The following is a 56930-nucleotide window of genomic DNA, read 5'->3' on the forward strand; positions in this document are numbered from 1 at the left end:
CGCTCGACTTGCATGTATTAGGCACGCCGCCAGCGTTCGTCCTGAGCCAGGATCAAACTCTCCGATAAAGTAGTTTGACTGACTACGCACATCGCTGTGCGATTTATTTAAAAATGAATTAACAGGTGCGTTTTGTCTTGTTTAGTTTTCAAAGAACTTTGTGCACTTCTCTCGAAGCGACTACTTAATAGTAACATTTTTAGTTAACTAGGTCAACACTTTTTTAAAAAAGTTTTACTAGTCATGTTTGTGTCTTTTAAAAGACAACAGAGATGATTATACCATAATTTTTATGACTGTAAAGAGGTATGGACATAAAAAAGCGCAGCTGTTTCAGCTGCGCTTTTCCTCACACTTCTTCTTGTGTTTCTTCTTGCTCATCTTCTTCGTTTTTCTCTACTAGTGCTACTGTAGCAACATGCTCTTCTTCTGCCATTCTAATGAGGCGTACACCTTGAGTGACACGTCCGGTAGTTGAGATGTCATCGATGTCCATTCTAATGAGTACACCGCTGGCTGTAATAATCATTAGATCCTCTTCACCTTTAGTAGCTTTCACTGCTACTAATTGGCCGTTGTTCTCAGTGATTTTCGCTGTTTTGAGTCCTTTTCCGCCCCGGCTTTGGGTTCTATACTCTTCAGCAGGAGTTCGTTTTCCGTAACCTTTTTCAGTTACGATAAGGACATGTGATTCTTCCTCTAATATCTCCATGCCGACAACAACATCGTCATCGGTCAGGGTGATGCCTTTTACGCCTGCCGCAGTTCTTCCCATTTCCCGGACATCTGTTTCAGGGAAACGGATCAGCAATCCATTTTTCGTTCCGATGATAATTTGTTTTGTACCGTCAGTCAGACGTACACCCATCAATTCATCATCCTCACGAAGACTCAGAGCGATCAGGCCATTGTTGCGAATATTAGCGAACTGAGACAGCGAAGTTCGTTTTGAAACCCCGTGCTTTGTTGTGAAGAAAAGGTAAAGATCCGCATTGAATTCAGTGACTGGAATAATCGCGTTAATCCATTCACCCTTTTCTACCTCCAGCAGGTTAATAATCGGGATTCCTTTTGCTGTTCTGCCATACTCAGGGATTTCATACCCTTTTGCACGATACACTTTCCCCTTGTTCGAGAAGAAGAGAATCGTGTCATGAGTTGAAGTAGAGATCAAATGTTCAACGAAATCATCTTCGTTTGTTCCCATTCCCTGTACGCCTTTTCCGCCCCGTTTTTGACTGCGGTAAGTTGATGCAGGGAGACGTTTAATATATCCGTTGTGTGTCAGAGTCACTACGATATTTTCTCTCTCAATGAGATCTTCATCTTCAATTGTCTCTAATCCAGAAGTGACGATCTCGGTACGTCTTTCATCGTTAAATCGCTCTTTGATTTCCGTGAGTTCTTCACGGATGATCTCAAGCACTTTATATTCGTTTGCCAAGATGTCTTTTAGCTCTGCAATTAGTTTAACTAGAGATTGGTATTCTTCTTCGATCTTTTCACGTTCCAGTCCTGTTAAACGCTGCAGCCTCATGTCGAGGATCGCTTGTGCTTGCTTCTCTGTCAGTGAGAATTGTTCAATTAAACCTGTTCTCGCGATCTCAGCCGTTTGGGAATTACGGATAAGAGAAATAACTGCATCGAGATGATCCAGAGCTACTCTCAAACCTTCCAAGATGTGAGCTCTCGCTTCCGCTTTACGCAATTCATAAGCAGTACGGCGTCTGATCACGACTTTTTGATGGTCAAGGTAATGCTCCAGACATTGCTTTAGATTTAAAACTTTTGGCTGACCGTCAACAAGTGCAAGCAGGTTGATACCAAAAGATGTTTGTAGAGCAGTTTGTTTGTACAGATTGTTTAGAATAACATTACCATTGGCATCGCGTCTGATTTCAATGACAATTCTCATACCTGTACGATCTGACTCATCACGCAGATCTGTGATGCCCTCTATCTTCTTGTCCCTAACGAGATCAGCAATTTTCTCGATTAATTTCGCCTTATTTACTTGGTAAGGTAACTCTGTAACGATAATTCTTTCTTTACCTGAAGATGTTTGTTCGATCTCAGCTTTTGCCCGGATCGTGATAGAGCCTCGGCCAGATTCGTATGCTTTCCGGATACCGCTGCGTCCCAAGATTTGACCCGCAGTCGGGAAATCAGGACCCGGAATGACTTCCATCAGCTCCTGGATTGTAATGTCCGGGTTCTCACTGACCGCAAGTACGCCGTCAATGATTTCCCCAAGCTGGTGCGGAGGAATGTTTGTTGCCATACCTACCGCAATCCCGGCAGCACCGTTCACGAGCAGATTCGGGAACCTTGAAGGCATAACAACCGGTTCTCTTTCTGACCCGTCATAGTTGTCCTGATAATCGATTGTGTCTTTTGTGATATCTCGAAGAATTTCCATCGAGATTTTAGACATTCTTGCTTCTGTATAACGCATGGCAGCCGCTGAGTCTCCGTCAACAGAACCGAAGTTTCCGTGACCGTCAACGAGCATATAACGATAGTTGAAATCCTGCGCCATTCTGACCATGGATTCATATACCGCTGAATCACCGTGCGGGTGGTATTTCCCGATAACTTCTCCGACGATACGCGCAGATTTTTTATAAGGCTTGTCACTCGTCATGCCCAAATCATTCATTGCATATAAAATCCGTCTGTGAACCGGTTTTAAACCGTCACGAACATCTGGAAGAGCACGGGACACAATAACGCTCATTGCGTAATCCAAGAAGGACGTACGCATTTCCTGACTGATATTTATTTCACGAACTTGTGGTGTGTTTTGTTCACTCATTAAAAAACCTCCCTGAAGTATCACATGAAATATGTGGGAGTAGATTGTCCATTATGATCTTCAATACGATTTCACTATTCTCCATTATATCAATAAACTTATGATTATACACATTAAATTGCTAGAATATATAGGTATTACAAGCTTTACTGAGTCTGGTCTCGTTCAGAAAAAAGCCTTATTTCTTATTGGAAATAAGGCTTTTTATATTAGATGTCAAGATTTTTAACGTATCTCGCATTCGCTTCTATGAAGTTCCGGCGCGGTTCTACTTTGTCGCCCATCAGCATTTCAAATGTCTCATCCGCATCCATTGCATCTTCAAGAGTTACCTGAAGGAGCGTTCTAGAGCTTGGATCCATGGTTGTCTCCCATAGCTGGGTGGCATTCATTTCACCAAGACCTTTATAGCGCTGCAATCCAGGCTTAGGCGTTTGAGGAAGAGTTTTTAACAGTTCTTCAAGCTCCTTGTCATTGTATGCATATTCAACACGTTTTCCCTGTTGAACCTTGTAGAGCGGCGGCTGCGCAATGTACACATAGCCATTTTCAATAATTTGGCGCATATATCTGTAAAAGAACGTTAACAGCAGTGTTCTGATGTGCGCGCCGTCAACGTCGGCATCTGTCATAATGACAACTTTGTGGTAACGGGCTTTCTCCAGGTTGAAATCCTCCCCGATACCCGTGCCGAGTGCTGTGATCATAGAGCGCACTTCGTTGTTAGATAGGATTTTATCCAATCTGGCTTTTTCAACGTTCAGGATTTTACCTCTAAGCGGCAAAATGGCTTGGAAATGTCTGTCGCGGCCTTGTTTAGCAGATCCTCCGGCAGAGTCACCCTCTACGATATATAACTCGGAGATGCTCGGGTCTTTTGAAGAGCAGTCCGCTAACTTACCTGGAAGGTTTGAAATTTCCAAAGCACTCTTGCGGCGTGTTAATTCACGCGCTTTTTTTGCAGCCATTCGTGCTCTCGCTGCCATTAAACCTTTATCGACAATTTTTTTTGCCGCATCTGGATTTTCCAGCATAAATGTTTCCATTGCCGCAGAAAATAACGTATCGGTGATTGTCCGTGCTTCTGAGTTGCCTAGTTTTGTTTTCGTTTGGCCCTCAAACTGCGGATCAGGGTGTTTGATTGAAATAATCGCGGTCAACCCTTCTCTTACGTCATCTCCGCTTAAGTTTGGATCATTTTCCTTAATAAGCCCTTTTTTTCTGGCATAATCGTTGATAACACGAGTCAGACCCGTTTTGAAACCAGCTTCGTGGGTACCGCCTTCATACGTGTTAATGTTGTTTGTAAACGAGTAAATGTTGCTTGTGTAGCTGTCATTGTATTGCAAAGCCACTTCAACCGTAATGCCGTCCTTTTCGCCTTCAATGTAAATCGGCTCTTCATGGACTACTTCTTTAGAACGGTTTAAATACTCTACATAACTTTTAATTCCGCCTTCGTAATGGTACTCATTTTTGCGCTCTTGTCCTTCACGTTTATCTTCAATCGTGATGTTGACGCCTTTTGTCAAAAAGGCTAATTCGCGCACGCGGTTAGCAAGCAGATCATAATCATACACAGTTGTTTCTGTGAAAATCTCAGGATCCGGGATAAAATGTGTCGTCGTTCCTGTATGATCCGTTTCGCCAATGATTTCAAGGTCTGCAACCGGAACTCCGCGTTTATAGGTTTGGCGGTGGATTTTACCGTCACGGTGTACCGTCACATCAAGCTCCGTTGAAAGCGCGTTTACAACTGACGCACCTACACCGTGTAATCCTCCGGACACTTTATAACCGCTTCCGTCAAATTTTCCTCCGGCGTGAAGCACTGTCATAATGACTTCTACCGCAGGACGGCCCATTTTTTCTTGAATACCGACTGGAATACCGCGGCCATTATCTGTCACCGTGATGCTGTTGTCTTTTTCAATTTGAATGTTGATATCCGTACAATAACCGGCGAGGGCTTCGTCAATACTATTGTCGACAATTTCCCATACCAGGTGGTGGAGGCCTTTGCTGTTTGTTGAACCGATATACATCCCCGGTCTTTTACGAACAGCTTCCAATCCCTCTAGAACCTGTATCTGATTTTCATCATAACTGTTTTGCTGCTGTTCCATAGCCACGTCATTCACCTACACTTTTCTTAACGATATATTCTGATAAAAAATTTCTAAGAATCTATTTCAAACATAAATTGCGCACGTTTTTTTAATGTGCTGGAAGATAAGGGAGAGTAATATATATTCTGAACCGTGACTACGATAGATTTGGGCGTGCCGTTTACGGAAGGCACCACCTTGTGTTTCTGTTTTTTCAGAAATTCTTCAACAATAGGCGACATGTTGGCTTTAAAGTCAAAAATGCCGACAATATCTCGTGTTGAAACCACAAAGTCATCACCTAAATGAATATACAATTGCCCACCTCATTTCTTCACTTCACTAACGCACCGTTTTGCACACGGAACATTCCTGCTTGACGTAAGGTTTCGTGATCAATGCCATCAACGCTCGTCGTTGTGACAAACGTTTGTACACGGCCTTGGATCGTATGAAGCAAGTGTGACTGGCGATAATCATCCAGCTCACTCAGTACATCATCCAATAGTAAAATGGGATATTCTCCGATTTCTTCATGGATCAGGTCAATTTCCGCCAGCTTAAGGGACAATGCCGTCGTTCGCTGCTGTCCTTGAGAACCATACGTCTGCACATCGCGTCCGTTCACATAGAAAAGAACATCGTCACGATGAGGCCCTGACAGCGTAACACCGCGCTCGATTTCTTTTTCTCTTAATTTAGAAAACGCTTCTTGATAGCTATCTCCTATTTTCGACAAGTCTTCAGGATCTGATACCTCAAGAGCCGTATGGTACTTTAGGGTCAGCTCTTCTAACCCTCTTGAGATGCCCGCATGAATTGGCTGCGCCCATTTTTCGAGCTGTGCTGTAAACTGCAGGCGTTTTACGACGACTTTTGCCGCAACTTCCACAAGCTGATCGGTCAAAACATCGAGCATCGTTCTGTCAGTTTGTTTTCTTGTTTGCAGCTGCTTCAAAAAATGATTTCGCTGAGAAAGGATTTTCTGGTAAAGAGAAAGGTCATACAGGTAAACAGGAGAAACCTGTCCGATTTCCATGTCAAGAAACCGCCTTCTCACTTGAGGGCTTCCCTTTACAAGATTTAAATCTTCCGGCGCAAACATGATGGTGTTGAGGGCCCCGACATACTGGCTGAGCTTTTGCTGTTCAATATGATTGACCTTGCCCTTTTTACCCTTTTTGGAGATGACGAGCTGCATCGGGATCGCCCCGTTTTGCTTCATCACTCTTCCCTCTATTTTAGCATAGTCTTTGTCCCACCGTATAAGTTCTTTGTCATTTGATGTCCGGTGCGATTTCGCCATGGACAAGACATAGATCGCCTCCATGAGGTTTGTTTTCCCCTGGGCGTTTTCTCCGATGATCACATTTACTTTATTTTCAAATTGCAGTTCGGCATGGTCGTAGTTGCGGTAAGATGTCAGCTCTAAGTTCTGGATATACAATCAGTATCACCCGCTTTAATTGACGACTTGAAATGAACCAAATCCTTCAATCTCTACCACATCTCCAACATACAGCTTTCTGCCGCGGCGGTTGTCCGGCTCGCTGTTCACAAGCACTTCATGCTCGCTTAAAAACCACTTTGCCATACCGCCTGACTGAATCACATCGGCTAATTTCAAGAATTGTCCGAGTGTAATCATCTCTGTATCAATTGAAATCGGATTTGCCATTATATCGACCTCTTTCAAATATCACTAATATCTAATTGTACTAAAAAAAAACGAATTAGGGAAAGGGAAAACTTGTCGGAGCAGATACCGAATAGAAAAGCTGCCGAGCGGGTCGGCAGCAGTGTATCGGATTAATAGGTTCTGACAGGAAGGATAAGCTGTACAATCGTTTCATCATTCGGCGTGCGAATTAAGAAAGGTCTCATTGCCCCTGTAAAGCTTACGCGTATTTCTGCTCCTTCAAGCACCTTTAGTGCATCCAGCATATATTTTGGACTAAATGAGATATTTAATTCCTCACCCTCAATTTGATCTGCAAGAATTGCTTCCACAACTTTACCGATTTCTGGTGAGTTAGACGAAATCTCAATGGATTCAGCAGGTTTTGCAGAAAGCTTCACCACGTTGTTGCGTCCCTCTCTGGCTAAAAGAGATGCACGATCAATCGCCTGAAGGAATTCTTTTGTGTTCACGATGATTTCGGTTTTGCTGTCTTGCGGAATCAGGCTGGTTGTATCTGGATAATTTCCGTCCAGAAGCCGTGAGAAGAACAAGACGTTTTTCGCTTTAAACAGAACTTGGGTTTCTGTGATGACGATATCTACAAGTTCTTGGTTATCATCCAAAATCTTGCTGAGTTCAGTTAAGCTTTTTCCCGGAATCACGACGTTATAAGATCTGTCTTCTGGAATATCAAGTTTCGCTTTTCTTAATGCGAGACGGTGACTATCCGTCGCAGTGCATAATAATTCACTTTGCTCCACTTTCCAGTTTACACCTGTCAAGATGGGGCGTGTTTCCGAGGTGGACACCGCGAAGACTGTTTGTCTGATTAGATTTTTTAACAAATCAGTTGGAATTTGAATCGCATGATGCTCTTCGATCTGCGGCAAGTGCGGATACTCATCAGCATCAAGCCCGTTTAGATTAAATTCAGCTTTGCCAGAACGGATAATCGTCAAATACTGATTTTGCACTTCGATTTCTACAGTTGCCATCGGCAGTTTTTTTACAATTTCACTAAAGAAGCGGGCTTGTAAAACGATGCTTCCGGGCTGTTCTATTGTGACGATTTCCTTATCTCCTTCTTCTTTAGGAATGAAGGATTCAATAGAAATATCTGAATCGCTTCCTGTAAAGGATACGCCATCATCTGATGCAACAATTTTAATACCAGTCAAAATGGGAATCGTAGTTCTGGATGAAACTGCTTTTAATACATCTTGGACACTTTCAACAAGACGATCTTTTTGAATCGTGAATTTCATTTTTATCCTCCTAACGGATAATGTATTAATATATATATTTTTAAAAAATAGTAGAAGTAATAGTAGGGCTTGTGGATTTGTGGATAAGTTGTGAAGAAGACAGGAAACACAGCCTATCCACATGTGGACAGACTGTGCATGACTTCTGAAAAGTTATTCACACTTTCCCCGAATAATCCCCGGACCTGCTATTTAAGCTGTTCTTTAATTTCTTTTACATGCTGCTGAAGCTGTTCATCGTCTGCCAGCAGTTTTGAAATTTTTTCGTGCGCATGAATAACGGTCGTATGGTCACGGCCTCCAAACTCTTCACCGATTTTAGGAAGAGAGGAATCAGTCATTTCCCTTGATAAGTACATGGCGATTTGACGCGGGAAAGCTACTGATTTCGTCCGTTTTTTTGCTTTGAAATCCTCGAGTTTAATATTAAATTGCTGGCCTACTACCCTCTGAATTTCTTTTATGGTAATGACTTTCGGTTTTGAAGAAGGAATAATATCTTTCAACGCCTCAGCGGCCAGATCAGCATTAATATCTTTATTAATTAAAGATGAGTAAGCAACAACTCTGATTAATGCTCCTTCAAGTTCCCGAATATTGCTGTCGATTTGATTTGCGATGTAAAGCATAACCTCGTTCGGAATATCGAGCCCTTCCGCTTTGGCTTTTTTTCTTAAAATTGCAATTCTCGTCTCCAAATCAGGCGGCGTGATATCTGTAATCAGGCCCCATTCAAAACGTGAACGCAATCTGTCTTCAAGTGTCGGAATTTCTTTTGGCGGTCTGTCACTTGAAATGACGATTTGTTTGCTTTCTTCGTGCAATGTGTTAAATGTATGGAAAAATTCTTCCTGGGTCTGTTCTTTCCCCGCTAAAAATTGAATATCATCTATCAAAAGCACATCAACATTTCGATAGCGATTGCGGAAATCGACGGCTTTATTATCTCGGATAGAGTTGATGAATTCGTTTGTAAATTTCTCAGAAGACAGATAAACCACTTTGGCAGAAGGATTATGATCTATTACATAATGGCCGATTGCATGCATTAAGTGTGTTTTCCCTAAGCCGACGCCCCCATAGATAAATAAAGGGTTGTATGCTTTCGCGGGTGCTTCCGCTACCGCAAGAGAAGCTGCGTGTGCAAATCGGTTTCCAGATCCGATGACAAAAGTATCAAAAGTATATTTTGGATTGAGCATATTTTGGGGAAAATCAGATGTTTCTTCTTTAACCGCTTTTTTGACTTGCGGTTTCGGCATGAAGTCTTCAACATCTTGATTTTGAGGAATGACAAACTTAATGCTCAATTCTTCCCCGGTTAACTCATATATAGTATCTGCAATAAGATGCAAGTATCTGGACTCCAGCCAGTCTCTGGCAAATTCATTAGGAGCAGTGATCGTCAATGTATCTCCCTGCAGTGAGTGGGCTTTAGTTGATTTCATCCAAGTCTCGAAACTCGGTTTGCTCAACTTTTTTTCGATTTGAGCAAGGGCTTGATTCCATAGGTCTAATATATTTTCCATCTTCCGGCACGTCCCTCCTTTTCATAGAAAATGGTGTCTTTCTCTGTTATAGAACACAAAAAAAGAGCAAATGGCGCTTGCCATTCGTACACATTAAATGTTGAAAACATATAATATAGTAGATAAATAGCTTTTCGACAAATTTCACAACTTGTGGACAACCTTCTACACAAGCTGTGTGAAAACAATCCACAACTTATCCACACTTTGTGGATAAAGAGGAAAGGTGAGATTAGTAATCAAGAGTTAAAACACAAATATAATACCAGAATAAACGAGAGCTTGCAATGGTTGTCACAATCTTATCCACAAAGCGGACAACCTGTTGAAAAAATCTTGTCCACAGGGGTTGGTAATGTGAAAATGTTGTCGATAACCTCTGTGGATATTGAAAAAAGGCGAAAAAGATATCCACATTCGTGATTTTAGGGGGAAATTGTTTGGATTTGACTTTTTTTCGTTAAATTAAGGAATCTGAAAAATAAGGTTTCGAAAGTTGAAAAGGTATGGTATCCTATTATGGTTGCAAGAAATAAAAGCACTAGTGAAGTTGACAATGAATAGGTAACGCAAATATAATAAGTAAGACTGTCTTTAACAGCTATTCCTCGAGGGAGGTGTCATAAATGAAAAGAACATTCCAACCGAATAACCGTAAACGCAGTAAAGTTCATGGCTTCAGAAGCCGTATGAGTTCAAAAAACGGTCGTCTAGTTTTAGCACGCCGTCGCCGCAAAGGCAGAAAAGTATTATCAGCTTAGGCCACTGAATAATGTCAGTGGTCTTTTTTCACGTTATGGGAAAAGATAGATGTGATGCATAAGGAACCGGGGCATGCTTCCTGGTTCTGATGCATCTCATTGTCATCATACATTTTTAAAAGTTTCTGCCAGCCAGTATCGGAGTGAGTCAATTGAAGAAGCGAAATCGTTTAAAGAAAAATGAAGACTTTCAAAAAGTGTTTAAGCAGGGGACATCCGTTGCGAACCGCCAGTTTGTCTTATATACGCTAGATCAGCCTGAAAACGATGAGCTGCGTGTCGGGCTTTCCGTCAGCAAAAAAATTGGCAATGCTGTGATGCGAAATCGGATCAAACGTTTGATTCGGCAGGCCTTTCTTGAAGAGAAAGAGAGACTGAAGGAAAAGGATTACATCATTATTGCCAGAAAACCGGCGAGCCAGCTGACATATGAGGAAACGAAAAAAAGTCTGCAGCATCTATTCAGGAAGTCTTCTTTATATAAGAAATCCTCGTCAAAGTAGGCATTGCCACTGCTTTCTTACAACTTTTAAAAGCGCTTCCTTTCTGGTTGATCAGAAAAAGACACCATTTAAAACTGAAAGATGCTAAAATACATACAAGTATGCTTTGCAATAAAAGAGTGTAGAGATTAATTATAGGAGGAAATGTTGTTGAAAAGGAGAATAGGGTTGCTATTAAGTATGGTTGGCGTATTCATGCTTTTGGCTGGATGCTCGAGTGTGAAAGAGCCGATCACTGCAGATAGTCCGCATTTTTGGGACAAGTACGTAGTATATCCATTGTCTGAGCTCATTACGTATGTAGCGAAATTGACGGGAGATAACTATGGACTTTCAATTATTCTTGTTACCATTTTAATTCGTTTATTAATTTTACCGCTGATGATTAAGCAGCTGAGAAGTTCGAAAGCGATGCAGGCTTTACAGCCGGAAATGCAAAAGCTTAAAGAAAAGTACAGCTCAAAGGATCAAAAAACACAGCAAAAGCTTCAGCAGGAAACAATGGCTTTATTCCAAAAGCATGGGGTCAATCCGTTGGCGGGATGTTTCCCGATTTTAATCCAGATGCCGATTTTAATTGGATTCTATCATGCGATCATGAGAACGCAGGCGATTTCAGAGCATAGTTTCTTGTGGTTTGACTTAGGAGAAAAAGATCCTTTCTATATTCTTCCTATCGTTGCCGGTGTCGCTACATTTGTTCAGCAAAAGCTGATGATGGCGGGCAATGCGCAGCAAAATCCGCAAATGGCGATGATGCTTTGGATTATGCCGATTATGATTATCGTATTTGCGATCAACTTCCCGGCGGCACTTTCTCTTTATTGGGTAGTCGGTAACTTGTTTATGATTGCGCAAACTTTCCTCATTAAAGGACCTGATATTAAAAAAGATCCTGAACCGCAAAAAGCTGGAGGAAAGAAAAAGTGAGGAATGTGACTGCTGCAGGGCGAAATGTCGATGAAGCAGTACAATCCGGGTTGCGAGAGCTGGAATTAACGAAGGATAAGGTTGAAATTACCGTTATTGAAGAGGGAAACAAAGGGTTTCTCGGTATTTTCGGTAAAAAGCCGGCGGTCGTAAAGCTGGTTGAAAGGATTGATCCGATTCAGCAAGCGAAGTCTTATCTTCAGACGATTGCCGAAGCCATTGCAGGGAAGTCTGATGTGACTGTTCAAGAAAGCAAAAAGACAGTACGTTTCCATATAACAGGTGAAAAAGCGGCATTGTTGATTGGGAAAAGAGGACAAACCTTAAATGCCCTTGAAACTTTGACACAGCTTGTCCTTAACCGTAATCCAGGCCAATATAAAAATGTGACGGTAGATGCAGAAAACTATCGTTTAAAAAGAAAAGATACACTGAGCCAGCTGGCCATCAGGCTTGCAGACCAGGTTTTGAAAACGAAAAAAGCAGTACATCTGGAACCTATGCCGTCCAGTGAAAGAAAAATCATTCATGATACTCTTTCTGGATATGCAAATCACCAGATCAAAACGTATTCAATGGGTGAAGGTGAAAATCGCCATCTCGTTATTTCCCATAAAAGATAGCATAAAACCGAAGTCCGGTAAAAATCGGATTTCGGTTTTTTTGTATGAGAAAAGTCTATTTTTCCTAGTAATATCAAGCTTTTGCCGTTTAAGTTTTTTCTTTTTAGGTGTATCCTGTTGATAAAAAGGAAGTTCAGGAAATAAAATTAATTGTTATTCACATGTGGATAAGTTAAAGTAATAGGAGGCGAATTCCTAATTCTGTGGATAACACATCTTCCACTTCGAACCAAACTATGTTATCTTTTAGTTTTGGCATAATAAAAATTTTTTTATATAGATGAAAGTATAAGTAAAGAGAGGTGAACAGCATGGATACAATTGCAGCAATTTCCACACCGATGGGTGAAGGCGCGATTGCGATTGTACGGTTGAGCGGACCAGAAGCAATTCAAATCGCAGATAAAATTTATAAAGGACCGAAGGGAAAAACACTCAGCTCGGTCGAATCACATACGATTCATTATGGTCATATCGTAGACAGACCTTCGGATCGTGTCGTTGAGGAAGTAATGGTATCAGTGTTAAAAGCACCGAGAACTTTTACACGTGAAGATGTCATCGAAATTAACTGTCACGGGGGAATTGTGACTGTGAACCAAGTGCTTCAGCTCGCATTGAGAGAGGGAGCGAGACTTGCAGAGCCGGGTGAATTTACAAAACGCGCATTTTTAAACGGCCGAATCGATCTTTCACAGGCGGAAGCGGTTATGGACTTAATCAGAGCGAAAACGGACCGGGCAATGAACGTCGCTATGAACCAAATGGAAGGGCGTCTTTCTGCTTTGGTGCGCCGTTTGCGCAGTGAGATTTTAGAAACGCTTGCTCATGTTGAGGTGAATATAGATTATCCGGAGTACGATGATGTAGAGGAAATGACGCATCAGCTTTTGGTTGAAAAGGCAACCGCCGTGAAAAAAGAAATTGAGGCGCTGCTGAGGACTTCTGAGCAAGGGAAAATTTTGCGTGAAGGTCTTTCTACTGTCATTATCGGCCGGCCGAATGTGGGAAAATCATCTCTTCTGAACAGCCTTGTTCATGAGGCGAAAGCCATTGTGACCGATATTCCCGGAACGACTCGGGATGTGATTGAGGAATACGTTAATGTAAGGGGCGTTCCGCTCCGTCTGGTTGATACAGCAGGTATTCGTGAAACAGAGGATATTGTAGAACGAATCGGTGTTGAACGTTCTCGCCAGGTTCTAAAGGAAGCGGACCTGATTTTACTTGTGCTTAATTATAGTGAAGAGCTTTCTGAAGAAGACGTGAAGCTTTTTGAAGCCGTTGAGGGCATGGACGTTATCGTGATTATGAATAAGACTGACCTTGAGGCGAAGATTGACAGTGAACGTGTCCGTGAGCTTGCCAATGGACGTCCTGTTGTTACGACATCTCTACTAAAAGAGGAAGGCATCAATGATTTGGAAGAAGCGATTCAATCGCTGTTCTACACGGGTGCCATTGAAAGCGGGGATCTGACTTATGTCAGCAACACACGTCATATCTCTATTTTACAGCAGGCCAAACGTGCCATTGAAGATGCGCTTAGCGGCATTGAACAGGATGTCCCGATCGACATGGTGCAAATCGACCTTACAAGATGCTGGGAGCTTTTGGGCGAAATTATCGGAGATTCTGTCCACGAAAGCTTAATTGACCAGCTCTTTTCGCAATTCTGTTTAGGAAAATAATAAAAGGAGGAACTAGAATCATGGGGTATGAAGCAGGCCAATACGATGTGATTGTGATTGGCGCCGGGCATGCCGGTGTTGAGGCTGCCCTCGCATCTGCACGCCAAGGCGCCAAAACGCTTGTCTTGACCATCAACTTAGATATGGTTGCATTTATGCCATGTAATCCGTCTGTCGGCGGCCCCGCAAAAGGGATTGTCGTCCGCGAAATTGACGCGCTCGGCGGAGAAATGGGCAGAAACATCGATAAAACGCATATTCAAATGAGAATGCTGAATACTGGAAAAGGTCCTGCGGTCCGTGCATTGCGTGCCCAAGCAGACAAATTCCAATATCAGCACGAAATGAAAAATACGCTTGAAAAAGAACCAAACTTAACATTGCTGCAAGGAATTGTGGAGAGGCTGATCGTTGAAGACGGCGAATGCCGCGGTGTGATTACACAAACCGGCGCGCATTATCGTGCGAAAGCCGTTGTCATGACGACTGGGACATATTTAAGAGGGCGAATCATTCTTGGTGATCTGTCTTACTCAAGCGGTCCGAACAACCAGCAGCCTTCTATTAAGCTTTCTGAGCATTTGGAAGAACTGGGCTTTGACCTTGTTCGTTTTAAAACAGGTACGCCGCCTCGCGTCAAAAGCGACACGATTGATTACAGCAAAACGGAAATCCAGCCTGGTGACGATGTGCCTCGCGCTTTCTCATATGAAACAGTGGAATATATTACAGATCAGCTTCCTTGCTGGCTGACATATACAAGCCCTGAGACGCATGAGATTATTGACAGCAACCTGCACCGTTCACCGATGTATTCCGGTATGATCAAAGGTACGGGCCCAAGATACTGCCCGTCCATTGAAGATAAAGTTGTCCGTTTTAATGATAAACCGCGTCACCAAATCTTCCTTGAGCCGGAAGGCAGAAATACGCAGGAAGTCTATGTCCAAGGTTTATCTACAAGTCTTCCAGAAGATGTACAGCAAAGAATGCTTGCAACGATTCCGGGTCTTGAAAACGTGCAAATGATGAGAGCCGGCTATGCGATCGAGTACGATGCGATTGTACCGACACAGCTATGGCCGACACTTGAAACGAAAAAAATCACAAACCTGTTTACTGCAGGCCAAATTAACGGAACATCCGGTTATGAAGAAGCCGCGGGACAAGGAATTATGGCAGGAATCAATGCAGGTCGAAAAGCGCTTGGAAAAGAAGAAGTGATTCTGAGCCGTTCTGACGCCTATATTGGTGTTCTGATTGATGACCTTGTGACAAAAGGAACCAATGAACCATACCGTCTATTGACATCTCGTGCTGAATACAGACTGCTTCTTCGTCATGACAATGCTGATTTGCGTCTGACAGAAATCGGACACAGCATTGGATTGATTTCTGATGAGCGCTATGCAGCTTTTGAGAAGAAAAAAGCGGCAATTGAAGCGGAGAAAAAACGTCTGCATTCTGTGATTATCAAGCCGTCTCCGGAAAATCAAGAGTATATCCGTTCTCTTGGCGGAAGCGAATTGAAAGATGGCGTTCGCGGCACAGACTTGATGAAACGTCCTGAAATGAACTATGAAACAGTCACTAAACTGGCGCCACCAGAAGTGCCGGTTCCGCAAGACGTGGCAGAACAAGTAGAAATCCAAGTGAAATATGAAGGATATATTGAAAAATCTCTTCAACAAGTGGAAAAACTGAAGAAGATGGAAAATAAAAAAATTCCGGATCGAATTGATTATGACGCAATTAAAGGGATAGCGACTGAGGCGCGTCAAAAGCTGAAAAATGTGCGTCCTTTGTCTGTTGCCCAAGCTTCCCGCATTTCCGGTGTAAACCCGGCGGACATTTCAATTCTATTGGTGTATTTAGAGCAGGGACGCATTGCGAAGATAGCCGAATAGAAAGGATGACGGCATGAATATTGAAGAATTCACTTCTGGTTTGGCGGAAAAAGGGATCTCCCTTTCTCCCCGTCAGCTGGAACAATTTGAGCTGTATTACGACATGCTGGTTGAATGGAATGAAAAAATCAATCTGACTTCAATTACAGAGAAAAAAGAAGTGTATCTTAAGCATTTTTATGATTCCATCACAGCCGCTTTTTATGTCGACTTCAATCAAGTGAACACGATTTGTGATGTCGGAGCGGGAGCGGGTTTTCCGAGTCTTCCGATTAAAATATGCTTTCCGCACCTCCATGTCACAATCGTGGATTCACTAAACAAACGGATTACGTTTTTAGAAAAGTTGTCTGAAGCTTTGCAATTGGAGAATACGACATTCTGCCATGACAGAGCTGAAACATTCGGACAGCGGAAAGACGTACGGGAAAGCTATGATATTGTGACGGCGCGAGCAGTTGCAAGACTATCTGTTTTAAGTGAACTTTGCCTGCCTCTGGTAAAGAAAAACGGTTTATTTGTTGCTTTAAAAGCCGCATCAGCTGAAGAAGAACTGAATGCAGGCAAAAAAGCGATCACGACGCTTGGGGGAGAACTTGAGAATATCCATTCCTTTAAGCTGCCTATTGAAGAAAGCGATCGTAATATTATGGTGATACGCAAGACAAAAAATACACCTAAGAAGTATCCAAGAAAACCGGGAACTCCTAATAAATCGCCAATTGAAGGGTAATTTAGACAGCCTGATATGACAATACCATCATATTTTCATCAAAATTGATGGATGTACAGCAGGAAAAACCATGAGAAAATAGAATTATAAAAATGGCAGTTTTTAAAGGTGGTGTAGGTACATGAAGCATTCATTCTCTCGTTTCTTCGGGCTTGGTGAGAAGGAACAGGAACCGGAGATTGCTGAACATGAAACAAACAAAGAAGAGATTCTGGAAATACCGGTAAATGCTATCGTTCCCAACCGTTTTCAGCCACGCACCATTTTCTCAGATGAAAAAATCAAAGAGTTAGCAATGACCATTCATACACACGGCATTATTCAGCCGATTGTTGTCAGGCATACAGAAGAAGAAGGCCAATACGAACTCATTGCAGGTGAAAGACGCTGGAGAGCGGTGCAATCGCTCGAGTGGGAAAAGATTCCGGCTATTATTAAGGATTTTTCCGACACGGAAACCGCTTCTGTGGCGTTAATTGAAAACTTGCAGCGGGAAGAACTGTCTTCTATTGAGGAAGCGCATGCCTATGCTCGGCTTCTTGAGCTGCATGACTTAACACAGGAAGCACTCGCACAGCGTTTAGGAAAAGGGCAATCCACAATTGCGAATAAGCTGCGGTTATTAAAGCTGCCTCAGCCGGTCCAAGACGCGATTATGGAGAAGAAAATCACTGAGCGTCATGCCAGAGCGCTGATTCCGCTGAAACAGCCTGAGCTCCAAGTCACACTGCTCACAGAGATTATTGAGAAAAGCTTAAATGTAAAGCAGACGGAAGACCGCGTGGTGAAAATGCTGGAGCAAGGCCAGAGAAAACCAAAGCCGAGACGCAAAGCGTTCAGCAGAGATACAAGAATTGCAATGAACACGATTCGCCAGTCACTATCAATGGTTGAAGACAGCGGTGTAAAATTGAATACGGAAGAAGAAGAATTTGAAGAATATATTCAATTAACGATTCGCATACCAAAATAAAAGCTCTCCTGATAAGCAGGGGAGCTTTTTGTGTTTGTGGTAAAAGGAAATTAATTACTTTTACTGAATATTATTATATTAGAATTCTTTTCTTTGAGCTTGTGGATAAATTCTTCAGTATTTTGCGGTGAAATCACAGCATGTCCCCATCCCCCCTGATAATATATCGTGATGGCATGACGAGAGCCGATCAGACGAAAACCTGACCACAGCTTCTTTTTTTGAACCACTTTTTCGATTTTTTCGTAAGGAATTTGATGTTTGATCAGTCCGGCTTTAATGATCAGGTGGTGCTCCTTCAATACATATTTCAGGTCAATAAAGCTCCAAATGATGAGCACATTTAAAAGAGTCAGCAGAGCAAAAATGATCCAGCCTGAAACCCTTACATTTCCCAGTACAAAAGGAACAATGGCATCCGCTTGTATCAGTAATATGAGAAACACAATCATCAGCGTAACGGGTATATCTCTTTTTGTTTTATAAACCATATTCTCACCGTCCTGTACGTTCTGCACTGTAACTTCTTCTTTTTTTCTTTAAGAAATTCCTTTTTTAAGTCAAAAAAACATAGAAATTGCAGAATTTATAAGAGAAAGCATATAGCGTGCTTGAATTTTCAATTATTTCCTTTCTGAATTGGAACAAAATGATGAAAAAAATGAAACGCTTTAATCTTTTTTTGATAGAATAGAAGCAAGATAGTACATGTTCATGTGAAAGTAGGTGACATCGTGGGAAAAATCATAGCAATTACGAACCAAAAAGGCGGAGTCGGCAAAACAACGACGTCTGTCAACCTTGGGGCATGTTTGGCTTACATAGGGAAAAGGGTTCTGCTGGTAGATATTGATCCGCAGGGAAATGCGACAAGCGGATTAGGGATTGAAAAAGCCGATGTAGAGCAGTGTGTGTACGATATTTTAGTAGATGATGCAGATGTAATAGATATTATTAAAGCAACAACAGTAGAAAACTTGGACGTGATTCCTGCGACGATTCAGCTTGCTGGAGCTGAGATCGAGCTGGTTCCGACGATTTCAAGAGAAGTGAGACTGAAGAGGGCGCTTGAAGCAGTAAAGCAGAATTATGATTATATTATCATTGATTGTCCGCCGTCATTGGGGCTGCTGACAATTAACGCGCTTACTGCCTCAGATTCCGTTGTGATTCCGGTACAGTGCGAATATTACGCCTTAGAGGGGCTCAGCCAGTTATTAAATACAGTACGCCTTGTACAAAAGCATTTGAATACTGATTTAATGATTGAAGGAGTATTGTTGACAATGCTTGATGCACGGACAAATCTCGGCATTCAAGTGATTGAAGAGGTTAAAAAATATTTTAGAGATAAAGTATATAAGACGGTTATTCCACGTAATGTCCGTCTGAGCGAGGCACCGAGTCACGGAAAACCCATCATTTTATACGATCCGCGGTCAAGAGGTGCGGAAGTATATTTAGATTTAGCAAAGGAAGTGGCTGCGAATGGCTAAAGGCCTTGGAAAAGGGATTAATGCGTTGTTTAATCAGGTCGATTTGTCTGAAGAGACTGTTGAAGAAATTAAAGTTGCCGATTTACGCCCTAATCCTTATCAGCCAAGAAAACACTTTGATGACGAGGCATTAGCTGAACTAAAAGAATCCGTGCTGCAGCATGGCATTCTCCAGCCGCTTATCGTCAGAAAATCTTTAAAAGGCTATGATATTGTTGCGGGTGAACGGCGTTTTCGTGCGGCAAAGCTGGCGGGTTTAGACACGGTTCCGGCGATTGTCCGTGAATTATCAGAGGCATTAATGAGAGAAATTGCTTTACTGGAAAACCTTCAGCGTGAAGATTTATCGCCGCTTGAAGAGGCTCAGGCCTATGACTCTTTGCTGAAGCACTTAGATCTCACACAAGAACAGCTTGCCAAACGTCTTGGCAAAAGCAGACCGCATATTGCGAATCATTTAAGATTGCTGACATTGCCAGAAAACATTCAGCAGCTTATTGCCGAAGGTACGCTTTCTATGGGGCATGGCCGCACGCTTCTTGGCCTGAAAAACAAAAATAAGCTTGAACCGCTTGTACAAAAGGTCATTGCAGAGCAGCTCAATGTTCGTCAGCTTGAGCAGCTGATTCAGCAGTTAAATCAGAATGTTCCACGTGAAACAAAGAAAAAAGAACCCGTGAAAGACGCAGTTATAAAAGAACGGGAATCCTATCTCCAAAATTATTTTGGAACAACAGTTAATATTAAAAGACAAAAGAAAAAAGGCAAAATCGAAATTGAATTTTTCTCTAATGAAGATCTTGATCGGATTTTAGAGCTATTGTCTGAACGTGAATCGTAAAAAAAGAAACCATCTTTCCAGCGAAGATGGTTTTTGTTTTATATTCGCCCAGTGAGCCGTTGCAGCGGGCTAAGGCGTTCCTGTCTCCACTCTGTTCGATCTGTTAAACTCAATCCTTCAGCAAGAACATTTGCCATATTCATGACCAAGTGCAGCCTTGTATTTTGTAAAACAAAGTATTCCATAAAACCACTCACATTCACAATTCCGTTAATATGAAGATCTCCTACTTCAGGCAGGTCTTTTTGCACTCCGGCTCCGGGCTTTAATGGCCCGTCTCCGATTTGAAACGATCCTACACTTTTGACGCGTCCTAAGCATGCATCGACTGCTATAATAAATGGATTTTTATGTAATTTTTGAATATCATTGATTTTATCTTTCATATTCACAGCATGGACTGGGTCAGATAAGGTGCCATAGACATGAAATCTGGTGAGCTGCATCTGTTTGAGTTTCATTCCTACGAGCGGGCCTAATGAATCACCGGTTGAACGGTCTGTTCCGATACAAACCACGACAATTGGTTTGCCGGCAGCTTTACGTAAGGATGATGAAAGGATGGTTTGGATTTGTTTTGCAGCAGCTGCATCTGTATGTGAAACATATTGCTTTACTCGTTCCTGAGAGGAAAAAAGCCCGCCTTTTCGATTCATAGGTTTCACTTCCTTGTTATAGTAGGTAACAGAATAGCTATGGTGTATGTAGATATGTAAGGTTGTTTACAGTATATCCAGCAGTGCGGTCTTTTATGCTTTGTGTATGACGCTGGATATTTTTTGAGATAGAGGGTATGAATGGTTGGCTGCCGGACATTGATTTCGGCGGCATCGGGTATCTGGATGAAGATGCATACAAAGGAATGTTAGAACAAGTGAAGGATGAGGTTCATTCCTTATTTCCGCGGACAAATTAATATCGGTTTTCGACTGCCTGCATTGGCAGTCTTTTTTTATGTGTATTTCGTATGATAATTTCACCTTGTGGTCAATGTCTATGAAAATATGGCATTTTTGCTTTGTGTTATTTATATAGTAACAATAACAGGAACAGCTGAACTCTGTGCTATGAGGTGATGATGTTGTGGAGAGCCGGAATGAAGTGGATGCTGCTCATATTAGGGAGCCTGATCGGGGCCGGATATGCGAGCGGTCAGGAGATATGGCAGTTTTTTGGGGCGGAAAGCGGACTTGCTATTGTGCTGTTTACAATCATGTTCATTTTTTCGTCTTATATTGTGATGAAAATCAGTTTTAAGGTTCAATCCACTCATTTTCTGCCGGTTCTGGAACATTTGATGGGACCATGGCTGGCGAAAATTTATGATGTCCTCATCGTTTTTTATTTGTTTTCGACGACTATGGTGATGATTGCCGGAGGCGGTGTGACCCTGCAAATGTACAAGCTTCCTTTTTGGTGGGGAATCGCGCTGATTTGCATCGTGACAGTGTGCTTGTTTTTCTGGGATGTGAAAGGAATATTATCAGTAAATGGCTTTTTGATACCTGTTTTAGTAGCGGGGCTGCTGTATGCGCTGATCTCCTTTCAGAGCACCCATCACCATACATGGACGATAGATTTGACTCGGCAGTATAACTGGCCTGCGAGCATTACGTTTACCTCTTTAAATATCCTTTCAGTTGTCGCGATTTTATCCTCCGTTGGGAAAGAAATGAAAGGACTCGGGGAAGCGAAAATCGCAAGTGTGGCAAGCGGACTTATTTTTGGCGTGATCTCTTTTGTTTATAATGAAACGTTAGTGGAGCTGGCGGGCTCCCTTTCTCAGTTTGAAATACCGTTGTTTGCCGTTTTGGAGGGGGCGCCTTATTTCCTTTTTTTATGTATGACGGCGGTGCTGTGCCTGGCGATTTACACGACGACGGTGGCTGGTTTGTTGGGGCTGTCCAGCCGGCTGATGGCGTTTGTTCATATGCCGAGATGGATGATTGTGTTGATCCTGTTAGCGTTGATGGTGCCTTTTACTTCTTTCGGATTTTCTGATTTAATCGCGTTCTTGTACCCGATATACGGGATGCTAAATTTATATTTGTTAGTTTGTCTGCTGTTATATCCTATTTTAAGTAAATGGAAATAAGAGGATAGCTTTCTTTTCGGATATCTTGATTGCTCTTATGATCAGTTTTTTTGTACAATAGATACAGCAGTTTATGAAAAGAGGTGAAGGGTCTTGGCGGATAAAGACTTTGGCCTGAATGATATCGTAGAAATGAAAAAACCGCATCCATGCGGAGCGAACAGCTGGAAAATTATACGCATGGGAATGGATATTCGAATTAAGTGTGAGGGATGCTCTCACAGTGTAATGATTCCGAGAAAAGAATTTGAAAGAAAACTAAAAAAAGTACTAGTCAAGCATGAGGAGCCTACTTCGTAAAAAGGCCTGCACTCATGCTTTTTCATATAGTAGGTAAGGAGAAGACGGCGATGAGCAAAGTGCATCAGTCAGCATGTCCGCTGAATTGCTGGGACAGCTGCGGTTTTTTGGTGACTGTTGAAGACGGAAAGGTAACAAAAGTGGACGGAGATCCAAACCATCCGATTACGGAAGGCAAAATCTGCGGCCGCGGCAGAATGCTTGAGACAAAAACAAATTCGCCTGAGCGGCTTCGCTATCCGATGAAAAAGCAAAATGGCGAGTTTGTGCGGATTTCCTGGGAGCAGGCGCTTGATGAAATTGCCGATAAGCTTCGGGAGATCAAGGAAACGTCAGAAACGACTGCTGTTTTGCACAGCCATGATTATGCGAATAACGGTTTGTTAAAAGCGCTAGATCAGCGTTTTTTTAATGGATATGGCGGCGTGACTGAAATCGTCGGAAGCATATGCTGGGGCTCCGGTATCGAGGCGCAAAGCTGGGATTTCGGCCGTTCGTACGGGCACGGCCCCCTTGATATTTACAACAGCAATCATGTTGTTGTGTGGGGAAGAAATGTATCCAGAACGAATATGCACTTATACCATCATTTGCAGCAGGTGAAGAAAAAGGGTGCCACGCTTACAGTGATTGATCCGATCTTCAACCCGACTGCCAAGCTTGCAGACCGCTATATCTCTGTAAAGCCGGGAATGGACGGCTGGCTTGCGGCAGCTGTTTTGAAGGTTCTGATTGAGACAGGAAGAACGGATGAGACGTTTATTTCTGAGCACTCTGTGGGTTTCGATGATGTAAAAGAGCTTTTGAATACCGTTTCCTTAGAAGAGTTTATTGTGAAAACAGAAGCTTCTATGGAGGAGCTGGAGTATCTGGCCGGTTTGTATGCTGACGGCCCGGTGTCTACTTTTATGGGGCTTGGCATGCAACGATATAAAAACGGCGGCGAAACGATTCGCTGGATTGATGCACTTGTTGCGGCAAGCGGAAATGTTGGAATTAAAGGCGGCGGCGCGAATTTCGGTAACGTTCAGATCGGTGAGAGCTTTGCAAAAGCGAAGCTTACGCTGCCGGAATTAAAAACAGCATCACGCTCATTTTCAATGATGACACAGGCTGAAGAGGTGTTGACTGCTGCTGATCCAGCGATTGAGATGATTATCGTGACGTGCGGAAATCCGCTGACTCAGGTGCCGAATACCAATAAAGTAAGACAAGCGTTTGAAAAAGTGCCGATGAAGGTAGCGATTGATTCTATCATGACAGATACGGCAAAACTGTGTGATTATGTGCTGCCGACTGCCACTGTTTTTGAAGAAGAGGATATCTATTATTCTAGTATGTATCATCATTATGTTCAGTACGGGAAGAAGCTTGTGGAGCCGCAGGGTGAAGCGAAGTCGGACAGCTGGATCTGGTCAGAGCTTGCAAAACGCCTTGGATTTGGCGAGCTGTTTGAATACAGTACTGAAGAATTTTTGGAGATGGGGCTTTCTTCATTGGAAGCAGAGGATGTGACACTAGAGCGATTGAAAGAAAAAGGCCACCTCCCTCTTCCAGTTAAGCAGGTGCCATGGGATGATTATAAGTTTTTGACGCCGAGCGGAAAATTTGAATTTACTTCGTCGTTAGCTGAGGAAAAAGGATTGAGCGGCTTGCTTCAATTAAACGTGCCCGAAGAATCTGTTTTCCATAATGAGGAGTTAGCTGAAAAGTATCCTTACACGCTTTTGTCCATTCATCCCCAGCGTTCTAATCATTCTCAGCATGTGCCGTTTATTGAAAAGCTTCAGCACATTCAAGTGGATATTTCTCCGGATATAGCGGCTGAGCAGAATCTTCAGGACGGAGACGAGGTTGCTATCTTTAATGACCGCGGGCGCTTGACGGGCAAAGTGAAAGTGATGAAGCAGGCTCACCCGAAGACGATTAATATAGATGAAGGCATGTGGGCGGCTTTTGGAGGTTCAGTCAATGCACTGACAAATGATACAAATTCCGATAATGGAATGGGAAGTACGCTTTTTGACTGTTTAGTAGGCTTAAAAAAAGCATAATCAAAGGGCTTGGCAGGCTGAAAATGCAGTTTTGTCAGCTTGTCTTTTCCAGTGAACCTCCTTATAATTGCTCTAGGTTCAAAATACGTTTATACAATGACGGTTTTATATAGAGGAGATGAAAGAATGGCTTTAACTGCTGGAATTGTTGGTTTGCCAAACGTCGGGAAATCAACACTATTTAACGCAATTACACAGGCCGGTGCTGAATCAGCCAACTACCCGTTCTGTACGATTGATCCGAACGTGGGGATTGTAGAAGTACCGGACGAACGTCTGCAAAAGCTGACTGAGCTGGTCAAACCGAAGAAGACTGTGCCGACTGCTTTTGAATTTACAGATATTGCAGGGATTGTAAAAGGCGCATCTAAAGGAGAAGGTCTCGGCAATAAATTCCTTTCTCACATTCGCCAGGTTGACGCGATTTGCCACGTTGTCCGCGCTTTTTCTGATGATAATATTACACACGTTTCCGGAAAAGTTGATCCGATTGATGATATTGAAACAATCAACCTTGAGCTGATCCTCGCTGATATGGAAACGGTTGAAAAGCGGATTACACGCGTCAGCAAACTTGCGAAGCAAAAAGATAAAGACGCTGTATTTGAGTTTGAGATTCTGTCTAAACTGAAAGAAGCGTTTGAGAATGAAAAGCCTGCTCGTTCTGTTGAGTTTACTGAAGAGCAGCAAAAGCTTGTAAAGCAGCTTCATTTACTGACTTCGAAGCCTATTTTGTACGTGGCGAACGTAAGTGAAGATGAAGTGGCTGATCCGTCTGGCAATGAAAATGTAGCGAAGATTCGCGAGTACGCTGCCGGCGAAAACGCGGAAGTTATCGTTGTGTGTGCGAAAATCGAATCTGAAATCGCTGAGCTTGAAGGTGAAGAAAAGCAAATGTTCCTGGAAGAGCTGGGCATTGAAGAATCAGGTCTTGATCAGCTGATCAAAGCGTCTTACTCCCTTCTTGGCCTTGCAACATATTTCACAGCCGGAGAACAGGAAGTCAGAGCTTGGACATTCAAAAAAGGCATGAAAGCCCCAGAATGTGCAGGAATTATTCATAGTGACTTTGAGCGCGGCTTCATTCGTGCTGAAACTGTTGCTTATGAGGATCTTCTTGCGGGCGGCGGCATGGCAGGAGCCAAAGAAGCAGGAAAAGTCCGTCTTGAAGGAAAAGAGTATGTGGTTAAAGACGGAGATGTTATTCATTTCCGATTTAATGTATAGGATGCAGTTGTAAAGGGACAAGAGCTTTGGTATAATATAAAATTGTGAGTAATAGAATTATTGCTCCTTGCCCATTATGGGCCGCTTAGTCCAAAAGGAGGTGCAAACAGATGAGAAAGTACGAAGTTATGTACATTATCCGCCCAAACATTGACGATGAGTCTAAAAAAGCAGTTATCGAGCGTTTCAACAACGTTCTGACTTCTAACGGTGCGGAGATCACTGGAACAAAGGATTGGGGTAAACGTCGTCTTGCTTACGAAATCAACGATTTCCGCGACGGTTTCTACCAAATCGTAAACGTTCAATCTGACGCTGCGGCAGTTCAAGAATTTGACCGTCTAGCTAAGATCAGTGACGATATCATTCGCCACATTGTTGTTAAAGAAGAAGAATAAGCAATTTTGAAATATATAATGGTAAAAGGTGGTCTTTCTTATGCTTAACCGAGTTGTATTAGTCGGAAGACTGACAAAAGACCCAGAGCTTCGTTATACGCCAAACGGTGCGGCTGTTGCTACGTTTACTCTTGCTGTGAATCGTACATTTACGAACCAGTCCGGAGAACGTGAGGCCGATTTCATTAATTGTGTCACTTGGAGAAGACAAGCCGAAAACGTTGCAAACTTCCTGAAAAAAGGAAGCCTTGCAGGCGTAGATGGCCGTTTACAAACAAGAAACTATGAAAACCAGCAAGGACAGCGTGTCTTCGTGACCGAGGTCCAAGCTGAAAGTGTTCAATTTCTTGAGCCGAAAAACGGCGGCGGTTCTGGTTCAGGTGGATACAACGAAGGAAACAGCGGCGGAGGCCAGTACTTTGGCGGAGGCCAAAATGATAATCCATTCGGGGGAAATCAAAACAACCAGAGACGCAATCAGGGGAACAGCTTTAATGATGACCCATTTGCCAACGACGGCAAACCGATTGATATCTCGGATGACGATCTTCCATTCTAATGTGATTATCGCCTAAAATGAAAAAGAAAGGAGGGAAATGACAATGGCAGGAGGACGCAGAGGCGGTCGTGCGAAACGCCGTAAAGTGTGTTATTTCACTTCTAACGGTATCACGCACATCGACTACAAAGATGTAGATCTTCTTAAAAAGTTTGTTTCTGAGCGCGGTAAAATTTTACCACGTCGTGTAACTGGAACAAACGCTAAATACCAACGTAAATTGACTGCAGCGATCAAACGCGCTCGTCAAATGGCTTTACTTCCGTACGTAAGCGGTGAGTAAGCTTATACGTAAAGAGCAAGGACCTTCGGGTTCTTGCTCTTTTTTATAGGGGGATAAAACATGAAGCTGATTTCTTGGAATGTAAACGGCCTGCGGGCTGTCATGAGAAAGATGGATTTCCTCTCTTATCTGAAGGAAGAGGATGCAGATATCATATGTCTTCAGGAAACAAAGATACAGGACGGCCAGGTTGATCTCCAGCCTGAAGGCTATCATGTGTATTGGAATTATGCAGTGAAAAAAGGATATTCCGGCACGGCTGTTTTTTCAAAACAAGAGCCGCAGCGTGTCATGTACGGTATCGGGATAGAAGAGCATGACCAAGAAGGCAGAGTGATTACGCTGGAATTTGAAAACATGTTTGTGATGACCGTTTACACGCCCAATGCGAAAAGAGGTTTGGAGCGGATCGATTACCGCATGCAATGGGAAGAGGCTTTATTATCTTATATTCTTGAATTGGATCAGAAAAAACCGGTCATTTTATGCGGCGATTTGAATGTAGCTCATCAGGAGATTGATTTGAAAAATCCAAAGACAAACCGGAATAACGCTGGATTTTCTGATCAAGAAAGAGAAGCATTCACTCGTTTCTTAGAAGCTGGCTTTATTGACTCATTCCGTCACGTCTATCCTGATCTTGAAGGTGCTTATTCGTGGTGGTCGTACCGTGCCGGTGCCCGGGACAGAAATATCGGATGGCGCATCGATTATTTTGTTGTGTCCGAAAGGCTTAAGGATCAGATTGAGGATGCCAGCATATCAGCGGATGTCATGGGTTCCGACCATTGTCCTGTTGAACTTATGATCAATATATGATGAGATAGCAGTAAGCAATTTACACTTACTGCTTTTTTATATGAAAAAGGAGAAAGAGATGGCAAACATAAAAGAGATTGCAAGACTGGCAAATGTATCTGTTTCGACTGTTTCGCGTGTATTGAATCATCATCCGTATGTGTCTGAAGAAAAGAGAAAACTTGTTCATCAAGTCATGAAGGAATTAGATTACATACCAAATCGAACCGCAATCGATCTCATTCGCGGGAAAACCCATACGGTCGGTGTGATTCTGCCTTATAGCGATCATCCCTGCTTCGATAAAATCGTAAACGGAATCACTAAGGCGGCTTTTCATCAAGAGTACGCAACGACCCTCCTCCCCACCAATTATAACCCCGCTATTGAAATCAAATATTTAGAGCTGTTAAGAACAAAGAAAATAGACGGTCTCATCATTACATCCCGCGCCAATGACTGGGACAGCATTATAGCTTATCAGGAGTATGGGCCGATCATCGCTTGTGAGGATACCGGAGACATTGGTGTCCCATGTGCGTACAACGACAGAAGAGCTGCTTATGCAGAAAGCTTTCGCTATCTAAAGAGCCGCGGACATGAGAATATCGCTTTTACGTGTGTCAGAGAAGCCGACAGGAGTCCGAGCACGGCTGACAAAGCTGCGGCCTATAAAGCCGTCTGCGGGATCCTGAAAGACTGTCATATGCTGTCCGGTTGCAACGATATGAATGACGGTGAGCGGGCAGCTGAGCACTTTTATACGAGCGGACGAGTTCCAACGGCTATCTATGCAAATAGTGATGAAGTGGCAGCTGGAATTCATGTATTTGCCCAAAAGAATAAATGGGATGTTGAAATCATTGGCGAGGGGAATTCTTCTATCAGCCGTGTTCTTGGTTTTTCGTCGCTTGATTTGAATCTTGAGCAGCTCGGCATCGCAGCATTCTCTCTTTTTTTGCAGGATGAACCCATTGATATAAAAATTCAGCATCAATTCGAGAAAAAAGCTTGAACTGAAATGCATTTCATACTTTATAACTTCATTGAAGGTGAAGGAGGAGGAAGAAATGCGGATTGAACATACAGCGATCTGGGTCAAAGATTTAGAGCGAATGAAGGCTTTTTATGAAACGTATTTTAATGGCAAAGCGAACGATTTGTATCATAATGAGAAAAAAGATTTTAAGTCTTATTTTATTACGTTTGATTCCGGAGCAAGGCTGGAAATTATGAAAAAAGGAAATGTGACTGATCCGCCTTCACAAACGATGACAGGCTGGGCGCACATTGCCTTTTCTGTTGGAAGTCGAGAGAAGGTTGATGAACTGACTGATCGATTGAAGAAGGATGGTTTTGCAGTAGTCAACGGCCCGAGGACAACAGGAGACGGCTACTATGAAAGTGTGATTGAAGATGAGGAAGGAAATTTGATTGAGATTACAATTTGACATCGCGGAAACCCTGCGAGGATGTTGAAGGAATTGTAGTAAGATCAGTGCGGCAGAACCGCACTGACTTTTTTAAATTTGTTTCGCATTCGTGTTAGGGCCGAAGCAGATTAACAGCACGGAGCATGCGAGCCAGCAGCCGCCGATAAATAAGAAGACGCTGATATAGCCGAGCTGAACGGCGATAAACCCGACGAGCAATGAGCCGAAGATGTTTGAAAAGCGGCCGAGGCCATAGGCTAAACCGCTGCCAGACGAGCGGTATTCAGTCGGATAAGGTTCTGACGTATAAGCATATAAGTTCGAGGTGAAAACCCGTTCCGTGATATTGACGATAAAACCAAACACAATGATCATGATCGGAATAAAAGTCATGCCATATAAGAGACCGGCGATGGCCGTTAAAAACGCGCTGGCGGCTAAAATCCATTTTCTTTGAAATTTTTCAGAAATCATCGAACCAAACAATGCGCCAAGCGGAGCGCCGACGGAGTGCAGTACGTTATACCACAATGTATTTTCCATTGTGACGCCATTGCTTTTTAGCAGGCTGGGAACCCATGAGGCAAATCCGTAAAATCCAAACGTTTCAAAAATCCATACAGCAGATAAAACGATGGTGATTTTGAGGTTTCTTCCTTTCAATAACCCTGCGTAACCCGCGTGCTGCTGAACGGTATCGCTTGTTTTAGGCTGAGCTGGTGCCGGAAGCGGGCCTTTCTCCTGTTCAACCTGCGCCTCAATTCGATTGAGGATCGCATCGGCTTTCGCATATTCACCGCGAGTTTCGTGCCAGCGGGGTGACTCTTCCAGACGGCGGATGAAGAAAAAATAAATAAGGCCGACGGCACCCCAAACAAATACAAGCCTCCATCCCCATGAACCGAGCGGAATGACAAAGGCAGACACAATATTGGTGATCGGAACGCCGATCAATCCAATCATGGCACAGAAAGAAATATATTTTCCGCGGACACTTGAAGGGAAAAATTCCGCCAAATAGCTATTGGTAATGACCATGGCAGCTGCGACACCAAACCCGGTGAGAAAACGGAAAGTCATTAAAGACGGGATGTCCCATGCTGCTGCATTGCATAGCGATGCGATTGAGAAAACGAACACAAAAAGATTTAAGGCTTTTTTTCGGCCAATTCGATCAGACAGTCTTCCTCCCAGTGATGCGCCTAAAAACATGCCTAAAAACGAAGCCGCCGTTACATTGGCGATGGTTGAAAGCGGGATGCCCCAATGCTCGATCAGTGCCGGCGCTACATTGCTGAGGGTAAATAAATCTGCAAGATCGAAGAAATAAACAATGCCGAGAGCGGTTAATACTTGGAAGTGAACGCGAGAAATCGGAAGGCGGTCTAAACGATTCGCTGTGTTTGAGAAAGGATGTGTGTTCTTCTGTTTGAAGATCGTATTCATAAAAAACCCCCTTTTGAGTAGTAAGAAAAGACTGAAAATTCCCCTCTTGGGAATATTATAAGTATCTTGATTCATTGGCGACAGAGTTCAAATCACTAGATGGAAGAACTAAATTCGCACTTTTTATGTTCATTTTGCTAAAAAGATTTCCAAAACAGTAGATTCATAGACCAATTTATGCAAATATATAGTAATATTCTCATTGAAAGGAAGAGACAAAGAAGGAATGAATTCATTTATCCGTCCTATAGAAGGAAACAATACGTTGTGGAGATATTTTTTCGCCTTTTTGGTGATGGTAGGGTTATATGTATTCGGGAATATTGCTTACCTTTTCGCGATACTGTTTACGATTATTGTGAATCCCGATATCACGTTTGATTTGGATGAAGCTGTGCTGAGTGATCCTCTGGTTGATCTTTATTTGTCTCATGTTATTTATTTGTTTGCGATTCCAGGAGTATGGCTGGCTGTTCGCTTTATTCTGAAACGGCCTTTCCGAACTGTGATTACACCGAATTCAAAGGTCAATTGGCGGAGAATTTTCTTTGGCTTTATTGCTTATTTCTTGCTGATGATCGCCGTGCAATTGATTGATTTTGCGATTCATCCTGGCAGCTATTCAATGCAGGAGTTTGATGCATCACGGTTTATCTGGCTGCTAGCGGCGGCCCTCATTTTGGTTCCGTTTCAAACCTCAGCTGAGGAACTGTTTTTCAGAGGATTTTTGCTTCAAGCTTTCGGGAGAGTGACGAAAAACCCTCTTATTTTGACATTGGTTGTCGGTGGCTTGTTTGGCGTATTGCATTTTGCTAATCCAGAAATGAACAATGGCGCTGTTTGGGCAGGAATTGAGTATTTAACGTTTGGTTTTGTGTGGACCTATTACACGATTAAAACAGGCAGTATTGAAATATCACTTGGCGCCCATGCCGCGAATAATATGTTTTTGTGTATGTTTATCACAGAAAAAAACAGTGTGTATGGAGGAATTCCCTCTTTATTTACGGTTACGCGGGGGAACCCGATGTGGGAGGCTTTATTTACGATAGCGGTCAACCTTGTTTTTGCGGGAATCGCGTTGTGGTACCATAAGAAATCACAAAGTAAGCAGCAAGGGTCTTAATCCCTGCTGCTTATTAGTGTTTGGATGGCTTCTTCGATATTTGTTGTCGGCTGCTGGCAGGCGAAGTTTTCGCAAATATACACGGTTGTTTTGCCGTCTATGATGCGGTAGTCTGCCGCGAATGGCGCAATGTCTTTGCATTCATCAGGATGCTCTGCCACCAGAATAGAGTCGTTGGGCTTAAAGGCCTTTTGAAGTGCAGTTATGATTTGTTTTCTGGCTGGATCGTCTGCGCTGCCAAAAATAACGATTTCTTTTTTAGGCATCAGATGCTTTAACACGCTTTGCATAAAGAAAGCATGGCCGCTTGGATACGCGTCGATGTCCGGCTTGAATACGGAGAACATCGTTTCCGCTTTTTCAATCAGTGATAAGTCGCCTGTAACCTGTCCAAGGCGGAGAAGCTGCACGGCTGCCACGCTGTTTCCGGAAGGCACGGCGCCGTCGTATACTTCTTTTTCCCGGACGATTAAGGCTTCTGCATCGTGTCCGGTGAAATAGAATCCGCCATGCTCCTCATCCCAAAATAAGCCGATCATATCGTCTGTCAGTTTCTTCGCTTTTCGTAAATAAGAAAGATCAAACGAAGCTTCATAGAGATCCAGATAAGCCCATAAGAGAAAAGCGTAATCGTCGATGAAGCCTTTGTTTTTCACTTCGCCGTCTCGATACCTGACCATTACACGGCCGTCGATGATTAACTTGTTTTCAATAAATGTGATGGCGTCTTTCGCTAAGCTGAGATATTTCGGTTCCTGGTATACCTTTGCCGCTTTGGCGAGCCCTGCGATCATCAGCGCGTTCCATGAGGTCAGCACCTTATCATCGACATGCGGATAGGTTCTTTCTTCTCGTATCTTCAAGAGCTGTTGTCTTGCGTCCTCGAGCTTGAGGCTGAGCTCTTCCTCAGTTAAACCGGCATCAGCTTTGAGTTGTTCCCGCTTTGTGTGAATCAGATTCGGAATATTCTTGCCTTCAAAATTCCCTTTTTCACTGATGTCATACACTTGGCAATACAGCGTTCCGAGATCGTCTCCGAGCGTTTTCTGGATCTCTTCCTTTGACCACACGTAGTATTTTCCTTCTTCTCCTTCAGTGTCCGCGTCTAAAGCGGAGAAAAAGCTACCATCCTCATGGGTCATTTCCCGCTGAATGAACGTGATGATCTGCTCGCAAATCTCTTTATACCGGCTGTTTTGCGTGACCTGATAGGCTTCTGTATAAGCGGTCAGCAACAGCGCATTGTCGTACAGCATTTTTTCAAAGTGGGGAACGAGCCACTCGTCATCGGTCGAGTAACGGGCGAATCCATAGCCAATATGATCGTAAATGCCGCCATTCGCCATGCTGTCCAGCGTTTTCGTCACGTTGTATAAAGCATTCTCCTGCCCCGTATTGTGATGATAACGAAGCAAATACATCAGCATATGGGGCATCGGAAATTTTGGAGCCTGTCCGAAGCCGCCGTAGATCGTATCAAACCCGTTGGCAAGCTGCTGGAATGTCCGGTGAATTGCTGACTCGCTAAGGCCTTCGCCTGATTTTGCAGCTGTTTTGGTCTGCAAATGTTTAGCGGCGTTCTCCGCAATATCCTCGACATGTTCGCGATCGTTCGCAAACGTCTCAGACAGATGCTCAAGCACATCAACAAAACCGGGACGATTAAATTTACTTGTCTTTGGAAAATATGTACCCGCATAAAACGGCTTCTGATCAGGCGTAATAAACACATTCAGCGGCCAGCCGCCCTGCCCGGTCATCAGCTGGCAGATTCTCATATAAACAGAATCCACATCAGGCCGCTCTTCCCGGTCGACCTTAATCGCCACAAACCGTTCATTGAGAAGGCGTGCGATTTCTGCGTCCTCGAAGCTTTCGTGGGCCATGACGTGGCACCAATGGCATGTTGAATAGCCGATGCTGACGAGAACCGGCTTGTTTTCGCGTTTTGCTTTTTCAAAGGCTTCTTCTCCCCAGGGATACCAGTCTACGGGGTTGTGGGCGTGTTGGAGTAAGTATGGTGATTTCTCATTGATTAATCTATTGGGTTTACTTTTATTTGGCATGGGATCACCTTCTTTCTAAATGTTTTTTTAAGTATTCTCTTTCCTCTATTTAATATACCAGATAGCTGAGGCCCGTCATAATTTGTCTGTGAGGTATTCCATAATGAAAATCAAGGGCTATAAACCCTTGATAGATTCATTATTTCACCTTTGAACTATAAAGATGGGTCTTCAATCGTAATGCTTTAACAAGATTGCTGAATTATGTCCTCCAAAACCAAAAGAATTTGATAGCCCATATTTCAATGGAAGGTGTCTCGCTTCTGATACAACATCTAAGTTGCAATCTGGATCTCGCTTCTCTACATTAATAGTTGGCGGAATAATTCCTCGTCTCAAACTTTCCACTAAAGCAATTGCTTCTACTCCGCCAGCAGCACCAAGCATGTGCCCAGTCATTGACTTGTTTGCAGTTGTTGGAATTTCACGTGAATGTTCACCAAATAATTTCTTAATAGCTAGAACTTCTGAACGATCACCTACTTGTGTACTTGTTGCATGAGCACTAATAACATCAATTTCACCTGTTGATATATTTGCACTTCTCAATGCTTTTTTCATTGCTAAGTAGGCACCCTTACCTTCTGGGTGTGATGCTACCATATGATGAGCATCTGAACTAGCTCCGTACCCCACTACTTCACATAATATCGGCGCATCTCTAAGAATAGCGTTTTCTAATGATTCTAATACTAAGATACCTGCGCCTTCACTCATAACAAAGCCATCTCTATCTGTATCGAATGGACGGCTGGCTCGACTTGGCTCTTGGTTTCTTGTAGATAGTGCATGGGCGTTTCCAAAACTAGCCAAAGATAACTGTGTGATTGCAGCTTCTGCTCCACCGGCAAATATAATATCTGCTTCATCATTTCGGATAGCATTGAAAGCTTCACCAATAGAGGTGTTCCCGATTGAACAGGCTGTGACTGGTGATAATGATGGTCCTTGTGCTCCTAATTTTATGCTTATTTGGGCCGCAGCTGCATTTGAAATCATCATTGGTACAAGGCTAGGGCTTACTCTCGCGGGACCTCGTTTATTTAATACATTCACATTATCAACAAGCGATTGTATGCCTCCGATTCCTGAACCAACATATACCCCTAAACGTTCAAGATCAACATTATCTAACTGTAATTGTGAATTTTCTAATGCTTGTTCGGCTGCTGCTAAGGCAAACTGACTAAAACGATCTAATCGTTTTGCTTCTTTTCTCCCCAATATTTCATCTGCATCGAAATCACGAACTATTCCAGCTATCTTTGTTTTATAATCAGCAGTATCAAAAGAATCAATTAGAGATATTCCCGAGTGTCCTTTAACTAGTTGATTCCAAAAGCTATTTACATCATTTCCTAGTGGAGAAATAACTCCCATTCCAGTAATGACAACTCTTTTCATGATAATTCCCTCCTTGTTTTTATTAACTTTAGCTATTGTGTTATCCTATTACAAGTTGTTGTTTATCCTAGTATAATTAATACTATTTTAAAGGGAGATCTTAATGAAACCTGAAACAAGACTTCAAGCTTTATCAGAATTTCTAAAGAACCAACGTTCGAAAATTACTCCCCAAATGGTTGGTTTACCTGTAGGAACCCGCAGAAGAACACCAGGACTAAGAAGAGAAGAAGTGGCTCAACTAGCCGGTGTAAGTCTTACATGGTATACATGGTTAGAACAAGGCAGAGATATAAAAGTATCTACTTCGGTATTAGATGCTATTTCTCGAGCATTACAATTAAATAACGATGAAAGGAGATATTTGTATGCTCTAGCGTTAGAGGAAGGAGTGAAACAACCCTTTATAAATGAGAAGGAGAAGGAAATCAGTCCGGCTTTAGTAAAAATTTTGCAGGAACTTCGTTATTGCCCAACGATTATTTCAGATAGAAGAAGTCAGATTGTTGGGTGGAATCAAGCAGCAGCTAATGTATTTTTGGATTTTGAACAAATCATCCCGGCGGAAAGGAATATAATACGCTTACTATTCGCAAGAAAGGAATTTAAAAGTTTAGCAGTGAATTGGGAGCATTTTGTTAGAGGATATATCGCAATATTTAGAACGTATTATGGACAGTATGTGGCTGATGACTGGTATGAGCAATTTATACAAGAAATGGAACAGGCATATCCTGAGTTTCGTAAAATTTGGAATGAAAATGAGATAAGCTCTGCTCCTGAAGTATTAATTGAGTTTCGTCATGCTAAGGTAGGTAAAATGTTGTTTAATCTTACTTCATTACAAGTGCATGGGGATACTGATTTAAGATGCAGCGTCTATACTCCAGTTGAGGATACTGAAACTGAGCTTAAGTTAAAACGTTTAATTGAAGGCTAGCTATGATAAATTAGTTTCCTAATTTGCATAAATGACAATGTTCTTTAGAATAGGCCAAGGCTAGCTATCGTTTGGAGAGTAGAAGTTATTCAAGTAATACTTCCTTTACTTTGTTTAGACTGTAAATAAAAAAACAACTAGTATATAGTTCCCATTCGTTTTTTTGTATTTGGATGAAGTTGTTGTGTGCATCTAATATAAAAAAGATCCTATGCCACCAATGACATGTCGAATAGCCGAATTTAGTTACGTTCGACATGTTGTCATAACGTTGCTTTACAAAAAAATTCAGGTTTTCTTGAAATGTTTTACTTGAGAAAATCAGTACTCATAATATATGATGAGCGGTTAACAGTACTTTCTTCTTCAACTAACACCCAGATAGTTTTAAGTAGCGTTGGTGGCATAGAGAGAAGAACAATGTCCTAAAATGAAAGTGCCCACTAATCTAGCTTGATTTGGTTAAATTAAAGCTCTGCTCGATTAAGTAATAAATTTCTCCTTCTGGATCTGTACGTTCCAAAATAAGTGAAATCCAATGTTCCTTATCCATATGATATCCAGGAAGGATATTTTCCCCATTTCTTAAACTATCACTTATTTCAGGAGGACATTTTAGATTCAGAATATCTATTTCATCACTTCTATCAAATCCCAATTTTTCCGGGAGAACATTCATTATAAGACCGTACCATTTTTTGTTTGACTCATGTCTCAAAGTAGCATAGTGTGGGTATTTCTTCCACGGGTAATCAGGCGATGTACCGTATTTTTCTTTGACGTGTTTAAAGATATCTTCTCTTGTTAACATGCTTCAATCATCCCTCCAACTACTTACGGTTAATTTCTTCTCTCTCATTCCATCTTTGAAAAAATCACAGGGATTTGTACTCAATGATCCTTGGTTGTCTATTTACTTTAATAGACATGGCACCAACTGCATGTTGAATAACCGATCTACACCTTCTACAATCGCTGACGTAATCCCCAAACCCGTCTGTTGTTATCTAAGGATAGCGAATGTAATTAAAAAAAGTGAATAGTACTCAGTATATAGTATATAGCTACTCATTTGGAATGAATATGTTTATATCAGATGGAATATATTGGGATTAAAGGGGGATTTACAGCAGCTTTCATTACTGATGCAGTAAATAATGATCCGCAAAAGGCGCTTGCTTTAATATTCGGTGAGGGTTTATTAACCTGTGTATCACAGGACTTAAAAGAATGGTCTGCTACTAAATGAACTGGAGTTGGACGTGACAATACCGACACTGCAGGATGGGTGTATGAATAGCAATATTAGTATTATCTAACTGGCCATCTGGTATAAATGAAATTCCTGCAATTGTTGGTAGTGTAAAACGTGCAGTACGCCATGGTGAAGGAGCAGCCGGAAAAGTTTCATCCTTTCTTGCTGTTAAAAAAGAAGAAAAAGATTAAACATGAAATTTAACTTGGAGGAGGTTTAAACGATTGGGACAATCACGATTACCAAACTCAGTTATTGTAGCTATGGCGTCAAAAAAGCATCGTTTATGGCATTATCTTTGGCATGGATTTCGAAACTCTTGGGAGGGACTTGATTGTAAAGATCGCGAAAAGTTATGTAAGACTCATCCAAATTGGGTGCCGCCACGCCCAGCACTCGATGCCGATGGAAAGCCTAAACGGGATAATGATTCTGGTGAGGACTTCCTATTCATGCATAGAACGATGATTATGATCGTCAATAAAATTTTAGCAGATGAAGGTGATATTAACTATCCATGGGTTCAAGGGTGGAGGTACCTTCCAAAACCTTCTGATAAAAGTTATCCGATTTTACCAGCTTATGATAGTCATCGTATTCCAAGGGAAAGACTTGAGTTAGAAAAATCTGTCGATAGATATTGGAGTTATTTTTCAGGGCTTGAAAAGAAATTTACTGATCCAGACTACTTAAGTAGTGTAACTCTTGGCCAGCTTGGTTCTGATATTGAATTTACAATTCACAACAGTATGCACATACGATGGTCAGAAGAATCGAAAGTTGGATATATGACTGAGCCTAAATTAGGAGATCCTATAGATGATATTTGGAATCAACCTGAGTATAACTGGCTGGGTGATGAATACTCTGCTCATGTGCATCCGATTTTCTGGAAATTGCATGGTTGGGTTGACGATCGAATCAATGATTGGATGAGAATAAATCAAAAAGAGGACTATAAATGGAAGGGAACATGGATTGGTGATACAAGTATCCTGCATCTACATGATGATCATGGTCAAACACCTACCCATGGAGACCATGAACTAATTGCAAATTTAGAGTACTTGGCGGGTTTCTTAGGAAGTACAGGAAGACGGCGAAGCACTTTTGACCTTCCAGAAATATGTTAGTTAAATAATAACAATGGAAAATGTAAATGCTTCCCCCTTTCGGAATATCATAATCACATTCAAAGTGTACGCAATTTACCTTGTTCATGATAGGAATAACTATAATTAGAAGCGATTGGTCTGTCTTCCCTATAGGTTGAGGGCAAGTGTCAGAAATTGAAATGAAGGAATTTCCAATACCAAAAGTCCATTTTCTCAATGCTAAGAAGGGCTTTTTTTGTTTTAAACTGACTCTTGTTGTTCTAAGATTTTATACGAACTTAACACCAATGACATGTTGAATAGCCGATGCTGACAAGAACCAGCTTGATTTCGCGTTTTGCTTTCTCGAAGGCTTCTTCTCCCCAAGGGAACTAATTTAAAGGGATATGATCATGTTGAATAAATAAATGAAACATTTGAATAACCAAAACGTAACGTATATATCTGTATTTCAGGAGGTAGGTACTTAAGAATGATTAAAAATATTATTGGAACGACGCTTATACTCATTAGTTTTGTGGTATTTGGAATCAATTGGTTGTACCTGGAGCCAAGAGGGTTAGAAGAGATTCCATATTGGATTGTATTTGTAGGTGCTTTATGTGGAGGTTTTATTAAATACTACAATCCAAATCAGAAAAACACGAACGAAAATATGAGTAATGGGAATGGAAAGACAAGAAAAATCGGCAAGACCATTGATCATTTTATTGATGCCGTTTCAGGTGACATTGATAGTGGGGATAGAGATCAAAGAATGAATAACAAACCTAAAAAATAGTCGACCTTAAAAGGCTCGGCTATTTTTAAAAGTCAGCTGTTTATTTTGTCATTGGATGAGGTTGTTGAGTGCATTTAATATAAACCGCCAATGCAGCGGCTTGTTCTCGCGTTTCGAGAAAGAAGAGGTTTTTTTAACCTCTTCTTTTCTTTTTTTATAAGACACTGGTATTCACCAATTAATTTACATTTTCGAGGATAAGAAGCGCCGTTCAACAAAAGGCATAAAAAAGTGAAGAATCATTCCTCCTAAACAGACCGTTAAAAGGGTTCCGATGCCGATAGGGCCTTTAAATATAATAGCTAATACTAAGAAAAGAGCATATACCAATGTTCTTGAAAATAAGATCGTTCTTTTGGAGATATCTCGGATAATGAGTGTTAAATGATCGATAGGAGTTGATGCAAATTTTGTCTGAAGATAGATGGCTGTTCCAAGACCGATGAGCACCAAACCGATTCCGAAACAAATCAGTTTGCTTACCCACATGTTTGGAGAAATAGTGGTTTTTACTATAAACAACCATAGGTCAATGCCTATCCCAGTAATAAATGCTGTAATCAAGCCCAACAACATAGGTTTTTTTCTCGTTAAGATAGAGTTACAGATTAAGAGGATCACAGAAATAAGAACCTCCCAGCTTCCCACGGTAAGCCCGACTTCTTCGGAAAGACCAACCAAAACGGCATCAAAGGGAGATGTACCCAGTCCTGATTGTATGGTTAAGGAAATGCCTAAACTTAATATGAGGATACCTAAGCCGTAATAAATATATTTCATTTTATATTCCGCGATATGTCTTTTGTCATCAAGACGTGTGGGATGCCGTCTTCCATAAATTCCTGTGAAGAAGTCTGATAGCCCAGTTTTTTATAAAAGCCTGCTGCCTGTGTTTGCCCATGCAGCTTAAATGTAGTCATTCCTTTTTCTTTCATGATGTTTTCTAACCCGCTTATGATGACTTGGCCCAATCCATACTTACGGTAAGGTTTTAGGATGCAGATTCTTTCCAGCTTACCTGTATGATCAACGATGCGCACACGGCCTGTGCCAACTGGCTGATCCTCATGATATACCAAGATATGCTGGCATTGTTCTTGGAGCGTATCAAATTCATCGAACTCATCGGATTCAGCTACATGTTGCTCCTCAATGAATACCGTTCTTCTAATATCTAAAGCAACATGTAATTCATTTTCAGTTGTTATTCTTTTTATATTCATATTTGATCAATCCTTTTCTGATATTAATCTGGACTGTACAGCATGCATGTGGTCTTATAGTAGTAAGGTTAAAACAATTTTGTTGTAATTGCAACAAAAATACGTGAGGGGTTTTAGGAATGAATGACATTTTGCGTGAGATCGGCATGATTGCAAGAGCGTTGGATTCCATAAGCAATATTGAATTTAAAGATTTGGACTTAACAAGAGGGCAGTATCTCTATCTTGTACGTATATACGAAAATCCGGGAATTATTCAAGAAAAATTGGCGGAAATGATAAAAGTGGACCGAACAACAGCCGCGCGGGCCATTAAGAAATTGGAAATGCAGGGATTTATTCAAAAACAGCCGGATGAGCAAAATAAAAAAATAAAAAAACTGTTCCCGACCGAGAAAGGGAAAAAGGTTTATCCATTGTTAAGAAGAGAAGGAGAACACTCCATGGAAGTGGCCTTGTCCGGTTTTACACCTGAGGAAAAGGAAACCATTTTTAAACTCGTTCACAGAGTCAGGAAAAATATAGAACGTGATTGGGAATATGTGAAGAAGGGGAACAAGAGGGACTATTAATGTACAAAGTAACAGGTCGAGCTGATACTGGCGAGACTCGGCTTCTCCTCAAAAATACCAGTCTGCTGGAGTGCGGGGGCATTTTCAAGATAATCTGCCTTGAAAATGTTCCGTTCACTTAAAAGGAACCCTTCTCTTTTCTGTAAAATCTTTAAAGTCATTTTCATCCATTTTTACTTATATACTCATTTCCCCACATCCTCATGGATGCAATAATAGGAGAAAGTTTTTCACCGAGTTCGGTTAGAGAATACTCCACCTTCTTGGGGACAGTATTCTCTACTTTTCTTTTCACAACGCCATCTGCTTCCAGTTCTCTCAGCTGCAGCGTCAGGATTCTTTGTGTAACACCTGGAATTAATCGTTTCAACTCATTAAACCGGACTGATTTGTGAGACAGGATGTCGATGATGATTCCTTTCCATTTCCCTCCGATAATATGCAGCGTCATTTCCACGGGACAAGCCTTTTTTACTTCTGCACTGCAAGCGCCAAATTCATTTAACCGGTTACCCATACTCGTCACCTCACAATGTAAGTTACAAAAATGTGCGTAATTACATATCTAGCTCAGATGTATTACAGTAATGATATCAAAAATTTCCAAAAGGAGTGGCTTGCATGAACTTGAGACAATTATCAGAACATGTCTTTCAATGTGAATTTGAGCTTGATGTGCCTCTTCGTATCCCGGTTCATACTTGGTTTATGAAAGATGGTGATGATGTTTATATTATTGATACTGGAATAGAACGTTTTGCAGATGCTCAAATTAGGGCAGCATTAGCGATCGGCAATCCAAAAGCCATTTTGCTTACCCATGGCCATAGCGATCATATTCAGGGGGCATCAAAGTGGTTGGAGAGATTTGATATTCCGATTTTTGCGCATCAAAAAGAACTAGTGTATATCAATGGAGAAGCGCCTTATCCGAACAAAAATGAAGTGGAGAACACAGGGGTAGCCCATATTGTCCAGCCGCTGACAGAGCAAACGCTGGCTCACCTGCCTTTGCAATACTATTTAACACCCGGTCATTCCCCGGGGCATGTCGTGTACCATCATGAAATCGATCATACCCTATTAACAGGAGACCTTTTCATCACAAGTAAGGAGGATTTACATCCGCCTATCAGAAAATTCAGTGTTGATATGAATGAGAACATCGACAGCGGCGCGATAATAGATGAAATCAAACCAACGCTCATTTGCTCTTCACATGGTGAAGAAATTTTTTATAACGAAGAGTTGTATAAAAACTATGTGTTAAGGTATAGGGACTAAAAGAAATAAGAAAAAACATACCAAATGAATTGGTATGTTTAGAGGGGAATTTAAATATACTCCGATATCTCAATGAGGTTCTGATCGGGGTCTCTTATATAAACTGATAGAATCGGGCCGAGTGCACCGGTTCTTTTTACTGGCCCTTCTTCGACATTGACGTTCGTTTTCTTGAGGTGCTCCAGTACTTTACTAATAGGCTCATCAGAGATCAAACATAAGTCGGCAGATCCCGGGAGCGGGTGCTTGGCTTTAGGTTCGAATTCATGACCGGCCTCATGCAAGTTTATTTTTTGATTGCCAAAACGCAAAGCTTTTCTGCCTGCGCCAAATGTTTCTTCTTCCATTCCCAAAACAGATGTATAAAAGTCGATTGTCTCTTGAAGGTTTTGTACCGTTAACACCAAATGGTCAATTCGTTTGATCATGAGCATTCCCTCCTGCGGAAACTTTACTTTACAGCATCTGATATTGTGATAGCGTGTTTGATTTTAGCTGCAAGGCCGTGCATTTGGGCGAGCGGAACAGAACATGCCGCGATTCGTATGCCCTTTGAAAGCGGGGCTGTAAAGATGTTCTGGGCAGCTAACATCTCGCTGGCTTCATCAGGATGGCTGCAAGGGATTGTAATGAAAAAGCCAGAATGGAAAGGCAATATGCTTAGTCCAATTTGATGGGCTTCATTGATGAACACTTCAGCCCGTTTCGCAATTAATGTTTGATATGCTTTACGTTCATCATTCACCTTGTTTAGCAGCATTTTATCGTTATAAATCGCAGAAAGCAAAGTCATACAGCCTCGATTGACATTTGACCACCTGGAGCGGCTGGTGACCAATACAGCGTTTTCAAATTCTTCAGCCACGCTCTTGCTGGAGGATACTCCAATTAAAGCTCCAGTCCGCTGGCCGTATACTGTAAAGCCTTTCGACATGCTGAAGGCAAAGGTGACAACGATGTTGGAAGGGAGATTGCTAAACTTTTTCATGAATGAGCGTGCGTTTACGGGGTCCTTTGTAAAGTCGATATAGGCAATATCAATGAGCAATGTGATTGTTTTGCTGCTTTTTTTAGCGGATTCTAATATCACATGTTTAATGATCTCATCCCATTCATGATCTGAAAGACTGTATCCCGTTGGGTTGTGATTCGGCGAATTTAAGATGATCACGACATGGTCCTGTTTGACGAGCAGATGGCTGACCATATGTGAGAATGATGTCAGATTAAACGTCATATCAGCGTCTAATAAAGAGAAGGTCATCAAATGGCGCCCAGTCTCTTTGCAGATGGTTTCATAGGGTGTCCAGTACCAATCGTGAGTTAATATGGTATCGCCAAAATTTGAATAGTTCCAAATCACATTAGAAATGGCACCGGCGCCGCCTGCGCTTGCAACCGCCCGTATATAGGCGTCAGGTCTGGACTCTCCGAAAGTATGTGTCACGGCTGCTTCCAAAAAGCTAGGCAATCCGGCTACCGGGCTGTAGCTGATCATGTCTTGAATGGGTATGCTGCGAAATAATTCTTCCACAGAAGGCAGACAGACGATGTTTCCGTCGTCATCTGCAATGGTTCCCATTGAAGCATCGATCACGTTTTCTTTTCCATATTGAATGATGGCTTGTTTAGCAGCCATTCCTGTACCAAATAATTTATCAACATACACTTTTCCCTTTGCATGGGCTGCTACCCTCGATTCCATGGATCCTCACCGTCTCCTTTGTATTTTTATCTGTCATTCGTTAGTTCTTGCTTGAGAAATCTATGAATCTAACATGTCACAACCTTTAATTGCGCAATGTTTGATCAATCCATTCTCTATCCCACTAATGTCTGCCATCATTTTTGGTGTACCTCTATTCCTTTTTGAACGTTCACAGATAAATACTGACGGCAGAGTAAACTAGCAGCAAACACATAATGATGCGAAATGCTTTATCGTATTTGTCAAAGAGTTTTTTGAACACAGAGCCGAATCCTGACCATAACAGCAGCGCCAGCCAGCCGAGAATGATGGCTAATGTGAGATAAAGAATGATCGATGTCATTGAATGCTGGAACGGCAGGATAAATGCACTCATCAATGTTAAGAAGAACAGAATGCTTTTGAAATTGATCATTTGAAAAATAAAACCTGATAGAAAAGAAGAATGCACATCTTCAGAATCCTTCTTTGCTTTTTTGGACATGCCGACCTGCCATGCCAAATAAAGCAGATAGACTGCACCTGCTATTTTGAAGTATGGTTCTGCAACCGGAATCCATTTGTATAGTCCTATCGTAAATACACCGCTGAGAATCCCAAGGACTGCAAAGCCTGCCAAAATGCCGCTATTGAAACGCCATGACCCCAGAAAGCCAAACCGCCGCGCTTCATTCATCATTAAGATGTTGCTCGGGCCAGGCGTAATGGATGTCAACATCACATACGAAAGAAAAGCTATTATACTCATAAAATCACCTTCATTTACTAATGTCGTACGGGGCAGTTTTTATTGTATGATAATGATATCTATAAATAAAATTGAAATATAAAAAAGCATTATCATTTTTTTCGATAGATATAAAAGGAGAAATCGTATGGAGATCAGACATCTTATCACGTTTCAAACCATCGTAGAGCAGGGGAGTTATACAGGCGCCGCGGCGAAGCTAGGTTATACGCAATCCACGATCACCACTCATGTCCAAGCGCTCGAGCAGGAGATCGGCGGGGCGTTATTCACGTATGAGAAAAGGAGTTTAAGACTGACGGCTTTAGGAAGAGAATTGATCCCTTTAGCTGAGGATTTACTATCAACCCATGAACAGATCAAGAATATGCAAAACGTTCACGAAGTTAAGGGTGTGTTGAAAGTAGCGGCACCTGAGTCGTTAACCATTTCCAGACTTGGGCCGATCATAAGGGAATTTTCGCTCAAATATCCTCATGTCAAAATCATTTTAAGCAACGGCACATGCGGGCAGAATCAGGTGGATTTATTAAGCGGACGAGTCGATGTCGCGTTAATGGTCTATCCGGAAATCAATATTGAAAAATGCATTCATTATACATTAACCGAGGAGGAGATAGTCCTTGTGGGCAGTATGGATGGACCGGATCATTTTGATGATTACAAACAGGAAAACAACAGCCATTTCTTTATTACAAATGAAGAGGGCTGCAGTTATCGGACCATGTTTGAAACATATCTTGTGAAGAATGACATCCGCAGCTTTCAAACAATGGAGCTGTGGAGTATCGAAGCGATCAAACAAACGGTCATGAGCGGGCTTGGATTTTCTTTTTTGCCTTATATCACAGTGAAAGAAGAAGTGGAGGCAGGTAGGCTAAAAATCCTTCATCATGCTGAAACCTTTGATCCGCTTTACTCTCATATGTTAATCAAAAAGAAAAAATGGCAGATGCCCGCCGCAGAGGCTTTTGCGGAGCTTGCTTTACATTCGATTCGTGAGGCGATGTGCTGAAAATCAGTGGGAAAAGGAGTGGGTGTAACGCTCACTCCTTTTCTATTTAAACGGCAGCTGTGAGCTTTGGTTTTACAAATTTCATAAAAATCCCTCTGACTAATGGACCCATAATCAGTAATTGCAAGGGATAAGCTAAGATGAAATTTTTCAATACAATCATCAGGTAAGCGCTGAAGAGGCTGTTCCCGTTAAGTCCATTTGATAAAGCGGCTGTCACTAAACCGAACACAGACATACAAAGCACCATGCCGATCACCATACACGTCGACATGGCGAGGATGACATATAATTTCTTAGACTTGTCGAACGGCAAACTGAACGCAATCTTTTTGGCAAGGGGGCCCACTAATAGTAAATCTAACAGCAGTGCGACCATAAAACCGATGACCATTTCAAAAACCGTCACCAGTGAAAAATCCTGAATGGCTCCGTTGATGATAGCATTGTAAATCGACATGACGCAGACCATTCCAAAGCACATCATCACGCCAAATATAAGACCTTCTTTTTTATTTGTTGGCATACAATCAATCCTTCTCTCCATAATCGGTGATTAGTATACCAATGAACCACTCATGCTCATAAGTGACAAATTTGTGAACAATTCATAGGCAGGAATCATCTTTTTTTGTCATCAGTACATGCGGAATGCCGTCCAGTATAAATTCTTCTGAAGCTGTCTGATAGCCGAGCTTTTCATAAAAGCCAGCCGCTTGTGTCTGGCCGTGCAGTTTGAAGGCAGAAATGCCTTGTTCTTTCACAATGCGTTCTAACGCATCGACGATTACTTTGCCCAGCCCGAATTTGCGATAGGGCTTCAGAATGCAGATTCTTTCCAGTTTCCCCACTTGATCAACGATACGGACACGGGCAGTGCCAACGGGTTTATTCTCATGATAAACGAGGATGTGCCGGCAATCTTCACGGAGTGTATCGAACTCATCGAATTCATCGGAAACGGGACAGCCTTGTTCTTCTACAAATACAGTTTTTCTGATTTCAAACGCTATATGTAAATCATGCTCTGATGTTATTCTTTTCACATTCACGATGTGATCCTCCCTTACTCAGAAAAATGGCTGATGACGTATTGTTTAAAGGTCTCAGCAACCGGCGATAAAAACCGGCCTTCTATCCAGGCGATTCCTATGACACGCTGACATTCCGGCCAGCTGACGCGGATTTTTGTAATTTTGCTTTGGTCCAAGCCTTTCAGGTCGGGCAGAATGGATATGCCGAGTCCTGCAGCGACAAAACCTGCCGCAGTGGCGGCTTCTTCCCCTTCAAACATAATGTTCGGTTGTATATCGGCTTTCTCAAACAGTTCATCGACTGTCATCCGAAGTGCGTAGCCTTTTTTCAATAAAATAAAACGCTCCCCGGCAATCTCACTCAGGGTAATGCTTTCACGATTGGCTAATGGGTGATCGTTTGGCACAAATACAAAAAGTTCTTCACTCCACAGCTTGATCCATTGGATCGGTTTTTCAGGCTTGATCGAAGCGAGGAGGCAGAGGTCCAGATCTCCGGATTTTAATCGTTCAAGCAGCCAATAAGAATGGTTTTGCTTCAACTGGAAGGCAATGTTGGGGTATTCCTGCTGGAAGGAGCCGATGAGATCGGGCACGAGCGTTGTTCCTAAAGTATGCAAAAAGCCGAGAGATACTTCGCCTTGGTCTGGCTTTAATAAGGCTTGGATTTCCTGTTTTCCCTCGGTGTACTCCTTCATCATCGCCTCTACCCTCCGTAAAAAGATGTGCCCATATTTATTTAAGGTAATGGATCGTCCTTGCCTGTCGAATAGCGGGACGCCTAAATGGTTTTCCAGTCTGGCGATAGAGCGTGAAAGCGCAGGCTGTGTGATGGAGAGGCTTTTTGCCGCCTTCGTTACGTGCTGCATCTGGGCCAGTGTTTGAAAATATTCAAGTTGTTCCCATTCCAATCATCATCCCTCCTATATTACATATAAGCATGAAAAGCATATTTTATATGCATTATACAACATATATTAACGGTGCTAAGATAAATGTATAAACAGACTCGAGGATGTTTGAATTCGTAAGAAATAAAGGATGGTTGTTTATGGATGGCAGTGCTCAACAACATGCGGAGGGGCCGATAAAGTCCCGATGACATACATTCAAAAAGGCACACCGGTTTTTCGGAAAATTACGTTTGCTTTCTTTGCCGCGGGTTTTAATACATTTGCGATACTTTATTGCATACAGCCGCTCATGGAGGAATTCACGCGGGAATTTCATGTAACGCCTACGGCGGCAAGTCTTTCTTTATCTGTTACCACAATGCTGTTAGCTGTGAGTATGCTTGTCTTTGGTTCGTTGTCAGAGGTGTGGGGGCGCAAGCCGATTATGGCTGTATCCATGCTGGCCGCATCCGTGCTCTGTCTGGCGTCGGCCTTCAGCCCGAATTTTCATACGCTGCTCGTATTGAGAACCATTCAAGGGATTGCGCTCGCTGGGCTTCCGTCGATTGCGATGGCTTATCTCGGAGAAGAAATAGAACCCGGAAGCCTTGGGTCGGCGATGGGGCTGTATATCAGCGGAAACGCGATAGGCGCCGTTTTTGGAAGGATCGTTTCAGGGCTCCTGAGCGAGTTTTTTAATTGGCATATGGCGATGGGGGCAATTGGTGTAATTAGTTTGATCGCAAGTATTATATTTTCTATGAATTTGCCTCCATCCAGGCACTTCACGCCGAGAAAATTGGAGCTCGGGCAATTGGGAATATCTTTAATCAGCCACTTGAAGGATCGGAAACTATTAAGCTTGTTTCTCATTGGTTTTTTACTGCTCGGGAGCAATGTTGCATTGTTCAACTACATTGCGTATGTGCTGTTGGAACCGCCGTATTCGTTTAATAAAGCATTTGTCAGCTGGATTTTTATTGTGATGATTGTAGGGATTTTCAGCTCATCTTTCATTGGAAGAATGGTTGATCAATATGGTTATCCGAAAATCCTGATGATGAATATCTTCATCGTCATCGCAGGTGCTTTATTAACGATAAACAGTATGTTAGCAGTGAAAATTCTGGGGATTGCGCTCTTTACATTCGGCTTCTTCGGCGGGCATTCAGTCGCCAGCAGCTGGGTAGGCAGGAGAGCCGTGCACAACAAAGCGCAGGCTTCATCGCTGTACTTGTTCTTTTATTATGCCGGTTCAAGTATTTGCGGAACGGTCGGCGGGCTATTCTGGTCTGCTTTTCACTGGCTGGGTGTCGTCGGTATGATTGTCATCATGCTGCTGGTTGCGTTTGGGCTGTCGGGATACTTGGCTAGAAGTGTGAAAATGCCGGATAAAAGTAACGAAAAAGGATTGGATTGATGGCAGAAAAAAGGACCGCAGTCGGGTCCTTTTTTATTTCCAATGGGCAGGGATTTGTAGAGATGGCGGCAGCTTTGTGTTCGAGTCGCCTTTTGCGGCATTCACCTGTGCCTGCGTCAGAAAGATGCTCCCGGTTAGGTCAGCGCCGCTGAGATCAGCGTCTCTTACATCTGCACCGATAAAGTCTGTCATTCTCAAATCAGCATTTCTCAGGTCGGCAGCTATGAGCAGCGCCCCTCTTAGGTTTGCTCCTCGCAGATCAAGCCCTTTCAGTTTTGCGCCGATCAGGACACTTCCCCGGCTGATTTTTTTCGGAAGTTTTCGATTGCAGGCTTGGGCACGCACCAGCTCACTCGTTTTTAACAGCCATTCATTAACCTCAGCCCGATGTTCGTTCACCTGCAGTGTCAGCAGGTTTTCCTTGCTGAGTCTGGTGAGCTTGTCTATCTTATCGAAACAGGCCCGCAGCTCACGATGAATCGGCTTGGCGGTCTCTATAGAAAGAGCTTCATGTATATACCAGAGCATTTCGTGCAGCTGCTGCATGATCGGAAAAACGTCAAACATCTCGTTTGCAGTTTCCGGGTTGTTACGCCAATCCTTTCTCTCATAAGTGATTTGGGATACCTTCTGGCCGGCGCCAAAGCATTCATAAGCAGAACAGCCTCGAAACCCTTTTTCTCTGAGGTCTTTATGTATAGAACATTGATAGTTTGATTGTAAGTTGCGGCAAGGCGTGCCCCCGTCTTTATCAAAAGCAAAATCCGCTGATTTCGCATAAGGCAAGGCGACACAGCACAGACCAAAACAATGCTGGCAATCCGCGCTTAAATCACGATGTATATTGTCATGTAACGTTAATTCCGCAGACAATATCGTTCACCCCTTCACTTGGGAACTTTGTTAAATATATGCTATTTGATTATATAGGAAATATTGATACTTTTCATTTTGTTTTTACAGTTCGGCTGGTCAAACGATGTATAATATATCCAATCATGATGATTGGGAGGGAATCCTCTTGGAACAGCAAATAAAAGACATCATATCTGCATGTGATTTGGCAATCCAAAATGAAGATTTTGATACACTGATGAATTATTACACGGAAGATGCCGTTTTAGTTGTGAAGCCCGGCATGATCGCGCGAGGTAAAGAAGAAATCAAAAAAGCGTTTATGGCAATCGCGGACTATTTCAATCATCATATTGTCCCGACACAAGGGGAAATGATCATTTTGGAAGCAGGAGACACTGCACTGGTCCTTTCTCAAGCACTGCTTGATTCGGATAAAAAGGATTCCGAGTATACGATGGAGAGAAGGGCAACCTATGTGTTTAAGAAGAATGCACAAGGCGAGTGGCTTTGTGCAATTGATAATTCATATGGTACGGCTTTAATTGGTGTTTAGCGTTCAGATATGTCTTCGATGTGCTATTCCTGCATATAATGATTCATTCAGCTGATTAGGGAAGGTGACTCCATTGAATCTGTATGACTTTAGTATGGCTCCTTATTGGTTTTATGCAGGCAGGCACGGAGGACTTGTTCAACATCCATACTTATTTCGGCAGCCCGTTTCCTCTCGCGCAATCATTACATCAGCCCGCGGGGATGTAACGGGAGACGGTGTTATTGACGAAGTCTTTCTTACTGGCACCCAAATGCCCGGCAGCCCTTTATGGCGAAATATCACATTGGTGATCCGTGACGGCAGAACCCATCAGGAACAGCGAATCCAGCTCCAAAACAACATGGGATACAATCCGTCTCTTTTTCTTGGGGATATGACAGGCGACAAGATTGATGATGTGGCAGTGGTGGTGGATACTGGGGGAAGCGGTGGCGCTATATATGCGTATATTTTTGCCTATCTAAACCGGCAGTTCAGGCAAGTTTTCAATTCGGATGTGTTTCATGATGAATTTAAATACAGTGTGAGCTATCAAAATCAATATAAAGCAAATGTCATCAGCCACCATCAGAACGAAACGTATTTCCTTGATCTTACTTACAAGGGCAGGGAATATTTGAATGAGATTTATACTGCTCAGGGTGTGTTGAAAATGCCGATAGAAGGCTGGGTGAATCCTTTGTCTGGCTTGTATCCGGTTGATTTTGACAGAGACGGCACATACGAACTGCTGGCGTATCAGCGGATCGCCGGGATATGTCCAAACCGTGTTGAAATGGAACGGGCAGAGATTTATGTTTGACCGCCAGACTGTTTCGATTTTTGGGAGTGACCTATCGTAAGTATTTCGATGCAGAAAAAGAGTGCTTTCAGCAAGCACTCTTTATTCCAGCTTAATTCGTTTAACATCCCCTAATACAAACACATAAAAAACCAATCCCAGCAACAGCACAAATCCGGCTACCAGAAAGCTGAGCGTAAAGGAGCCTGTCACATCAAACAAATATCCCGTCAGTGAAGCAGCAATAATGCCTCCGAACAGGTTGTTTGCCAGGTTCACCATGGAGCTCAGCATGGATACGGAACCGATCGGCGCCAGTTCCGCGGAAATGGACCAGCCGACTGGAGCGGTTGCAGATATACCGGCAAGGCCGATTGAAATACAGACAATTGCGATAGTGATATTGTTCGTCAGAATCGAGCCTAAAAAGAAAAAGCCGAAGCTCATTCCGACAATGATCACGGTTCGGTACACCTTGGTGTTAGAATAGCCTTTCTTAATAAAGTAATCGACGAGCCATCCGCCGACCACGATTCCGGAAATGGTTGAAATCAGCCATGGCACGGCTGTAAATAAACCGGACGCCATGAGATCCATTCCGTATGTATGCTTAAAGAAAGTCGGAAGCCAGGTGAGCAGCAGGTTAAATGTATAGCCGTACCCTGTAAATCCGATCATTAAGCCCCATACTTTACGGTTGGCAAAAAGCTTTTTTAAAAGCGGACCCGTTTTGTAAGGAATTTGCTCTGTTGTGATCGTATTGTGTTTTTGAATATAGTTTAATTCGCTTTTGGAAATGCGTTTGTGCCGTTCAGGCTGCTCATAATACTGCCAGAAAAAGATCGTAAACAGCACATTGATGCATCCAATCGTCAAAAAGGCGACACGCCAGTCAAATGTGGTGACAAGAAAGGCGACCAATGGCGCGCCGATCACGTTTGAAAATTTGGCGGCCGAGTCGAACAGAGAGTTTGCCAATCCCCGCTCACTTGGAGGAAACCATAGAGCGGTTGCCTTAGAGGCGGCAGGGAAAGCAGAGGCGCTTGTCAGCCCTATGAGAAACCGGAACAGATACAACAGCAATTTTCCTTGCAAAAAAGCAAGAAGAATCGTTAAAAAGCTCCATATTGTCATTCCAATCCTCGTGACCCACGCCACGCCAAACCGGTCCAGCAAACTTCCGACAGGCAGCTGCATCAGTGTATAAGAATAGGTGTATATGGAAAACACGATGCCGAGTTCAGTTGCTGTAAGATGAAACGAATCTTGTATCGCAGGGGCCGCTACAGAGATGGCCACTCGGTCAAAATAATTAAGAATAATAATGCCGCTGAGTAACGAAGATATGTACCATCTGGTATGTCCAGGCCGTTTCACGCGCTCTTGACTCATGATGAAAACCTCCTCTGTCATAGCATGATCTCCTGACGGAAATACCATTCAAATTTTAAATACCACAGCGTGCTTTTGCGTAAACGGACAGCAGGAATTTGACTGGAAAAGCCCTGTGCTTTAGAATGAAAGTAATAAAAATGAACACTCCAAAGGGGAGTAGCTTTCACAGTAAAGTCGTCATTACGGGACAAGACGTCCTCGGCTTTGCTGGCAATCTAATTGTTAGCGAGACCTTTGCCAAATCTGATTTGGTGAAGGTCTTTTTGTTTCGGAACTTCACCAAATCGGTGGAGTTTTTTCATTTTTATCAAAAAGGGAGAGGAGCGTCAGAATGTCTAAGCTGAAAAAGTGGCTGAAGCGTGAATTGGTGAAGAAAGGGCTGCCGTTAGCGAAAGAGAAATTGATCCCGATCTTAAAAGAAAAAATGAAGAAGAAACGATGAGGAGGCTGACGATGAAGATCATTTTGACAGTACTTGCCGGAGTGGGGCTTTTGAGTGCAAGCGGATGCGGCATGCTTGATCAGGTGAATGACGGTTTGAACTATACGAGTGAAGCAACGGGCTATGTGGAGAAGGTCAAGACATTTGCAGAGGAAGCGCCTGAATTGGCTAAACAGGCTGTAAATGACACCGAGGCGAAAGAAAAACTTGAAGCACAGCTTGAGTCGATTCAGCAGGCTGCCGCTGATTTTAATGAATTAACACCGCCTGATGCCGCGGCGGAGATTCATCAAACCATTCAGGAGCATAACGAAACATTGCAGAAAAGTGCTGACGATGTGTTGAAACAAGTGGAGGAAGGCAAGGTATCGCTTGAAGAATGGGAGCAGTCAGACCTTGTCCAGAACGCAAAACAAATCACTGATGTGATGGGACAAATTGAAAAGCTGGGTGAATAAGAAAAAGCATCCCTACACGGGATGCTTTTTTATTAATCAGCCATTGCGTCTGTTAAGACAGGAACGACTTGTTTTTTACGGGAAACAACGCCTTTAAGAAGGGCTGTGTTGTTTTCTAATGTAACGTTGAACGCTTTTTCCACTTTCGCCGCTTCGTTACCGATCGCAAGGGCAAGTGAATCATTTTCTAAGATGTCTGTGATGACAAGAAGGAACAGGTCAAGGTTCTTCTCAGCCACAACTTTTGAAATGACAGCTTCTAATTCAGCTTGGCGTTTTTTCACATCTTCAATGTCTACTGTGTTCACTTGTGCGATTTCGACTTTTTTGCTGCCGAGTGTGAATTCTTTCGCATCAAGAGAAATCAGTTCTTCCACTGTTTTTTTGCTTAAATCAGCGCCCGCTTTCAGCATGTTCAAGCCGTATTCTTCAGCATCTACGCCGGCGATTTCCGCAAGCTCTTTTGCTGCCGCTACGTCTTGGTCTGTGCAAGTTGGAGATTTGAATAACAGTGAGTCAGAAATGATCGCAGACAGCATAAGGCCGGCAATTTCTTTCTCGATTTTCACGTTATTTTCTTTGTACATTTTATTTAAGATTGTAGCCGTACAGCCTACAGGCTCAGCACGATAGTAAAGCGGCTCAGCTGTTTCAAAGTTAGCGATGCGGTGGTGGTCGATCACTTCCAGAACCTGAACATCTTCAATGTCCTTGATGCTTTGCTGACGTTCGTTATGGTCAACAAGGATAACGCCGTTTACTTCGTTTGCAGCTGTTTCAACGAGACGCGGGCTCTCTTGTTTGAAATAGTCAAGCGCGTATTGTGTTTCGCCGTTGACTTGTCCAAGGCGGACTGGCTCAGCATTGAAGCCGAGTTTGTTTTTCAAATCAGCATAAGCAATCGCAGAACAAATCGTATCTGTATCTGGGTTTTGGTGTCCGAAAATAAGTATCTTTTCCATGATAGCTCCTTATCTTTTTTAAGTAGTGTAATCTTTATATAGTTTAACACGTCTTGCTGCAGGTGTAATCATACAAACCCTTAAAAATTGATGTGAATAAGAAGCATTTTCTTTGAGCTGAGGAGGAAAGGTGTGTAAAATACTGGGTAGCTCAGTTGCGAAATGTAATGTAGTATCAAAAAAGGTACTATTGGAGGTTCTAGTATGAGTGAAAAAAAGAATATATACCCGAACAAAGAAGGCTGTCCTGTTGAATTTACGCTAGATGTCATTGGCGGAAAGTGGAAAGGAATTCTTTTTTATCACATGATAGATGGCAAGAAACGGTTTAATGAGTTTCGCCGAATCTGCCCGAGTATCACTCAAAGAATGCTCACCCTTCAGCTGCGCGAGCTGGAAGCGGACGGCATCGTGCATCGTGAGGTGTATCACCAGGTACCGCCCAAGGTTGAATACTCTCTGACGGAATTTGGGCGAACGCTTGAACCGATTGTTTTGCAAATGAAAGAATGGGGAGAATCCAATAGAGATGTCTTGGAATCATATCGTTCGAACGGCTTGCTAAAGGATCAGCAGAAATAGCAGCAAAGGGAATTCCTTTGCTGCTTGTTTTATTTCATCGAAAGGGCTCTGTTGGCGTTTCTGACATCATTTTTTAACAGCTCAGAAAGGTTATAAGATGGATAGTATCCATGCTGATACATGTATTGAAAAACTTGCGCGTGCAACTGTATGGCAGCATTCAGCTGTTTGACCAGTACGTTTCTTAATTGAGGTGTGGCTGTTTCTGTAATTGCGATGGCATAGCTGCGGACAGATGTTTTGGCAAAACCGAGCAGGTCGCCACTGTAAAAGGGGTCATCCGCGCGTTCTTCTTCTTCATCCTCTCGCGGCGCCTGAGGGAAGAATGGGAGAAGCTCTCTTAAATTTTGCTCAACGGCCTGAATGGAGACACTGTAAAGCTGTCTGAGCTGAGGGTCTCTTACTTCTCTTATCATTTTCTTGAGTCTAATGAGTCCATTTGATTGAAAAGCAACCAGCTCATGCATTTCCAATGTTTCATGCCAAGCCAATGTTCTGCGTTCATCCATGTAACAGTTCTCCTTTATCAATCAGATTCCATATCAGCATATGCCCAACGATTAATGTTGTTCATGATGTTTTGAAGTTTTTAAAACGGGAAATTCACCTTATATAGGACACGGGTTGAGAACATGCAAAAAGAGGTGAAACACGATGTGGGACATGATAAAGGACTTTTTCTTGTTTAGCAGCGGCGTTCTGCAGGCAACAACCCTTTTACTGGTCATCTTAATCTTTATGTATGTCAGAAAAACGAAAAAGAAAAACAAGGAATCTTCTGGCTTTATGGATGATAAACATTAATCGTGATGGGCATTCTTTTTAAAGAATGTCTTTTCATTTGCAATGTTCCACATGAAACATTGGCGTCATTTTACTTGCGATTTGGACTTATGTTAAAATATAAAAGCAAAATGTAGAGATGATATAAAAAACATTCGGTGCAAAACATGTTGCAGCGATGAAAAAAGAGCAGTCGTTTATGCTGCTCTTTTCTATTCGTATGTTCAGGATGATACGAGGTGACTAAGTGAAACAAACGAGAGCATTATTGGAAGGTGCTATTTTAATCAGTCTGTTTGCGATCATCACGCTTTTGGTCGTTTATGTTCCTGTAATTGGAACAATTCTGTTATTTGCACTGCCGCTGCCCATGATCCTGTATACGATCAGACATGGATTGAAGTTAGGGATATGGATGGGCGCTGTCAGTCTTCCGGTTGTTTTTATAGTCGGGTCTTTTAACGGACTTATTGTAGCTTTTATGTCAGCTTGCGCCGGCATTGCCATGGGACATTTTTTCAAAAGGAAAGAGCCCGGGCACGCCATTATTTCGGGCGCTCTTATTTATATGCTTTGTATTGTCTTCTATTTTGTGATAAGCATTCAGTTTTTGGGTATCAATATCATTGATGAAGCGATGACACAATACCGGCAATCCCTTGATATTGTAGAAACTGTAGTGAAGCAGTCGGGCAATGCTGAACAGCTTGAGAAGCAATTGAAACTGATGGAAGAACAATTGGGTATGGTTCAATATCTTTTTCCAACAGCTATTGTGATGGTAGGAGCTATTTTTTCTTTCCTCAGTTACTTTATCGCTAAGCCGCTCTTAAGGCGATTCTCCCCCGATATTCCTAATCTAAAGCCTTTTAGAGAGTTGAAGTTTCCGCAAAGTGTTGTAGTGCTGTATTTAATAATTGTCATGCTTTCATTTTTGCCTTTAGAAAAAGGCCAAATGCTGTACTCTATCGCTTTAAATGGGGAGTTTATACTCGGGTTTCTGATTTTCATCCAAGGTTTATCATTTATCTTTTTCTATTGCCATAAGAAACAATATCCGAAGGCTGCGGCTGTGATTGC

Annotated in this window: 60 protein-coding genes, 1 rRNA gene and 2 pseudogenes (1 of these 63 running past the window's edge); 35 read left to right on the top strand and 28 right to left on the bottom strand. The window is 42.4% G+C overall.

Annotation, left to right across the window (positions count from 1 at the left end; translation table 11 throughout):
* The 8 genes from LWH95_RS17930 to dnaA form a co-directional block, all read right to left on the bottom strand.
* Window positions 1–68, bottom strand: a 16S ribosomal RNA gene (locus LWH95_RS17930); the annotation flags it as partial.
* 281 nt (window positions 69–349) lie between these two features.
* Entirely contained in the window at window positions 350–2815 is a 2466-nt protein-coding gene (gene gyrA, locus LWH95_RS17935; protein WP_019257227.1) for a DNA topoisomerase (ATP-hydrolyzing) subunit A, read from the bottom strand.
* Window positions 2816–3024: 209 nt separating this feature from the next.
* The gene (gene gyrB / locus LWH95_RS17940) at window positions 3025–4941 is read right to left on the bottom strand and encodes a DNA topoisomerase (ATP-hydrolyzing) subunit B (protein WP_003236659.1); all 1917 of its coding nucleotides are present in this window, start codon (window positions 4939–4941) and stop codon (window positions 3025–3027) included.
* A 53-nt stretch (window positions 4942–4994) separates the two neighbouring features.
* Window positions 4995–5240, bottom strand: a complete 246-nt coding sequence (remB, locus tag LWH95_RS17945) for an extracellular matrix regulator RemB (protein WP_003219266.1) — start codon at window positions 5238–5240, stop codon at window positions 4995–4997.
* 17 nt (window positions 5241–5257) lie between these two features.
* A complete protein-coding gene (gene recF / locus LWH95_RS17950; RefSeq protein WP_019257226.1) occupies window positions 5258–6370 on the bottom strand; it encodes a DNA replication/repair protein RecF in 1113 nt (370 codons plus the stop codon).
* Window positions 6371–6385: 15 nt separating this feature from the next.
* The gene (gene rlbA, locus LWH95_RS17955; protein ID WP_003236655.1) at window positions 6386–6601 is read right to left on the bottom strand and encodes a ribosome maturation protein RlbA; all 216 of its coding nucleotides are present in this window, start codon (window positions 6599–6601) and stop codon (window positions 6386–6388) included.
* Window positions 6602–6732: 131 nt separating this feature from the next.
* Window positions 6733–7869 carry a DNA polymerase III subunit beta gene (gene dnaN, locus LWH95_RS17960; protein ID WP_003236654.1) on the bottom strand — a complete coding sequence of 379 codons (1137 nt, stop codon included), beginning with the start codon at window positions 7867–7869 and terminating at the stop codon, window positions 6733–6735.
* 188 nt (window positions 7870–8057) lie between these two features.
* A complete protein-coding gene (gene dnaA, locus LWH95_RS17965) occupies window positions 8058–9398 on the bottom strand; it encodes a chromosomal replication initiator protein DnaA (RefSeq protein ID WP_003236652.1) in 1341 nt (446 codons plus the stop codon).
* 626 nt (window positions 9399–10024) lie between these two features.
* Between dnaA and rpmH the strand changes: the two genes are divergently transcribed.
* From rpmH to noc, 8 genes are all read left to right on the top strand, one after another.
* Window positions 10025–10159, top strand: coding sequence for a 50S ribosomal protein L34 (gene rpmH, locus LWH95_RS17970; protein ID WP_003178075.1), 135 nt, complete (start codon window positions 10025–10027; stop codon window positions 10157–10159).
* Window positions 10160–10311: 152 nt separating this feature from the next.
* The gene (rnpA, locus tag LWH95_RS17975; RefSeq protein WP_003236647.1) at window positions 10312–10662 is read left to right on the top strand and encodes a ribonuclease P protein component; all 351 of its coding nucleotides are present in this window, start codon (window positions 10312–10314) and stop codon (window positions 10660–10662) included.
* 144 nt (window positions 10663–10806) lie between these two features.
* The gene (gene spoIIIJ / locus LWH95_RS17980) at window positions 10807–11592 is read left to right on the top strand and encodes a YidC family membrane integrase SpoIIIJ (RefSeq protein WP_080010902.1); all 786 of its coding nucleotides are present in this window, start codon (window positions 10807–10809) and stop codon (window positions 11590–11592) included.
* Entirely contained in the window at window positions 11589–12215 is a 627-nt protein-coding gene (gene jag, locus LWH95_RS17985) for an RNA-binding cell elongation regulator Jag/EloR (protein WP_003236644.1), read from the top strand. The genes spoIIIJ and jag overlap by 4 nt, the downstream gene beginning before the upstream one ends.
* Before the next feature lie 311 nt (window positions 12216–12526).
* A complete protein-coding gene (gene mnmE, locus LWH95_RS17990) occupies window positions 12527–13906 on the top strand; it encodes a tRNA uridine-5-carboxymethylaminomethyl(34) synthesis GTPase MnmE (RefSeq protein ID WP_003219255.1) in 1380 nt (459 codons plus the stop codon).
* A 20-nt stretch (window positions 13907–13926) separates the two neighbouring features.
* Entirely contained in the window at window positions 13927–15813 is a 1887-nt protein-coding gene (mnmG, locus tag LWH95_RS17995; protein ID WP_060399975.1) for a tRNA uridine-5-carboxymethylaminomethyl(34) synthesis enzyme MnmG, read from the top strand.
* Window positions 15814–15826: 13 nt separating this feature from the next.
* Window positions 15827–16546 carry a 16S rRNA (guanine(527)-N(7))-methyltransferase RsmG gene (rsmG, locus tag LWH95_RS18000; RefSeq protein ID WP_119914585.1) on the top strand — a complete coding sequence of 240 codons (720 nt, stop codon included), beginning with the start codon at window positions 15827–15829 and terminating at the stop codon, window positions 16544–16546.
* A 121-nt stretch (window positions 16547–16667) separates the two neighbouring features.
* Window positions 16668–17519, top strand: a complete 852-nt coding sequence (gene noc, locus LWH95_RS18005) for a nucleoid occlusion protein (protein WP_003219249.1) — start codon at window positions 16668–16670, stop codon at window positions 17517–17519.
* 50 nt (window positions 17520–17569) lie between these two features.
* Here noc and LWH95_RS18010 read toward each other — a convergent pair whose 3' ends face one another.
* Entirely contained in the window at window positions 17570–18010 is a 441-nt protein-coding gene (locus tag LWH95_RS18010; protein WP_232920127.1) for a PH domain-containing protein, read from the bottom strand.
* Window positions 18011–18253: 243 nt separating this feature from the next.
* On the opposite strand from LWH95_RS18010, the gene soj reads away from it, so the two are divergent.
* Window positions 18254–19015: a sporulation initiation inhibitor protein Soj gene (gene soj / locus LWH95_RS18015; protein WP_003219244.1), complete on the top strand. Its 762-nt coding sequence runs from the start codon at window positions 18254–18256 to the stop codon at window positions 19013–19015.
* On the top strand, window positions 19008–19856 hold the full coding sequence (gene spo0J, locus LWH95_RS18020) for a stage 0 sporulation protein Spo0J (protein WP_133485209.1): 849 nt from the start codon (window positions 19008–19010) through the stop codon (window positions 19854–19856). Before soj ends, spo0J begins: the two co-directional genes overlap by 8 nt.
* Window positions 19857–19894: 38 nt before the next feature.
* On the opposite strand, the gene yyaC is transcribed toward spo0J, so the two are convergent.
* A complete protein-coding gene (gene yyaC / locus LWH95_RS18025) occupies window positions 19895–20512 on the bottom strand; it encodes a spore protease YyaC (protein WP_084992270.1) in 618 nt (205 codons plus the stop codon).
* A gap of 137 nt (window positions 20513–20649) precedes the next feature.
* Here yyaC and LWH95_RS21645 point away from each other — a divergent pair, with 137 nt between their 5' ends.
* From LWH95_RS21645 to LWH95_RS18075, 11 genes are all read left to right on the top strand, one after another.
* Entirely contained in the window at window positions 20650–20772 is a 123-nt protein-coding gene (locus tag LWH95_RS21645; RefSeq protein ID WP_268275665.1) for a hypothetical protein, read from the top strand.
* A 162-nt stretch (window positions 20773–20934) separates the two neighbouring features.
* Window positions 20935–21951: a YkvI family membrane protein gene (locus tag LWH95_RS18030; RefSeq protein ID WP_019260047.1), complete on the top strand. Its 1017-nt coding sequence runs from the start codon at window positions 20935–20937 to the stop codon at window positions 21949–21951.
* A gap of 93 nt (window positions 21952–22044) precedes the next feature.
* Window positions 22045–22251 carry a DUF951 domain-containing protein gene (locus LWH95_RS18035; RefSeq protein WP_003219236.1) on the top strand — a complete coding sequence of 69 codons (207 nt, stop codon included), beginning with the start codon at window positions 22045–22047 and terminating at the stop codon, window positions 22249–22251.
* Window positions 22252–22301: 50 nt separating this feature from the next.
* Complete coding sequence (locus LWH95_RS18040; RefSeq protein ID WP_133485211.1) at window positions 22302–24305, top strand: molybdopterin-dependent oxidoreductase; 2004 nt, start codon at window positions 22302–22304, stop codon at window positions 24303–24305.
* 126 nt (window positions 24306–24431) lie between these two features.
* A complete protein-coding gene (gene ychF / locus LWH95_RS18045) occupies window positions 24432–25532 on the top strand; it encodes a redox-regulated ATPase YchF (protein ID WP_003236624.1) in 1101 nt (366 codons plus the stop codon).
* Window positions 25533–25642: 110 nt separating this feature from the next.
* The gene (rpsF, locus tag LWH95_RS18050) at window positions 25643–25930 is read left to right on the top strand and encodes a 30S ribosomal protein S6 (protein WP_003236622.1); all 288 of its coding nucleotides are present in this window, start codon (window positions 25643–25645) and stop codon (window positions 25928–25930) included.
* 40 nt (window positions 25931–25970) lie between these two features.
* On the top strand, window positions 25971–26489 hold the full coding sequence (gene ssbA, locus LWH95_RS18055; protein ID WP_003219228.1) for a single-stranded DNA-binding protein SsbA: 519 nt from the start codon (window positions 25971–25973) through the stop codon (window positions 26487–26489).
* A 43-nt stretch (window positions 26490–26532) separates the two neighbouring features.
* Window positions 26533–26772 carry a 30S ribosomal protein S18 gene (gene rpsR, locus LWH95_RS18060; protein ID WP_003219224.1) on the top strand — a complete coding sequence of 80 codons (240 nt, stop codon included), beginning with the start codon at window positions 26533–26535 and terminating at the stop codon, window positions 26770–26772.
* 60 nt (window positions 26773–26832) lie between these two features.
* Window positions 26833–27591, top strand: a complete 759-nt coding sequence (gene xth, locus LWH95_RS18065) for an exodeoxyribonuclease III (protein WP_232920107.1) — start codon at window positions 26833–26835, stop codon at window positions 27589–27591.
* 58 nt (window positions 27592–27649) lie between these two features.
* Window positions 27650–28585 carry a LacI family DNA-binding transcriptional regulator gene (locus tag LWH95_RS18070; RefSeq protein ID WP_232920108.1) on the top strand — a complete coding sequence of 312 codons (936 nt, stop codon included), beginning with the start codon at window positions 27650–27652 and terminating at the stop codon, window positions 28583–28585.
* Between the two features lie 55 nt (window positions 28586–28640).
* On the top strand, window positions 28641–29021 hold the full coding sequence (locus LWH95_RS18075) for a VOC family protein (RefSeq protein WP_133485218.1): 381 nt from the start codon (window positions 28641–28643) through the stop codon (window positions 29019–29021).
* A gap of 72 nt (window positions 29022–29093) precedes the next feature.
* On the opposite strand, the gene LWH95_RS18080 is transcribed toward LWH95_RS18075, so the two are convergent.
* Window positions 29094–30449 carry an MFS transporter gene (locus LWH95_RS18080; RefSeq protein WP_232920109.1) on the bottom strand — a complete coding sequence of 452 codons (1356 nt, stop codon included), beginning with the start codon at window positions 30447–30449 and terminating at the stop codon, window positions 29094–29096.
* Window positions 30450–30675: 226 nt separating this feature from the next.
* Here LWH95_RS18080 and LWH95_RS18085 point away from each other — a divergent pair, with 226 nt between their 5' ends.
* Window positions 30676–31575, top strand: a complete 900-nt coding sequence (locus tag LWH95_RS18085) for a CPBP family intramembrane glutamic endopeptidase (RefSeq protein WP_232920110.1) — start codon at window positions 30676–30678, stop codon at window positions 31573–31575.
* Here LWH95_RS18085 and LWH95_RS18090 read toward each other — a convergent pair.
* Window positions 31572–33641, bottom strand: coding sequence for a thioredoxin domain-containing protein (locus tag LWH95_RS18090; protein ID WP_232920111.1), 2070 nt, complete (start codon window positions 33639–33641; stop codon window positions 31572–31574). The genes LWH95_RS18085 and LWH95_RS18090 overlap by 4 nt on opposite strands.
* 171 nt (window positions 33642–33812) lie before the next feature.
* Window positions 33813–35045 carry a beta-ketoacyl-ACP synthase II gene (gene fabF / locus LWH95_RS18095; protein ID WP_232920112.1) on the bottom strand — a complete coding sequence of 411 codons (1233 nt, stop codon included), beginning with the start codon at window positions 35043–35045 and terminating at the stop codon, window positions 33813–33815.
* Between the two features lie 103 nt (window positions 35046–35148).
* On the opposite strand from fabF, the gene LWH95_RS18100 reads away from it, so the two are divergent.
* Complete coding sequence (locus LWH95_RS18100; protein WP_225515395.1) at window positions 35149–35985, top strand: helix-turn-helix transcriptional regulator; 837 nt, start codon at window positions 35149–35151, stop codon at window positions 35983–35985.
* Between the two features lie 448 nt (window positions 35986–36433).
* Here the strand turns inward: LWH95_RS18100 and LWH95_RS18105 are convergent, their stop codons facing one another.
* The gene (locus LWH95_RS18105) at window positions 36434–36796 is read right to left on the bottom strand and encodes an MmcQ/YjbR family DNA-binding protein (RefSeq protein WP_232920113.1); all 363 of its coding nucleotides are present in this window, start codon (window positions 36794–36796) and stop codon (window positions 36434–36436) included.
* 668 nt (window positions 36797–37464) lie between these two features.
* Here LWH95_RS18105 and LWH95_RS18110 point away from each other — a divergent pair.
* Window positions 37465–38373, top strand: a complete 909-nt coding sequence (locus tag LWH95_RS18110) for a Tat pathway signal protein (RefSeq protein WP_232920114.1) — start codon at window positions 37465–37467, stop codon at window positions 38371–38373.
* A gap of 263 nt (window positions 38374–38636) precedes the next feature.
* On the opposite strand, the pseudogene LWH95_RS21835 reads toward LWH95_RS18110, so the two are convergent.
* Window positions 38637–38771, bottom strand: a pseudogene (locus LWH95_RS21835) (DUF255 domain-containing protein); the annotation flags it as partial.
* A gap of 56 nt (window positions 38772–38827) precedes the next feature.
* Here LWH95_RS21835 and LWH95_RS18115 point away from each other — a divergent pair.
* Window positions 38828–39136, top strand: a complete 309-nt coding sequence (locus LWH95_RS18115; RefSeq protein WP_003236591.1) for a hypothetical protein — start codon at window positions 38828–38830, stop codon at window positions 39134–39136.
* Window positions 39137–39319: 183 nt separating this feature from the next.
* On the opposite strand, the gene LWH95_RS18120 is transcribed toward LWH95_RS18115, so the two are convergent.
* Together LWH95_RS18120 and LWH95_RS18125 are read right to left on the bottom strand one after the other, a co-directional pair.
* Entirely contained in the window at window positions 39320–39916 is a 597-nt protein-coding gene (locus LWH95_RS18120) for a YczE/YyaS/YitT family protein (RefSeq protein WP_003236588.1), read from the bottom strand.
* The gene (locus LWH95_RS18125) at window positions 39913–40359 is read right to left on the bottom strand and encodes a GNAT family N-acetyltransferase (protein ID WP_232920115.1); all 447 of its coding nucleotides are present in this window, start codon (window positions 40357–40359) and stop codon (window positions 39913–39915) included. The genes LWH95_RS18120 and LWH95_RS18125 overlap by 4 nt, the downstream gene beginning before the upstream one ends.
* A 119-nt stretch (window positions 40360–40478) precedes the next feature.
* Here LWH95_RS18125 and LWH95_RS18130 point away from each other — a divergent pair, with 119 nt between their 5' ends.
* On the top strand, window positions 40479–40931 hold the full coding sequence (locus LWH95_RS18130; protein WP_003236585.1) for a MarR family transcriptional regulator: 453 nt from the start codon (window positions 40479–40481) through the stop codon (window positions 40929–40931).
* 163 nt (window positions 40932–41094) lie between these two features.
* On the opposite strand, the gene LWH95_RS18135 is transcribed toward LWH95_RS18130, so the two are convergent.
* Window positions 41095–41448: a winged helix-turn-helix transcriptional regulator gene (locus LWH95_RS18135; protein WP_269802395.1), complete on the bottom strand. Its 354-nt coding sequence runs from the start codon at window positions 41446–41448 to the stop codon at window positions 41095–41097.
* 104 nt (window positions 41449–41552) lie between these two features.
* On the opposite strand from LWH95_RS18135, the gene LWH95_RS18140 reads away from it, so the two are divergent.
* Entirely contained in the window at window positions 41553–42215 is a 663-nt protein-coding gene (locus LWH95_RS18140; RefSeq protein WP_232920116.1) for an MBL fold metallo-hydrolase, read from the top strand.
* Between the two features lie 50 nt (window positions 42216–42265).
* Here the strand turns inward: LWH95_RS18140 and LWH95_RS18145 are convergent, their stop codons facing one another.
* The 3 genes from LWH95_RS18145 to LWH95_RS18155 form a co-directional block, all read right to left on the bottom strand.
* Window positions 42266–42643 (bottom strand): VOC family protein, encoded by a 378-nt coding sequence (locus LWH95_RS18145; RefSeq protein WP_003236582.1) that lies wholly within the window; start codon window positions 42641–42643, stop codon window positions 42266–42268.
* Window positions 42644–42666: 23 nt separating this feature from the next.
* Window positions 42667–43920 carry a pyridoxal phosphate-dependent aminotransferase gene (locus LWH95_RS18150; RefSeq protein ID WP_232920117.1) on the bottom strand — a complete coding sequence of 418 codons (1254 nt, stop codon included), beginning with the start codon at window positions 43918–43920 and terminating at the stop codon, window positions 42667–42669.
* 172 nt (window positions 43921–44092) lie between these two features.
* Window positions 44093–44671, bottom strand: a complete 579-nt coding sequence (locus LWH95_RS18155) for a LysE family translocator (protein ID WP_133485237.1) — start codon at window positions 44669–44671, stop codon at window positions 44093–44095.
* Window positions 44672–44798: 127 nt separating this feature from the next.
* On the opposite strand from LWH95_RS18155, the gene LWH95_RS18160 reads away from it, so the two are divergent.
* The gene (locus LWH95_RS18160; protein WP_232920118.1) at window positions 44799–45686 is read left to right on the top strand and encodes a LysR family transcriptional regulator; all 888 of its coding nucleotides are present in this window, start codon (window positions 44799–44801) and stop codon (window positions 45684–45686) included.
* A gap of 46 nt (window positions 45687–45732) precedes the next feature.
* Here the strand turns inward: LWH95_RS18160 and LWH95_RS18165 are convergent, their stop codons facing one another.
* The 3 genes from LWH95_RS18165 to LWH95_RS18175 form a co-directional block, all read right to left on the bottom strand.
* Window positions 45733–46212: a DUF2798 domain-containing protein gene (locus LWH95_RS18165; protein WP_232920119.1), complete on the bottom strand. Its 480-nt coding sequence runs from the start codon at window positions 46210–46212 to the stop codon at window positions 45733–45735.
* Window positions 46213–46294: 82 nt separating this feature from the next.
* Window positions 46295–46738: a GNAT family N-acetyltransferase gene (locus LWH95_RS18170; protein WP_232920120.1), complete on the bottom strand. Its 444-nt coding sequence runs from the start codon at window positions 46736–46738 to the stop codon at window positions 46295–46297.
* 14 nt (window positions 46739–46752) lie between these two features.
* The gene (locus tag LWH95_RS18175) at window positions 46753–47631 is read right to left on the bottom strand and encodes a LysR family transcriptional regulator (protein ID WP_003236576.1); all 879 of its coding nucleotides are present in this window, start codon (window positions 47629–47631) and stop codon (window positions 46753–46755) included.
* A 187-nt stretch (window positions 47632–47818) separates the two neighbouring features.
* Here LWH95_RS18175 and LWH95_RS18180 point away from each other — a divergent pair, with 187 nt between their 5' ends.
* Complete coding sequence (locus LWH95_RS18180; protein WP_232920121.1) at window positions 47819–49033, top strand: MFS transporter; 1215 nt, start codon at window positions 47819–47821, stop codon at window positions 49031–49033.
* 33 nt (window positions 49034–49066) lie between these two features.
* Here the strand turns inward: LWH95_RS18180 and LWH95_RS18185 are convergent, their stop codons facing one another.
* Window positions 49067–49906: a pentapeptide repeat-containing protein gene (locus LWH95_RS18185; RefSeq protein WP_232920122.1), complete on the bottom strand. Its 840-nt coding sequence runs from the start codon at window positions 49904–49906 to the stop codon at window positions 49067–49069.
* Window positions 49907–50054: 148 nt separating this feature from the next.
* Between LWH95_RS18185 and LWH95_RS18190 the strand changes: the two genes are divergently transcribed.
* Window positions 50055–50444: a YybH family protein gene (locus tag LWH95_RS18190; protein WP_232920123.1), complete on the top strand. Its 390-nt coding sequence runs from the start codon at window positions 50055–50057 to the stop codon at window positions 50442–50444.
* Window positions 50445–50517: 73 nt separating this feature from the next.
* Window positions 50518–51289, top strand: a pseudogene (locus LWH95_RS18195) (hypothetical protein).
* A gap of 41 nt (window positions 51290–51330) precedes the next feature.
* On the opposite strand, the gene LWH95_RS18200 reads toward LWH95_RS18195, so the two are convergent.
* Complete coding sequence (locus LWH95_RS18200; protein ID WP_133485251.1) at window positions 51331–52641, bottom strand: MFS transporter; 1311 nt, start codon at window positions 52639–52641, stop codon at window positions 51331–51333.
* A gap of 435 nt (window positions 52642–53076) precedes the next feature.
* Between LWH95_RS18200 and LWH95_RS18205 the strand changes: the two genes are divergently transcribed.
* Window positions 53077–53523: a DUF6376 family protein gene (locus LWH95_RS18205; RefSeq protein ID WP_232920124.1), complete on the top strand. Its 447-nt coding sequence runs from the start codon at window positions 53077–53079 to the stop codon at window positions 53521–53523.
* Window positions 53524–53555: 32 nt separating this feature from the next.
* On the opposite strand, the gene LWH95_RS18210 is transcribed toward LWH95_RS18205, so the two are convergent.
* Window positions 53556–54485: a manganese-dependent inorganic pyrophosphatase gene (locus LWH95_RS18210; protein WP_003236558.1), complete on the bottom strand. Its 930-nt coding sequence runs from the start codon at window positions 54483–54485 to the stop codon at window positions 53556–53558.
* 204 nt (window positions 54486–54689) lie between these two features.
* Between LWH95_RS18210 and hypR the strand changes: the two genes are divergently transcribed.
* Window positions 54690–55067 carry a transcriptional regulator HypR gene (gene hypR, locus LWH95_RS18215; protein ID WP_003236556.1) on the top strand — a complete coding sequence of 126 codons (378 nt, stop codon included), beginning with the start codon at window positions 54690–54692 and terminating at the stop codon, window positions 55065–55067.
* Between the two features lie 29 nt (window positions 55068–55096).
* Here the strand turns inward: hypR and cotF are convergent, their stop codons facing one another.
* Window positions 55097–55576 carry a spore coat protein CotF gene (gene cotF / locus LWH95_RS18220; RefSeq protein ID WP_019260014.1) on the bottom strand — a complete coding sequence of 160 codons (480 nt, stop codon included), beginning with the start codon at window positions 55574–55576 and terminating at the stop codon, window positions 55097–55099.
* Between the two features lie 145 nt (window positions 55577–55721).
* On the opposite strand from cotF, the gene LWH95_RS18225 reads away from it, so the two are divergent.
* Entirely contained in the window at window positions 55722–55871 is a 150-nt protein-coding gene (locus LWH95_RS18225) for a hypothetical protein (protein WP_003236551.1), read from the top strand.
* Between the two features lie 226 nt (window positions 55872–56097).
* A protein-coding gene (locus tag LWH95_RS18230; protein ID WP_060399945.1) for a YybS family protein crosses the window boundary here: on the top strand, window positions 56098–56930 show its 5' portion. Its footprint extends 97 nt past the window's final position; only the first 833 of its 930 coding nucleotides appear in the window; its start codon is at window positions 56098–56100; its stop codon lies beyond the right edge, outside the window.

The sequence above is a fragment of the Bacillus sp. G16 genome (assembly GCF_021282335.1).
Lineage (GTDB): Bacteria > Bacillota > Bacilli > Bacillales > Bacillaceae > Bacillus > Bacillus inaquosorum.

Excerpts from the sequence above, each read along its gene's own strand:
- LWH95_RS18135 (WP_269802395.1), bottom strand. The coding sequence starts at position 41,448 with ATGGGTAACCGGTTAAATGAATTTGGCGCTTGCAGTGCAGAAGTAAAA.
- LWH95_RS18105 (WP_232920113.1), bottom strand. The coding sequence starts at position 36,796 with ATGTTAACAAGAGAAGATATCTTTAAACACGTCAAAGAAAAATACGGT.
- hypR (WP_003236556.1), top strand. The coding sequence starts at position 54,690 with ATGAGTGAAAAAAAGAATATATACCCGAACAAAGAAGGCTGTCCTGTT.
- LWH95_RS18225 (WP_003236551.1), top strand. The coding sequence starts at position 55,722 with ATGTGGGACATGATAAAGGACTTTTTCTTGTTTAGCAGCGGCGTTCTG.
- LWH95_RS18030 (WP_019260047.1), top strand. The coding sequence starts at position 20,935 with ATGTTGTGGAGAGCCGGAATGAAGTGGATGCTGCTCATATTAGGGAGC.
- mnmG (WP_060399975.1), top strand. The coding sequence starts at position 13,927 with ATGGGGTATGAAGCAGGCCAATACGATGTGATTGTGATTGGCGCCGGG.
- LWH95_RS18125 (WP_232920115.1), bottom strand. The coding sequence starts at position 40,359 with ATGAATATAAAAAGAATAACAACTGAAAATGAATTACATGTTGCTTTA.
- LWH95_RS18200 (WP_133485251.1), bottom strand. The coding sequence starts at position 52,641 with ATGACAGAGGAGGTTTTCATCATGAGTCAAGAGCGCGTGAAACGGCCT.
- LWH95_RS18085 (WP_232920110.1), top strand. The coding sequence starts at position 30,676 with ATGAATTCATTTATCCGTCCTATAGAAGGAAACAATACGTTGTGGAGA.
- LWH95_RS18120 (WP_003236588.1), bottom strand. The coding sequence starts at position 39,916 with ATGAAATATATTTATTACGGCTTAGGTATCCTCATATTAAGTTTAGGC.
- dnaA (WP_003236652.1), bottom strand. The coding sequence starts at position 9,398 with ATGGAAAATATATTAGACCTATGGAATCAAGCCCTTGCTCAAATCGAA.
- LWH95_RS18040 (WP_133485211.1), top strand. The coding sequence starts at position 22,302 with ATGAGCAAAGTGCATCAGTCAGCATGTCCGCTGAATTGCTGGGACAGC.
- ssbA (WP_003219228.1), top strand. The coding sequence starts at position 25,971 with ATGCTTAACCGAGTTGTATTAGTCGGAAGACTGACAAAAGACCCAGAG.
- noc (WP_003219249.1), top strand. The coding sequence starts at position 16,668 with ATGAAGCATTCATTCTCTCGTTTCTTCGGGCTTGGTGAGAAGGAACAG.
- ychF (WP_003236624.1), top strand. The coding sequence starts at position 24,432 with ATGGCTTTAACTGCTGGAATTGTTGGTTTGCCAAACGTCGGGAAATCA.
- fabF (WP_232920112.1), bottom strand. The coding sequence starts at position 35,045 with ATGAAAAGAGTTGTCATTACTGGAATGGGAGTTATTTCTCCACTAGGA.
- dnaN (WP_003236654.1), bottom strand. The coding sequence starts at position 7,869 with ATGAAATTCACGATTCAAAAAGATCGTCTTGTTGAAAGTGTCCAAGAT.
- rlbA (WP_003236655.1), bottom strand. The coding sequence starts at position 6,601 with ATGGCAAATCCGATTTCAATTGATACAGAGATGATTACACTCGGACAA.
- LWH95_RS18130 (WP_003236585.1), top strand. The coding sequence starts at position 40,479 with ATGAATGACATTTTGCGTGAGATCGGCATGATTGCAAGAGCGTTGGAT.
- LWH95_RS18180 (WP_232920121.1), top strand. The coding sequence starts at position 47,819 with ATGACATACATTCAAAAAGGCACACCGGTTTTTCGGAAAATTACGTTT.
- LWH95_RS18210 (WP_003236558.1), bottom strand. The coding sequence starts at position 54,485 with ATGGAAAAGATACTTATTTTCGGACACCAAAACCCAGATACAGATACG.
- yyaC (WP_084992270.1), bottom strand. The coding sequence starts at position 20,512 with ATGAATCGAAAAGGCGGGCTTTTTTCCTCTCAGGAACGAGTAAAGCAA.
- spo0J (WP_133485209.1), top strand. The coding sequence starts at position 19,008 with ATGGCTAAAGGCCTTGGAAAAGGGATTAATGCGTTGTTTAATCAGGTC.
- rpsF (WP_003236622.1), top strand. The coding sequence starts at position 25,643 with ATGAGAAAGTACGAAGTTATGTACATTATCCGCCCAAACATTGACGAT.
- spoIIIJ (WP_080010902.1), top strand. The coding sequence starts at position 10,807 with ATGTTGTTGAAAAGGAGAATAGGGTTGCTATTAAGTATGGTTGGCGTA.
- rsmG (WP_119914585.1), top strand. The coding sequence starts at position 15,827 with ATGAATATTGAAGAATTCACTTCTGGTTTGGCGGAAAAAGGGATCTCC.
- LWH95_RS18150 (WP_232920117.1), bottom strand. The coding sequence starts at position 43,920 with ATGGAATCGAGGGTAGCAGCCCATGCAAAGGGAAAAGTGTATGTTGAT.
- rpsR (WP_003219224.1), top strand. The coding sequence starts at position 26,533 with ATGGCAGGAGGACGCAGAGGCGGTCGTGCGAAACGCCGTAAAGTGTGT.
- gyrA (WP_019257227.1), bottom strand. The coding sequence starts at position 2,815 with ATGAGTGAACAAAACACACCACAAGTTCGTGAAATAAATATCAGTCAG.
- LWH95_RS18160 (WP_232920118.1), top strand. The coding sequence starts at position 44,799 with ATGGAGATCAGACATCTTATCACGTTTCAAACCATCGTAGAGCAGGGG.
- LWH95_RS18075 (WP_133485218.1), top strand. The coding sequence starts at position 28,641 with ATGCGGATTGAACATACAGCGATCTGGGTCAAAGATTTAGAGCGAATG.
- gyrB (WP_003236659.1), bottom strand. The coding sequence starts at position 4,941 with ATGGAACAGCAGCAAAACAGTTATGATGAAAATCAGATACAGGTTCTA.
- xth (WP_232920107.1), top strand. The coding sequence starts at position 26,833 with ATGAAGCTGATTTCTTGGAATGTAAACGGCCTGCGGGCTGTCATGAGA.
- mnmE (WP_003219255.1), top strand. The coding sequence starts at position 12,527 with ATGGATACAATTGCAGCAATTTCCACACCGATGGGTGAAGGCGCGATT.
- LWH95_RS18010 (WP_232920127.1), bottom strand. The coding sequence starts at position 18,010 with ATGGTTTATAAAACAAAAAGAGATATACCCGTTACGCTGATGATTGTG.
- LWH95_RS18080 (WP_232920109.1), bottom strand. The coding sequence starts at position 30,449 with ATGAATACGATCTTCAAACAGAAGAACACACATCCTTTCTCAAACACA.
- rpmH (WP_003178075.1), top strand. The coding sequence starts at position 10,025 with ATGAAAAGAACATTCCAACCGAATAACCGTAAACGCAGTAAAGTTCAT.
- LWH95_RS18140 (WP_232920116.1), top strand. The coding sequence starts at position 41,553 with ATGAACTTGAGACAATTATCAGAACATGTCTTTCAATGTGAATTTGAG.
- LWH95_RS18115 (WP_003236591.1), top strand. The coding sequence starts at position 38,828 with ATGATTAAAAATATTATTGGAACGACGCTTATACTCATTAGTTTTGTG.
- LWH95_RS18090 (WP_232920111.1), bottom strand. The coding sequence starts at position 33,641 with ATGCCAAATAAAAGTAAACCCAATAGATTAATCAATGAGAAATCACCA.
- LWH95_RS18205 (WP_232920124.1), top strand. The coding sequence starts at position 53,077 with ATGAAGATCATTTTGACAGTACTTGCCGGAGTGGGGCTTTTGAGTGCA.
- cotF (WP_019260014.1), bottom strand. The coding sequence starts at position 55,576 with ATGGATGAACGCAGAACATTGGCTTGGCATGAAACATTGGAAATGCAT.
- LWH95_RS18165 (WP_232920119.1), bottom strand. The coding sequence starts at position 46,212 with ATGCCAACAAATAAAAAAGAAGGTCTTATATTTGGCGTGATGATGTGC.
- LWH95_RS18155 (WP_133485237.1), bottom strand. The coding sequence starts at position 44,671 with ATGAGTATAATAGCTTTTCTTTCGTATGTGATGTTGACATCCATTACG.
- LWH95_RS21645 (WP_268275665.1), top strand. The coding sequence starts at position 20,650 with ATGAATGGTTGGCTGCCGGACATTGATTTCGGCGGCATCGGGTATCTG.
- LWH95_RS18145 (WP_003236582.1), bottom strand. The coding sequence starts at position 42,643 with ATGATCAAACGAATTGACCATTTGGTGTTAACGGTACAAAACCTTCAA.
- LWH95_RS18100 (WP_225515395.1), top strand. The coding sequence starts at position 35,149 with ATGAAACCTGAAACAAGACTTCAAGCTTTATCAGAATTTCTAAAGAAC.
- LWH95_RS18070 (WP_232920108.1), top strand. The coding sequence starts at position 27,650 with ATGGCAAACATAAAAGAGATTGCAAGACTGGCAAATGTATCTGTTTCG.